This window comes from Vibrio sonorensis (assembly GCF_001854765.1).
GTDB classification, from domain to species: domain Bacteria; phylum Pseudomonadota; class Gammaproteobacteria; order Enterobacterales; family Vibrionaceae; genus Vibrio; species Vibrio sonorensis.
Map to the genome: position 1 here is coordinate 57672 of NZ_LJJE01000036.1, position 57671 is coordinate 115342.

At 42.8% G+C, this 57671-nt stretch carries 53 protein-coding genes and 8 pseudogenes (1 of these 61 only partly in view); 30 read left to right on the forward strand and 31 right to left on the reverse strand.

The features are described 5' to 3' along the window. Positions 1-246: 246 nt before the first annotated feature. From BLO31_RS06980 to BLO31_RS07010, 7 genes and pseudogenes are all read right to left on the reverse strand, one after another. A complete protein-coding gene (locus BLO31_RS06980; protein WP_070963888.1) occupies positions 247-891 on the reverse strand; it encodes a 2-dehydro-3-deoxy-6-phosphogalactonate aldolase in 645 nt (214 codons plus the stop codon). Next, positions 875-1789, reverse strand: a complete 915-nt coding sequence (locus tag BLO31_RS06985) for a 2-dehydro-3-deoxygalactonokinase (RefSeq protein WP_070963890.1) — start codon at positions 1787-1789, stop codon at positions 875-877. The genes BLO31_RS06980 and BLO31_RS06985 overlap by 17 nt, the downstream gene beginning before the upstream one ends. 18 nt (positions 1790-1807) lie before the next feature. After that, positions 1808-2952 (reverse strand): annotated as a pseudogene (locus BLO31_RS06990) (mandelate racemase/muconate lactonizing enzyme family protein). A 10-nt stretch (positions 2953-2962) separates the two neighbouring features. Beyond that, a pseudogene (locus tag BLO31_RS25140) lies at positions 2963-4464 on the reverse strand (tripartite tricarboxylate transporter permease). Positions 4465-4467: 3 nt separating this feature from the next. After that, positions 4468-4914, reverse strand: a complete 447-nt coding sequence (locus tag BLO31_RS07000) for a tripartite tricarboxylate transporter TctB family protein (RefSeq protein ID WP_070963892.1) — start codon at positions 4912-4914, stop codon at positions 4468-4470. A gap of 55 nt (positions 4915-4969) precedes the next feature. Next, the gene (locus tag BLO31_RS07005) at positions 4970-5932 is read right to left on the reverse strand and encodes a tripartite tricarboxylate transporter substrate binding protein (RefSeq protein ID WP_070963894.1); all 963 of its coding nucleotides are present in this window, start codon (positions 5930-5932) and stop codon (positions 4970-4972) included. Positions 5933-6206: 274 nt separating this feature from the next. Further along, positions 6207-6929 carry an IclR family transcriptional regulator gene (locus BLO31_RS07010; protein WP_070963897.1) on the reverse strand — a complete coding sequence of 241 codons (723 nt, stop codon included), beginning with the start codon at positions 6927-6929 and terminating at the stop codon, positions 6207-6209. Positions 6930-7732: 803 nt separating this feature from the next. Between BLO31_RS07010 and BLO31_RS07015 the strand changes: the two genes are divergently transcribed. Then, positions 7733-8518 (forward strand): hypothetical protein, encoded by a 786-nt coding sequence (locus BLO31_RS07015; protein WP_084659637.1) that lies wholly within the window; start codon positions 7733-7735, stop codon positions 8516-8518. 451 nt (positions 8519-8969) lie between these two features. Here BLO31_RS07015 and BLO31_RS07020 read toward each other — a convergent pair whose 3' ends face one another. The 4 genes from BLO31_RS07020 to BLO31_RS07035 form a co-directional block, all read right to left on the reverse strand. Then, positions 8970-9833: a hypothetical protein gene (locus BLO31_RS07020; protein ID WP_070963902.1), complete on the reverse strand. Its 864-nt coding sequence runs from the start codon at positions 9831-9833 to the stop codon at positions 8970-8972. Positions 9834-9946: 113 nt separating this feature from the next. Continuing rightward, entirely contained in the window at positions 9947-10471 is a 525-nt protein-coding gene (locus BLO31_RS07025) for a hypothetical protein (protein ID WP_245688411.1), read from the reverse strand. Positions 10472-10697: 226 nt separating this feature from the next. Beyond that, complete coding sequence (locus tag BLO31_RS07030; protein ID WP_070963906.1) at positions 10698-11183, reverse strand: hypothetical protein; 486 nt, start codon at positions 11181-11183, stop codon at positions 10698-10700. A gap of 154 nt (positions 11184-11337) precedes the next feature. Then, positions 11338-11868 carry an MltR family transcriptional regulator gene (locus BLO31_RS07035; RefSeq protein WP_070963908.1) on the reverse strand — a complete coding sequence of 177 codons (531 nt, stop codon included), beginning with the start codon at positions 11866-11868 and terminating at the stop codon, positions 11338-11340. A gap of 332 nt (positions 11869-12200) precedes the next feature. Between BLO31_RS07035 and BLO31_RS07040 the strand changes: the two genes are divergently transcribed. From BLO31_RS07040 to BLO31_RS07050, 5 genes are all read left to right on the forward strand, one after another. Then, complete coding sequence (locus BLO31_RS07040; RefSeq protein WP_070963910.1) at positions 12201-13085, forward strand: helix-turn-helix transcriptional regulator; 885 nt, start codon at positions 12201-12203, stop codon at positions 13083-13085. A gap of 113 nt (positions 13086-13198) precedes the next feature. Then, entirely contained in the window at positions 13199-13453 is a 255-nt protein-coding gene (locus BLO31_RS25005) for a hypothetical protein (RefSeq protein ID WP_342668972.1), read from the forward strand. After that, complete coding sequence (locus BLO31_RS25010; RefSeq protein ID WP_342668973.1) at positions 13426-14064, forward strand: ABC transporter transmembrane domain-containing protein; 639 nt, start codon at positions 13426-13428, stop codon at positions 14062-14064. The genes BLO31_RS25005 and BLO31_RS25010 overlap by 28 nt, the downstream gene beginning before the upstream one ends. 47 nt (positions 14065-14111) lie before the next feature. Beyond that, positions 14112-14849 (forward strand): ATP-binding cassette domain-containing protein, encoded by a 738-nt coding sequence (locus BLO31_RS25015; RefSeq protein ID WP_342668974.1) that lies wholly within the window; start codon positions 14112-14114, stop codon positions 14847-14849. Then, positions 14842-16527, forward strand: coding sequence for an ABC transporter ATP-binding protein (locus BLO31_RS07050; RefSeq protein ID WP_070963912.1), 1686 nt, complete (start codon positions 14842-14844; stop codon positions 16525-16527). Before BLO31_RS25015 ends, BLO31_RS07050 begins: the two co-directional genes overlap by 8 nt. Positions 16528-16567: 40 nt before the next feature. Here BLO31_RS07050 and BLO31_RS07055 read toward each other — a convergent pair. The 3 genes and pseudogenes from BLO31_RS07055 to BLO31_RS07065 all read right to left on the reverse strand — a co-directional run bounded on the left by BLO31_RS07055 (position 16568) and on the right by BLO31_RS07065 (position 19760). Beyond that, positions 16568-17798, reverse strand: a pseudogene (locus BLO31_RS07055) (quaternary amine ABC transporter ATP-binding protein). Then, complete coding sequence (locus BLO31_RS07060) at positions 17791-18690, reverse strand: ABC transporter permease (RefSeq protein ID WP_070963914.1); 900 nt, start codon at positions 18688-18690, stop codon at positions 17791-17793. The pseudogene BLO31_RS07055 and the gene BLO31_RS07060 overlap by 8 nt, the downstream one beginning before the upstream one ends. Before the next feature lie 80 nt (positions 18691-18770). Next, positions 18771-19760, reverse strand: coding sequence for an ABC transporter substrate-binding protein (locus BLO31_RS07065; RefSeq protein WP_070963917.1), 990 nt, complete (start codon positions 19758-19760; stop codon positions 18771-18773). 473 nt (positions 19761-20233) lie between these two features. Here BLO31_RS07065 and BLO31_RS07070 point away from each other — a divergent pair, with 473 nt between their 5' ends. Together BLO31_RS07070 and BLO31_RS07075 are read left to right on the forward strand one after the other, a co-directional pair. Continuing rightward, entirely contained in the window at positions 20234-20905 is a 672-nt protein-coding gene (locus BLO31_RS07070; protein ID WP_070963919.1) for a hypothetical protein, read from the forward strand. A 168-nt stretch (positions 20906-21073) separates the two neighbouring features. Further along, positions 21074-21682, forward strand: a complete 609-nt coding sequence (locus BLO31_RS07075; protein ID WP_070963922.1) for a class I SAM-dependent methyltransferase — start codon at positions 21074-21076, stop codon at positions 21680-21682. Between the two features lie 188 nt (positions 21683-21870). Here BLO31_RS07075 and BLO31_RS07080 read toward each other — a convergent pair whose 3' ends face one another. After that, the gene (locus tag BLO31_RS07080; RefSeq protein WP_070963924.1) at positions 21871-22578 is read right to left on the reverse strand and encodes a helix-turn-helix transcriptional regulator; all 708 of its coding nucleotides are present in this window, start codon (positions 22576-22578) and stop codon (positions 21871-21873) included. 300 nt (positions 22579-22878) lie between these two features. On the opposite strand from BLO31_RS07080, the gene BLO31_RS07085 reads away from it, so the two are divergent. After that, positions 22879-23526, forward strand: coding sequence for an HAD-IA family hydrolase (locus tag BLO31_RS07085; protein ID WP_070963926.1), 648 nt, complete (start codon positions 22879-22881; stop codon positions 23524-23526). Positions 23527-24321: 795 nt separating this feature from the next. On the opposite strand, the gene BLO31_RS07090 is transcribed toward BLO31_RS07085, so the two are convergent. From BLO31_RS07090 to BLO31_RS23015, 3 genes and pseudogenes are all read right to left on the reverse strand, one after another. Next, the gene (locus tag BLO31_RS07090; RefSeq protein WP_070963929.1) at positions 24322-24741 is read right to left on the reverse strand and encodes a hypothetical protein; all 420 of its coding nucleotides are present in this window, start codon (positions 24739-24741) and stop codon (positions 24322-24324) included. Further along, complete coding sequence (locus BLO31_RS07095) at positions 24716-24952, reverse strand: hypothetical protein (RefSeq protein WP_070963931.1); 237 nt, start codon at positions 24950-24952, stop codon at positions 24716-24718. Before BLO31_RS07095 ends, BLO31_RS07090 begins: the two co-directional genes overlap by 26 nt. A 739-nt stretch (positions 24953-25691) precedes the next feature. Further along, a pseudogene (locus BLO31_RS23015) lies at positions 25692-25992 on the reverse strand (type II toxin-antitoxin system RelE/ParE family toxin). 132 nt (positions 25993-26124) lie between these two features. On the opposite strand from BLO31_RS23015, the gene BLO31_RS07100 reads away from it, so the two are divergent. Then, on the forward strand, positions 26125-26610 hold the full coding sequence (locus tag BLO31_RS07100) for a DUF3015 family protein (RefSeq protein WP_175443181.1): 486 nt from the start codon (positions 26125-26127) through the stop codon (positions 26608-26610). Continuing rightward, positions 26595-28466 carry an Lnb N-terminal periplasmic domain-containing protein gene (locus BLO31_RS07105; RefSeq protein WP_139158954.1) on the forward strand — a complete coding sequence of 624 codons (1872 nt, stop codon included), beginning with the start codon at positions 26595-26597 and terminating at the stop codon, positions 28464-28466. The genes BLO31_RS07100 and BLO31_RS07105 overlap by 16 nt, the downstream gene beginning before the upstream one ends. Before the next feature lie 167 nt (positions 28467-28633). Here the strand turns inward: BLO31_RS07105 and BLO31_RS07110 are convergent, their stop codons facing one another. Continuing rightward, complete coding sequence (locus BLO31_RS07110) at positions 28634-29359, reverse strand: riboflavin synthase (protein WP_070963935.1); 726 nt, start codon at positions 29357-29359, stop codon at positions 28634-28636. Positions 29360-29590: 231 nt separating this feature from the next. After that, positions 29591-30028, reverse strand: a complete 438-nt coding sequence (locus BLO31_RS07115) for a MarR family winged helix-turn-helix transcriptional regulator (RefSeq protein WP_070963937.1) — start codon at positions 30026-30028, stop codon at positions 29591-29593. Between the two features lie 88 nt (positions 30029-30116). On the opposite strand from BLO31_RS07115, the gene BLO31_RS07120 reads away from it, so the two are divergent. From BLO31_RS07120 to BLO31_RS07135, 4 genes are all read left to right on the forward strand, one after another. Beyond that, positions 30117-30563: a hypothetical protein gene (locus tag BLO31_RS07120; RefSeq protein WP_070963939.1), complete on the forward strand. Its 447-nt coding sequence runs from the start codon at positions 30117-30119 to the stop codon at positions 30561-30563. Continuing rightward, positions 30560-30880: a c-type cytochrome gene (locus BLO31_RS07125; RefSeq protein ID WP_070963941.1), complete on the forward strand. Its 321-nt coding sequence runs from the start codon at positions 30560-30562 to the stop codon at positions 30878-30880. The genes BLO31_RS07120 and BLO31_RS07125 overlap by 4 nt, the downstream gene beginning before the upstream one ends. Before the next feature lie 21 nt (positions 30881-30901). Further along, on the forward strand, positions 30902-31426 hold the full coding sequence (locus BLO31_RS07130) for a cytochrome b (RefSeq protein ID WP_070963943.1): 525 nt from the start codon (positions 30902-30904) through the stop codon (positions 31424-31426). A 293-nt stretch (positions 31427-31719) separates the two neighbouring features. Continuing rightward, positions 31720-32922 carry an EAL and HDOD domain-containing protein gene (locus tag BLO31_RS07135; RefSeq protein WP_070963945.1) on the forward strand — a complete coding sequence of 401 codons (1203 nt, stop codon included), beginning with the start codon at positions 31720-31722 and terminating at the stop codon, positions 32920-32922. A gap of 72 nt (positions 32923-32994) precedes the next feature. Here the strand turns inward: BLO31_RS07135 and BLO31_RS07140 are convergent, their stop codons facing one another. Next, entirely contained in the window at positions 32995-33306 is a 312-nt protein-coding gene (locus tag BLO31_RS07140; protein WP_070963947.1) for a hypothetical protein, read from the reverse strand. Positions 33307-33322: 16 nt separating this feature from the next. Then, the gene (locus tag BLO31_RS07145) at positions 33323-33538 is read right to left on the reverse strand and encodes a hypothetical protein (protein ID WP_070963949.1); all 216 of its coding nucleotides are present in this window, start codon (positions 33536-33538) and stop codon (positions 33323-33325) included. Between the two features lie 473 nt (positions 33539-34011). Between BLO31_RS07145 and BLO31_RS07150 the strand changes: the two genes are divergently transcribed. Beyond that, positions 34012-35745: an ABC-F family ATP-binding cassette domain-containing protein gene (locus BLO31_RS07150; protein WP_070963952.1), complete on the forward strand. Its 1734-nt coding sequence runs from the start codon at positions 34012-34014 to the stop codon at positions 35743-35745. A 93-nt stretch (positions 35746-35838) separates the two neighbouring features. Here BLO31_RS07150 and yidZ read toward each other — a convergent pair whose 3' ends face one another. The 4 genes from yidZ to BLO31_RS07170 all read right to left on the reverse strand — a co-directional run bounded on the left by yidZ (position 35839) and on the right by BLO31_RS07170 (position 39434). Beyond that, entirely contained in the window at positions 35839-36810 is a 972-nt protein-coding gene (gene yidZ, locus BLO31_RS07155; protein ID WP_070963954.1) for an HTH-type transcriptional regulator YidZ, read from the reverse strand. Beyond that, positions 36785-37975: an MFS transporter gene (locus BLO31_RS07160; RefSeq protein WP_070963956.1), complete on the reverse strand. Its 1191-nt coding sequence runs from the start codon at positions 37973-37975 to the stop codon at positions 36785-36787. The genes yidZ and BLO31_RS07160 overlap by 26 nt, the downstream gene beginning before the upstream one ends. A gap of 225 nt (positions 37976-38200) precedes the next feature. Next, positions 38201-38731, reverse strand: coding sequence for a cytochrome b (locus tag BLO31_RS07165; protein ID WP_070963959.1), 531 nt, complete (start codon positions 38729-38731; stop codon positions 38201-38203). Positions 38732-38894: 163 nt separating this feature from the next. Next, entirely contained in the window at positions 38895-39434 is a 540-nt protein-coding gene (locus BLO31_RS07170) for a hydrolase (RefSeq protein WP_070964469.1), read from the reverse strand. 245 nt (positions 39435-39679) lie between these two features. On the opposite strand from BLO31_RS07170, the pseudogene BLO31_RS25020 reads away from it, so the two are divergent. The 3 genes and pseudogenes from BLO31_RS25020 (at position 39680) to BLO31_RS07185 (ending at position 42684) form a co-directional block, all read left to right on the forward strand. Next, positions 39680-41037 (forward strand): annotated as a pseudogene (locus BLO31_RS25020) (DUF4397 domain-containing protein). Positions 41038-41224: 187 nt separating this feature from the next. Next, complete coding sequence (locus BLO31_RS07180) at positions 41225-42058, forward strand: AraC family transcriptional regulator (protein WP_070963961.1); 834 nt, start codon at positions 41225-41227, stop codon at positions 42056-42058. A 20-nt stretch (positions 42059-42078) separates the two neighbouring features. Further along, positions 42079-42684: a LysE family translocator gene (locus BLO31_RS07185; protein WP_070963963.1), complete on the forward strand. Its 606-nt coding sequence runs from the start codon at positions 42079-42081 to the stop codon at positions 42682-42684. Positions 42685-42745: 61 nt separating this feature from the next. Here BLO31_RS07185 and BLO31_RS07190 read toward each other — a convergent pair whose 3' ends face one another. Continuing rightward, positions 42746-43219 carry a MarR family winged helix-turn-helix transcriptional regulator gene (locus BLO31_RS07190; protein WP_070963965.1) on the reverse strand — a complete coding sequence of 158 codons (474 nt, stop codon included), beginning with the start codon at positions 43217-43219 and terminating at the stop codon, positions 42746-42748. 124 nt (positions 43220-43343) lie between these two features. Here BLO31_RS07190 and BLO31_RS07195 point away from each other — a divergent pair, with 124 nt between their 5' ends. Further along, positions 43344-44243, forward strand: coding sequence for an EamA family transporter (locus BLO31_RS07195; protein ID WP_070963968.1), 900 nt, complete (start codon positions 43344-43346; stop codon positions 44241-44243). Between the two features lie 9 nt (positions 44244-44252). Then, complete coding sequence (locus BLO31_RS07200) at positions 44253-44849, forward strand: NADPH-dependent FMN reductase (RefSeq protein WP_070963970.1); 597 nt, start codon at positions 44253-44255, stop codon at positions 44847-44849. Positions 44850-44904: 55 nt separating this feature from the next. On the opposite strand, the gene BLO31_RS07205 is transcribed toward BLO31_RS07200, so the two are convergent. Continuing rightward, complete coding sequence (locus BLO31_RS07205) at positions 44905-45768, reverse strand: LysR family transcriptional regulator (protein ID WP_245688414.1); 864 nt, start codon at positions 45766-45768, stop codon at positions 44905-44907. Positions 45769-45890: 122 nt separating this feature from the next. Here BLO31_RS07205 and BLO31_RS07210 point away from each other — a divergent pair, with 122 nt between their 5' ends. Next, positions 45891-46559 carry an NAD(P)H-dependent oxidoreductase gene (locus BLO31_RS07210; protein WP_070963972.1) on the forward strand — a complete coding sequence of 223 codons (669 nt, stop codon included), beginning with the start codon at positions 45891-45893 and terminating at the stop codon, positions 46557-46559. A gap of 9 nt (positions 46560-46568) precedes the next feature. On the opposite strand, the gene BLO31_RS07215 is transcribed toward BLO31_RS07210, so the two are convergent. After that, positions 46569-46871, reverse strand: a complete 303-nt coding sequence (locus tag BLO31_RS07215; RefSeq protein ID WP_070963974.1) for a DUF6482 family protein — start codon at positions 46869-46871, stop codon at positions 46569-46571. Between the two features lie 227 nt (positions 46872-47098). On the opposite strand from BLO31_RS07215, the gene BLO31_RS07220 reads away from it, so the two are divergent. From BLO31_RS07220 to BLO31_RS07245, 6 genes and pseudogenes are all read left to right on the forward strand, one after another. Further along, a complete protein-coding gene (locus BLO31_RS07220; RefSeq protein ID WP_070963976.1) occupies positions 47099-47599 on the forward strand; it encodes a fasciclin domain-containing protein in 501 nt (166 codons plus the stop codon). Positions 47600-47659: 60 nt separating this feature from the next. After that, positions 47660-48358 carry a flavin reductase family protein gene (locus tag BLO31_RS07225; RefSeq protein WP_070963978.1) on the forward strand — a complete coding sequence of 233 codons (699 nt, stop codon included), beginning with the start codon at positions 47660-47662 and terminating at the stop codon, positions 48356-48358. Positions 48359-48685: 327 nt separating this feature from the next. Beyond that, positions 48686-49872: pseudogene (gene proV, locus BLO31_RS07230) on the forward strand (glycine betaine/L-proline ABC transporter ATP-binding protein ProV). 3 nt (positions 49873-49875) lie between these two features. After that, complete coding sequence (gene proW, locus BLO31_RS07235) at positions 49876-50952, forward strand: glycine betaine/L-proline ABC transporter permease ProW (RefSeq protein ID WP_070963981.1); 1077 nt, start codon at positions 49876-49878, stop codon at positions 50950-50952. Beyond that, positions 50952-51959, forward strand: a complete 1008-nt coding sequence (proX, locus tag BLO31_RS07240) for a glycine betaine/L-proline ABC transporter substrate-binding protein ProX (protein ID WP_070963983.1) — start codon at positions 50952-50954, stop codon at positions 51957-51959. The genes proW and proX overlap by 1 nt, the downstream gene beginning before the upstream one ends. 335 nt (positions 51960-52294) lie before the next feature. Further along, positions 52295-52950: pseudogene (locus tag BLO31_RS07245) on the forward strand (Qnr family pentapeptide repeat protein). A 123-nt stretch (positions 52951-53073) separates the two neighbouring features. On the opposite strand, the gene BLO31_RS07250 reads toward BLO31_RS07245, so the two are convergent. Then, on the reverse strand, positions 53074-53289 hold the full coding sequence (locus BLO31_RS07250; protein ID WP_070963987.1) for a hypothetical protein: 216 nt from the start codon (positions 53287-53289) through the stop codon (positions 53074-53076). A 175-nt stretch (positions 53290-53464) separates the two neighbouring features. Between BLO31_RS07250 and BLO31_RS07255 the strand changes: the two genes are divergently transcribed. After that, on the forward strand, positions 53465-54313 hold the full coding sequence (locus tag BLO31_RS07255) for a helix-turn-helix domain-containing protein (protein WP_070963990.1): 849 nt from the start codon (positions 53465-53467) through the stop codon (positions 54311-54313). Between the two features lie 39 nt (positions 54314-54352). Here the strand turns inward: BLO31_RS07255 and ppsA are convergent, their stop codons facing one another. Continuing rightward, the gene (gene ppsA / locus BLO31_RS07260) at positions 54353-56746 is read right to left on the reverse strand and encodes a phosphoenolpyruvate synthase (protein ID WP_070963993.1); all 2394 of its coding nucleotides are present in this window, start codon (positions 56744-56746) and stop codon (positions 54353-54355) included. A gap of 159 nt (positions 56747-56905) precedes the next feature. Between ppsA and ppsR the strand changes: the two are divergent. Beyond that, positions 56906-57671, forward strand: a pseudogene (gene ppsR / locus BLO31_RS07265) (posphoenolpyruvate synthetase regulatory kinase/phosphorylase PpsR) (it continues 43 nt past the right edge of the window).

Sequence of the window (57671 nt, forward strand, 5' to 3'; positions counted from 1 at the left end):
TCGAGTTTGTTCGTCAGGCCTTTTATTTGGTCAAAGAGTTCTCTACATCCTTTGTCAGTATTTGGATTAGCTTAAATAAACTCAACGTTCTTAACCCGATAGTCTTGCAACAAAGCGTTTTTAGAGCGCAAGCCTTATCGGAAGACTGATAATAGGTAAGAATCAAATTATTATTTTCAGCAAGCAACCTAGCTGTCTCTGCTCCAATACCTTTACTTGCACCAGTGATTAAGTAATTTGCCATAATTAACCGCCTAACGAACAAGTTTCGTTATATGCGTGAATAAACTGTTGTGCATTCTCTCTAATCTCTTTATCAGAAAGGTTAGGTGAATAAAGAGAAGCACCAAGCCCAAATCCATCGATACCGATATCTAGGTATGGTTTCAGGCATTCAACATTAGGGTTAATGCCCCCTACAGCGAAACAGAGAGCTTCCTTAGGCAATACAGACTTCAAAGCTTTCACACCGCTGATACCTAGTATGGTGACTGGAAATAGTTTAATTCCAGTTGCGCCTGCTTGAAGTGCATTAAATGCTTCTGTGGGAGAAATCACGCCTGGGTAGACTTGACAGCCTGCCTCGACACCAAGTCGAACAACACGCTCGTTAAAGTTAGGTGTAACAATCAATTTAGCACCCGTTGCGATAACTTGTTCTGCTAACTCAGGCGTGGTTACAGTACCTGCCCCTACTAAATAGTTATCTCCAAATTCATCGACCATTAGCTTGATACTTTCAAGCGCATCAGGGGAGTTTAACGGTACTTCAATCGCCTTGAAGCCAGCTTCAATTAGAATGTTACCAATGCGTAGTGCGTCACTTGGCTCGATTCCACGCAGAATAGCGATCAAAGGTACATCAGTTTTTGGATTAAATTGCAGTGTCATTTTCAATTTCCTGTTTAATTAGTAGCATTCCGTCAATGAAGCACTCATCTCCGCTATATAACTTGCTCGTCTTGTTCGTGGTATCGCACGCCAATTGATAGCGGCTGCATAGTTTTTCATTTCCAATCAAATAGGCGGACGCACTATCTAGCTCTTTAAGTTCACTTCCAATGAGAATTCCAGATAAGAAGTCATCTACCTCACTATCTTTTATTTGAGTAAATATTTTTGCTGTTCTTGCTTTAAAGATTTGGCTAGTTGCGCCACCACTTTGACCAGATTGCACACCTTTAACAAATGCAGAGAGTGATTGGTTTTGTACAGGAAGATCTCGGCCTATGATGGTGTGCTCTCTGATAGCAGAAAACAATTCACCTGTCATATACGAATTGAACCGCACTAACTGCTTGCCTTTAACTAAAACGTGTTTGCTATGCGTGCCGGGTAAAATTGCAGAGAATGAGTCATTATTTACTTTGTTGATAAGGCCAAATATTTGAACTTCTTCCCCCCGCATTACATCGAACTCGCCGTTGTCCGCTTCATGACTAATTCCCGGAACAATGTAAGATTTTGCTCCCCAAGGCAACGTGAATACATGTGTTTTATCTGCCAGCTTGCTTATACTGGTCGGTGTATTTACATAAGGAACGTCAATCCAACCGTTTGCACTTCCGACCATTCCAGCCATATAGACTGGAAGCTCTTGATAACCCAGAATCCATGACTCGAGAACGCGTTCGAGCTCATTTGCAAACAAACCGTCATATACTTGCTTCAAGCCTATTGGCAGCTCGATTTGTGCATGAATGTCATTTTTATGATTGATTGCGAAGGCCCTGAAGTTAGTCGTGCCCCAATCAACAATTAGAAAGTCGATATCTTTTTTCAATAACATGCAATTAGATCTCTCTGATCAATTTATTTTGTATTGTTTGATAATGTCAGTATCAACATCCACACCAATACCCGGCTTTGTTGGGATGGTTACTTTTCCGTCTGCGTAGTAAATACCATCGAAAATAAGCTCCTTTCTAAATGGATGAGAAGACTGATCAAATTCCAGCATTGGTTCGGTAGGGTTTAGCGATAACGGATTACATGGAATCGAAGCGATAAACTGCAAAGAGGCAGCAATACCAACTCCTGTACCCCATACATGAGGGATTAATGTTGTGTGGCTAGCCTGAGCCATAGCGGCTATTTTTTTGCATTCAGTAAAACCACCACTCGAACATAAGTCCGGTTGAATAATGTCTAATGAACGTTTTTCGAGCCATGGCCGATAGCCCATTTTTCCGAAAACTTGCTCTCCAGCAGCAATTGAGTTGGAGAGTTTGCTCGAATTTCTTTGTAACCGTCGATATCTTCGGGGGCAAGTAGCTCTTCAAGAAAGAGAAGGTTGTATTTTTCAGTCTCATTAATCAGCTTACGTGCTTGAGCCACATTGTAAGCACCGTTTGCATCCGCCATAATTTTAATATCGTCACCAACAACTTCACGTATCTCTTTTATTAGCTTAATATCCTCTTCAATTCCAAAGCCGATTTTGAGCTTAAACGCACTAAAACCATTCTTAACATGGAGCCTGGCTTCAGTTAGAGAGTCTTGTGGATATTGCCCATCAGCAACACGGTAGAAGCCCGTTGCATAAGGAGTGACTTCATGCCTAAATGCACCGCCCAGCAATTTATGAACCGGTTTGTCGAGTGCTTTTCCCAGAATGTCCCAAAGGGCAATGTCAACACCACTCGCCGCATTGACCGTTGCACCGCTTTGACCAAATGGACGTGACAGGTTGTACATCTCTTCCCATAGACACTCAACATCAAATGGGTCGCGACCAATTAACAGAGGCCTATAGCTGTGTTCAATTATCGAAGTCGCAATCATTGGACTCTGTAAGCCATGACAAAGCGATTCACCATAGCCAATAATTCCTTCGTCAGTAACAATTTCAACAATTACGGCACTTCGGATTTTTGCCCACCCTTGGGAAAAATAAAATGGATTGTCCAGTGGGACTGAAATTGCATGTGGAATAACGTCTATAATTTTCATCTAATTCTCCCTAAGCTATTGTTCTCACGTTTTTTTGTTGCTTGTTCACAACTTTGTTTTTGATAATCGGGAAAAGCAGTGAAACGATGATAAGAATAAAGAACGTCCAACAGATCCCAGTAGATAGGAATGTCGAATAATCTCCACGAGACATGAGAAGAGCACGTCTAAAGTTGCTTTCCGCCATCGGGCCTAAAATCAGACCTAAAATGACAGGAGAAGATGAGATATCGAGTTTCTGGAAGAAATAGCCCACAATGCCGAAGAACAGCATGACAACAACGTCAAACATGTTGTTATTAAGAGCGTAACTACCCACAAAACACAGCAACATAATGGTTGGGACCAATACTGGTTTAGGAACAGAAAGAACCTTAGTGAAAATTCGAACTGAGTTTAAACCTAGGATAAGCATGAATACGTTAGCAACCAATAAACCAATAAAAATGGCATAAACTGTTGATGCATCGTTTTGAAAAAGAAGTGGACCCGGTTGAATGCCCTGAACAGTTAGAGAACCAATCATTATTGCCGCGACCGCATCACCCGGCACACCAAGACATAACATTGGGATTAATGCGCCACCCGTTACACCATTATTAGCGGCCTCTGGTGCGGAAACGCCTTCTGGTGATCCTTTTCCGAACTCTTCAGGCTTTCTTGAAATACTTTTAGCTTGTCCATAGGCAATAAATGAAGCGATATCAGCACCAACCCCAGGAATTGTGCCTACAAATGCACCTAAGCTGCCAAAAGGTATACTGTTTTTGATGATAAGTTTCCAGTCGGAGCCTTTTGGAAGAGCACGTTTGATTTTTCCTGTTGCCTTGCTTTTTACATTGATCTCTTCAACACCAATGAATGCTTGAGACATGGCAAAAAGACCTATCATCACAGGAATGAAGTTAATGCCAGAATACAAATTAATGTTGCCAAAAGTAAAACGTAGGTACCTGTAATGTCGTCCAATCCAATCGTGGCTACAAGCATGCCTAAAAAACCACTAATGAGACCAAGAAATAGTGATTTCCCAGAGATAGAAGAGATAATACATAAGCCAAAAATTGCTAGCATAAAGAATTCTGGAGCGCTAAATTTTAAAGCAAAATCAGCAAGAATCGGGGCAATTAAAATTAGGAAAATACAGCTAATTAAGCCACCAATAAATGAACTTATCGTCGAGATACCAAGCGCTCTTCCTGCTTCGCCTCGCGAGGCCATTTTATAGCCATCAAGCGCGGTTGCTGCTGATGCGGGTGTTCCTGGAGTATTGAGTAATATAGCTGCTAAGGAGCCGCCATATACTGCGCCCACATAAACACCGATTAACAACAGAATGCTTTGAACCGCTTCCATTCCGAACGTTAATGGCAGAACAAGTGCTACCCCCATAGTGGTCGTTAGCCCAGGCAAACAACCTATACACATGCCACCAGCGACACCTACCAGAAGGTACAAAATTACGCTTGGTTGTAGTACCAAATTCAATGCTTCAATTAACATTTTTAATATACCTTAAAATAAGACGCCAAAACGAAATGGAACATTTAATGCGTAATTAAATACGCCATAAACTATGCCTACAATAGCGAATGAAAATATCAGTCTTTTAATGATTGAGAAGTTTCCATACCAAGAAATTAATCCAAAGGCTAAAGTTAATGAACTCACTACAAAACCAATAGAATTCATACAAATAAAATAACCAACAAGAATTGCCATTGTTATATAGACTCTTATGTTGTTATTGTTAAATAACTCTAGAGTATCACTATTCTTGTTTTTAAAAGTCTTAACTAAAAAAATAACACCTGAAAGTAACATGGAACAAGAAATAACAATCGGCCATACTTCTGGTCCCGGTGTTCCTTTACGAGAGTCTGGTAATTCACTAGATAAATATAAAGCGCTTAAAGATAATAATATAAAAACTATCGCAGCAACTAAATGAGCTTTACGCATAATTATTGTCCCAAGTAGTTGAGGCTTACTCCCGTTGAGTAAGCCTCGCAGGTGTTTACTGGTTAAGCTCTAGCTTCGTGATTAACTTTTTAAAGAAGATGTTTTCACGTTCTAGCTTATTAGCAAATTGTTCCGATTTGATTATTTCAATATCGTTGTTGGTATTTGCCATAAATGTTTTAAATGTATCCGTCTCAACAGCTTCTAAGATTGCATCAGTTAAGAAGTCAACGGTTGTCTGAGGCGTACCTTTAGGGACCATGTAACCACGCCACGTACCAATGACTACATCGTATCCAAGCTCTTTAGCAGTAGGAACGTTTGGTGCGTCTTTTAGACGGTTTGGCGCAAGTACAGCAAGTGATCGTAACTTACCAGCTTCTACTTGTGAGGCGACTTCAGCGTAAGACACTGAAACAGCGTCTAGGTGGTTTCCAAGTAGAGCAGTGATTGCAGCAGAAGAACCTTTGTAAGGAACATGAGTAAATTGTGTACCAGCCTGCACTTCCAAGCCTGCACCAGCTAAATACCAAATACTGCCTGTACCTGAATTACCAAACAGTAGATTGTTGTCGTTAGAACTTTTGATAAGGTCTTCTAACGTTTTATATGGTGAGTCTGTTGGTACTGTAATTGCGGCATAACCAGAGTTTACAATGGCAAGAGGTATCAGCTTTTTGTAATCGAGATTAGCGCCGTAACCTTGGTGTGGAAGCATCACAAGCTCAGGAGCAACCATACCTATAGTTCGACCATCTGGCTTACTGTTTTGAGCATAAGACATACCAATTGCACCAGCACCGCCTGTGCGGTTTTCTGCTGCAATACCTTCTGGGAATTTATCTTTAAGCGCTTCAACAAGTGCGCGGCTTACGCTATCTGAACCACCTCCTGCAGAATACGGTACAATTACTTTCACAGGTGCATCAGGGTAAGTAGTAGTTGCAGCAGCTGTTGTTGCAATAGCTGCGCTTGCGATAACAGCAGACATTAATACATTTTTTAAAATTTTCTTCATTATCTTGACCTTATTACATTCGGAAGAAGCTTCTTCGGCCTCGTATAGGGTTTATTTAATGTTATTTAATTAATATCCTAATATTAATTAAATAACAAAGGTGTCAACTGAAAAACTCAAGCTAAATTAGCTCGTTCAGATATTAATTCAGAGGTTTATTTAGTTGCTCTGAAATTTTAATAATGTAGATGTGGGAGGTTAAAATCGATGATGTTAAAATTTATTAAACACTTGAAAATCATCATTCAATTCAAGCTTTTATATTTGTGGTTGATTAAAGTTTATCTGATATTTTTTTACTGTAGCTTTGAATGATCGGTATTAATTCATTCATTCTTTGGTCATTCATATAATCTTTTATACTGGTCACTGAAATTGCAGCAATAATATTTCCATTTTTATTGCGAATAGGGGCTGCAACACATCTAACTAAGTCATCGTTATCTTCTAAATCAAAGCTATAATCATCTTTAGCATATTGCTCCATACGACTCATCATATGTTCGATATCTAGTTCAGTTTGGGTACTGATGAGCCTTTGCCATTCCATTTTGGGCATATCTAACATTAAGGCTTTCCCTACTCCGGTTGAGGCAAGCGGTAATCTGTCACCTACTTGAGAGCGCATCTGAACATGGCGTTGTCCGGGGATCTTGTCTAGGTAAAAAATCTCATCTTCATCTTTAATTCCCAAATGCACGGTGTCCAGAGTAAGTAGCGCAAGCTCTCTAATATACGGCTTAGCAATCTCTTTTAGTGGCATGTCTGCTTGAGCTCGAATGCCTAAGTGAATCATCTTGGTACCGAGAACTAAGCCAATCCCTTTAACTTCTCGGATATACCGCGCTTCAATTAACCCTTGCAAAATACGATGAACTGTAGACTTAGGTAGTCCCAATTGTTCGCAGATATCCTTTAAGTTGCGGTTCCCATCGGCGATCGAATCGATGACGTCAAATGCTTTGGCTAATGCCTGGTTACCTTGTAATTTGCTCATAAAATGACCTCATTTTGATACTGAAAATATACATGCCACCAAAAAGAGATAATGTGATATCGGTCATCATTCCAATATGCGAAACAACAGTCCCACATAATGGAACTTTAAGAGTAATTAGCGTTTCACTGAGTCATAGAAAACAACTGGTTTTTTCTATTAGAAACCTACACGAATTATTGGGAGGGACTTCTAGGCACATGATTGAAAAAATTAAGAAATGACTTTTAAGGTAAAGCGTTTCATGAGTAACAAGTACTCTGAATACTTTTAGAACATTCAACATAAAGTGAATTTGATGATGAAAATCGTGGGGGTAGCTTTTGTCCATAATGTGCAAGCCCTGGGTTTGCACCAACATTAGAAAAACTTGGGCAAGTTCTGGCGATATTTATTGGTCGAAAATATCACCGATTCACAAACGGGCAATTCTAAGTTAGGGGTTAACCTAAATTAACCGTTTATGAATGACAGTAAGTTCTAGAAAGTCGATTCAAGTTCGCGCATATCGCCCGGATATCAAGGCAATGAAGCAATATCTGTTGCCTGAACTTAAAGAGGTTTCGGTGAACTAAACAATCTTTAAGTTCGGATTACATCGCGGTTAGTCTAACTACGACATAGTCGGTTGGTCATTAGTCCGTCAGTTTTCTTTAGTAATCACACTAAAACCAGTCATGGAAGGGCAGAAGGAGTTTTAAAGTAAAGTTTGAAAGGAGAGTCGTTTTATTTCCAATCTTTAATATAGGATTGTTTATTTAAAAGATCTTAATGACTTACGCTCAATAATACTAAAGTGAATTATGAAAAAGACTAAAAGAAATGCCACTCTCATTTCTATTATCATCGTGATTTTAATTATGATGAGCCAAAGAAGTACGAAACCAAAATTCGATTTCCCAGAGTGTGAGGAAGAAATAAGTGTTAATTCTAATATTACTTTCTATATTGATGATAATATTAGTAATGGGAGAGAGTTAATAGGAAGGTTGCAAGAAGCGGTCAAAATGTCAAATACGATACTGTCAAACTCATGCATCCCCATAACTCGAGTGTTCAAAGAGAGCAATTCTGTATCAATATCTCATGACATTATGTCTATCTCCGCTATGCATTCAGACCTAAAGCAAACAATCGGTTCTTCGAAGATAAACTCGTTTTTAGACGACCCAAAAGAGCAGTATGTTTTGGTTTTAAGTGATAACCATCCATTGATCATCGAAGAAGAGATTAGTGGAATGACAATGGTCAATCTGAACGACAGCTTTGTTCTCCTTGCTGAAAGCTTCCCTATTACCGTGTTAGAACACGAGCTCGGACATTTAGGGTGGGCAATGCATGAGCGGCCTAAATCTGAAAGTGGAAACTTTTGGATTATTGAACAGGTCTTTGCCGAAAATAGAAGCAAAGTAAAACCTTATTCTGGCGCTTTTCATTGTTCTAATTACGGCACCGTCATGAGTTACTCTGAAAAGGTTGTCCCCGCTTATTCAAGCCCACACGTCAGCAATAATGGTGAGCCATGCGGTAATGAAGAGTATGCGGACAATGCCAGAGTTATGCGAGAGTATGCGAAAACTTTGCAATGAGGCGCCATACTGAGTAGTTGTAATTGAGAAGCTATACGTGATGAGTTTACTAAGCACTTTTCCTTTGTACTTCCTGAGATTAAAAATCAGAAATTTAAAGCCATTACCTAAATTAATAAGGTGTATTTACTCGTAAGTTAAAGGTGTTTTTCCCGTTAAGATTGGTGGTAGGGTATGGCATTATTAATCGACTGATCATGACAGAACTAAAAAAAGAGAAAATGGACATTTTCGGAGAGCAATGGTGACGACCATTGGTCGTACCGAGTCATGTGTACCGACTCATCTGCTAGCTGATATCTATGGTGGCTGAGGGTGACTTAGCAGCACAGACGGTTCCTTGTGTCACCAATCTTCTGGACAGAAATCATTTACCTGTACCGCTCTAAACGACTTATGACTGTTTAAATAAGTATCTTGTAGCCATAAAAGCTTATATGTTCGTATCCAATTATGCCTTAGATTTTAAGATAGCCTGTGCGATTGGACTATTAGCTAGCTTTTCTGGTTGCTGTTCGTTTAAGTTCTTTTTAATGATATCCGATTGTCTTCCACTTATACTTTCACGGCTATTTATCGCCTTACGAGCGCCATTAATCATACGGTGGAGAACATAGTCATTTAACTCAATTGAACTAGGTTTTAGGATTCCACCTCGATGATTCACGCGACAGCTACGCCAGCCTTTCTGGCTTTGTATATACACAGGGCAAAGAACTAAAAACTTAAGAAATTTTATATAAATAAATATGGCTATATCGTTTGCCACTACATCATATTCAATAGCTCTAGTGGCATACAAATTAAACTCAGATTCTTTGATGCCCCCTACATACCCAGAATGTGACTCCGCTGTATCCAATAAAACTAGAAACTGACGCTGTTCTTTGGGATGAGGGTTATTGCCCAAAAGGTAATTGGCTAGATTATCTAGCGCTTTAGACACATATGGAACTTGATTTTCATCTATGTTTTCCAGCCTATCTTGTGTATATGCGAGCTTTAAACAGCGAAATGACAATGAGGCTAAAAATTTTGATAAATCAGAATTGTATGAGAATTGTGATTTTTCACCTTTCTCATATGGATAGAAAATATTGTTCGCAAAAGAGGTTTCCCATCGACTGAATAAATCTTCACATTCACCGCAAAGGAATGGAACTTTCTCTCCGTCTTGGATTATACGATTGGGATTTGACGTTGATCGGATGTTGCCTGTAGGGGAGCTTTTTTTCAGATATCGAAAAAAGAACTTAGGTAGTATATGACTAAGCTCTAGTTTTGCTTCACTACCACATAGTGCACACTTATTCATTATCTATCCTCTACGCACCGCACATAACGCTACTTAGGTCGTAAGAAACTCTACCACCGCAGTTGTAACCACTAAAAATTCCCAAGCGTTGCGAATCACTGTTGAATTGCTTGCTATATTTCAATTTCAATCACCTCACTGCGCTTGATTTTCATGTATTTACCTGACAGGAGTACATGAAGATTTTGGCACAAGAGTTCATACTCCGACTTGCGCTCGAACATAAGGTTTACGCGACGATCGAAAGACCAGTAGACATGATTGTTGTCTCTTTCTAAATATTCAATAACTTCGCACCGAATTTTTTCGCAGTAACGGAGCTCTTTATAGAACTCTGTAATAGCTTCATATAACTGCAGATCTAAAGACGCTATATCCCTGATATATGATTCATAGCGTTTTGTTGAAAATTTGGGGAATGGCATGTGAAGTACACCATATTCTCCGGTTTCCCCGATAAAGATATTAGCCATATCGTTTCCATAACGATCGGTTTTTACGTTCTTCTGTACTGGTATATTATCTTCACCGACTTTCAGCGCTTTATCTACTTTAGTCAAGATAGAGTACAAAGCATCCAGCGCATAATAGTTGTCTTTTAACTCTTCAGATACCAACATCTTAAGAGTTGCAAGCATGCGTTTTCTTTCTCGATACCTCTTTGTTAAGTCGAGAATTTCACGAGTACAAAACAGTATCAATGTAACCACTACAGTGATCGGCAAATACGTAGATATCAAGCTTTTTCCTCATAGAAACATAACAGTCTGTTAATGTGCGAGCAGCGGAATATAATATTTCCGCATACAACCAAAATCATTAAACTAGCGCATGATAAAAACGTCACGCGTTGCGAGTCCCGTATTAAAGCGTTTGTAATATTTCATTTTCAACATAGCTGGGGACATCAAATATTTTTCCACCTTGTGAAAAGTGGTGGTCAAATGCGTAAGCCAGTTTCTCAAGTGGAGCCTCATCGTAGGTGAAACTTTGAACTTCTGATATGTAGCGTTGCAAAAAGCCAGTAGTACCAAGAGTCCTCCATTGAGCAACATGCACCAATTCATGGAAATGTAAACGTAAGTTCTGAGCAACACTTGGTACTATATAATAAGTGTTTTTGTATGTAATACCTTGAACTTCCATATCGAGAAAGTCGCCTAAACCAGTTTGGCGTAGTTCCGAAAGTTCTGGCTTTGGGATGCTATCAACGATCACAAAATATGAGTTAGATAAAAACTCTTCAGAGTAGAAACCAGCGAAATCTCGTGCAAACAGCGCGCAACTTTTTCGATGACAAGAAAACTTTTCGTTTGTTAGATCAATCCATTCTTCGATTCTATTTAGCACGATGAACTCCAATAAAATATAACGCTAAACTAATCTATGATCACCACACATGCTGAAATTGAATACTGCGCCGAAAACACTACATTCAACCAAAAGTGAGAATGCCAAGCGTGTTGAATAACTCTTTAATCTCTTATACGGGAACTGATCACACCTATAGGTTAAACTCGATGCCAGATCTACCGCCAAAAGGAAATATACCTTCAGGTGACTGCCTTCTTCCTTCTTTTTTGAGACGAGCTTGTTCTGTAACTAGATGCCAAAGTACACCACGAACCCCCGAAAAAAACATTCCTCTGGGAGATTCTGGATCATTATCTCCCGGCTCACCAACCCATTGAGGTATTTCAAGTGAACTGGCTAACCCGGAAACTTTAGGTTCTGAAAAATCAATTCTTAAATGCGAATGAGCAAATTTGTTCCGTATTTTCTGGATTAATCTAATGTCTAAATATGTTGTCTTATCAATTAACCCTATGACATAAGCTATCTGGTTCCTTACACCTAAAGCCCCTAGTGCGCCAGTGGATGAGAAAAGAGACTTTGTTTCTTTAGGAGCAACAATAAAATAAGATTCCAATAGCTCCTTTAGTTGTTGGTCTATGATCGCAGCTCCTGATATTGAGAGAGAACGATCCGATTCATTTCTTTCCTGTTCCCAAAATTCAATTATTGATGGTGCCATATTTTCTCCATTTTTTATGTGTCTTAGGCGACTAGTTGTCGCTTTTCATCCATAAATAATGCAGGCTATCTCATATTTGTTCAATTAACGATCAATAAATTAGGCTGTAAAGTACCACCTAATAACGATAATACTAATTTATCAATTCGTTCAGATAATCTTGAGTAGAGTAAGCTTAGGCTAACAAGGTATGAACGAGTAAAAGCAGTAACAAGAAAAAGGTCAAAGTACGCACAAGCAATCAAGTTGCTTTTCTTTACTCTCTGTTATTATTGATAATAGTTATCAGTTATGAGATCTTATTGTCCTCTTTTTTATAGGCAGTTAGTTTCATGATCGATATTGTAGAGCGTCTAACATCTTATGATTCGATAAAAGGTCGATTTGATTCTGTTGACCTCGACGGCGTTGGTCAGGCCTACATTATGAACTGCACATCAGAAGAGACCATTCACTTTTGCGATGTTGCCCCTGAGGGGCTTTACATTACGCTAATGGGAAAAAATAGCGCCTATAGCGCTTCATACCCCGAATTGCCTGCAAGTCGTTACGCCTTTCGTTGTATTGCATCCTTAGTACCAAAGCAGATAGACAAGGAAGAGACCGTCTTGCCCAAAGGCGGTCATGTGCAAGTGATTCGGATGCATTTTCCGATTCAACACAATATCGCTATCGCAATGTCCCCTTATGATGACGACGAATTTTTCAAACCTTTTGAGATGTATGCCTCCGGTTGGCAAATGCCTTTGTCTGGCGAACTACTGAAAGTCGCTCAGTCGGTTTGGGAGTGTGATTTTGAAGGGCAAGCTCGTCAGTTGTGGATGCAGGGCAAAGTACGAGAGTTACTTGCGCTTTTGATGGTGAGAAAACCCACTCAAACCCTTGCGGATAGAGCCTGTGCATTGATAGAGCAAAAGCCCAATGAAAACTGGAGTATCAGTTCACTTTCGCGAGCGTTAGCGACCAACGATTGTTACCTTAAACAAGCTTTTCGTCAGCAGTTCAATATGGGAGTAGCAAGTTGGATACAAGCCTATCGGGTGCAACTTGCCAAAGAGAAATTGTCTCAGCCGAACAAACCTATAACGCAAATTGCATTGGATTTGGGCTATCAAAACAGTAGCTACTTTGCCAAAGTGTTTAAGCAACATGTAGGAGAAACCCCCAAGTCCTACAGAAACCGTCAATTTTCCCGATCTGAGCATTTAAATTCCTAATAGTGACGGTTATCAAAGCAGGGTCAAAATATAAATAGCCACCTAATATTCAGGTGGCTTATTTGTTTGCATTAACGCTTCAAGCTCACTTGGGTACAGCAAAGGAGTTATCTATGTACCTAAATGAATCCATGGGACGCGGTGAAGCATTAAAATCTATGCTGTCGACTGAACGCCCACGCATGTTTCTTTCCATTTTTTCCGCTCTACTATGTACTGTAGTGGAGATTGTCCCTTGGGTGAGTTTGTATCTCGGGGCAAATGCGCTTTATGCTGGTGAACCTATTTATCAATATCTGTTAGCCATGACGTTTGCATGGTACTTAGATATCTGTTGTACATGTTTGCAGTGTGGCAGGCGCACTTAGTCGCCTACCATGTCATCCAAAAAGTTCGGCAGTTTATTGTTAATGCACTAGCCCGTATGCCTAGTGAAAAACTGCATCGCTTCCATCGCGCCGATTTAGAAAAACGGGTTTCTGATGATTGTCAAAAGTTGGAACCGCTGATCGCTCACCACGGCACAGATATCATCAATGGCCTGATACTCCCATTCTTAATGATCGGCCTGCTGTTTTTCATTGATTGGCGCTTGGCTGTAGTGGCTTTGATCCCTTTGCCTTTGGCAGGAACCATTCAGTTCTTGATGATGCGTGGCTTTGGAGAACGTCATACCAAGTATGAAAAGATCGTCTCGAAAATGCATCAAGCTCAGCTTGAGTTTCTACGCAGTATCGGTGTGATGAAACTGTACGCTGTAGACGCAGACTCTTACCAGCAGTTGCGATCCACCATGCGAAGCCATCACAAAATAGTTGGTACTTACACCGATCAAATGATTGGGGCGTGGGTGAGCTTTGTTACTTTGGCTCAAACGTCGGTTATCTTGGTTATTCCCGTTGCGGTTACCTTTGCTGCTTTAGGGATATCACCATTGTTGATCTGTCCATTGCTATTTGCGTTTGTGCTGGAATTTTAAAACCTTGGCTGGATCTTACTCAGTTGATGAGTCAAGTGCAGCAATCTATGATGGCCATTGATCGTCTTATTCCCCTGTTTAGTAGTGATACTGAAGAAAGCCAACCCGTTGAAACTCAACTCGCGGTACTCAAGTGTCAAAACCTCACCTTAATTAGAGGGGATCAAACGATTTTCAGTGGACTAAACGCAGAGTTTCTACCGGGTGAAAGGGTTGTGATTCAAGGCGCGTCTGGCAGCGGAAAAAGTTCGTTACTGATGGTGCTTTCTGGTGCTTTACGTCCGGCGCAAGGAGGATGGTTTATCAATGATCATCCCGTTGACGCTATGGACGATAAAAACCGAAGTCAATACATTGCGGTGGTGGATCAGCAGAGCAAGTTTTTTGCCGGAACCCTGCGCAGTAACCTACTTTTAGCCAAGCCCTTATGTGAAGAGAGCCTTCTTTGGCAACTGCTTGACGGCGTTGGTCTTGGGGAACTGGTTAGAACCCTTCCCAACCAACTCGATACCGATATCGGTGAAACTCGTCGATTGTTCAGCGGTGGCGAAATGCAGAGGCTTTCAATTGTGCGTGCTGCCTTGGCAAAGACACCGGTTTTAATTTTGGATGAAGTGACGGCTCACTTAGATCCAGTTTCAGAGCAGAAGGTATTGAGTGCATTGCGAACTTACGCTCCGGAGCAAATTCAGCTCATTATCAGCCATCGGGTACAAGCGGTAAAACAAGCCGATCGCCACCTTGTACTAAAAGCCGGAGAGTTGCAGGAGATCAGTCATGGATAAGTTGAACTTTTTACTCAAACACAGTGGTGCAAAGCAACAACAGTTTTGGATTGGTATGGCGGGCAAAGTCATTGTCGAGTTATTGCCACTGGTGTGCTGGGCTATGCTGTTTTTCTTTATGTTGGAAGGGGTTTTCCTTGGTTTTATAACCATGCTGCTGCTTTCGTTAGTCGTTATCGGTCTGCAGTGGTGGTTTGGCCAAAGTGCTAAACAGAGCTTTTTGGGTGCCTACGACATTACATATCATTTGCGAAATCGACTATTACTCGACGTACGTGGACAGCCACTTGCAACGTTAATGGGTAAAAGCCTCGGCGAGAAAATGAAGTTAGTGACTAGCGATCTAAAGAGCTTTGAAGAGATCTTTAGTCATCTGGTGGCGGATTTTATCGCCGCTTGGATTATTCCCGTTGCTATGTTGGTATTTTTAACGGTGTTAAACCCCGTTCTCGGAGTGGTACTTGGTGCGGTATTAGTGCTTTCATGGGTATTGCTTTTGTCTGCAGAGAAAGGGTTTTCGAAAGCCGCTACTCATCATCACAGCGTGAATCTGAGTAATACCGACAAACTACTGGAATACTTAGACTGTTTGCCAATGCTAAAAACCTTTGGTCGCAGCGACCATCTTGCTAAACCGCTAAACGACAAAATAGAAGCTTTGCGAAACAGTGGATTAGGTCTGGAATGGGCGGGAGGCACTGGTGTTATGGGAGCCACCTTTTTACTAGAGCTCAGCGTTCCTTTGGTCGCCTTTGTCGGGGCGTTAGATGTGGCTTACGGAGAGACTGCTATCGGCGAGTGGTTGGTGGCGGTGATTGCTGCCGTTCTTACCGTGCGTCCATTTGCACGCTTAGCGGTTCATTCTGCCTTGTTGCGATTTATGATGAAGTCTGCAGGGCGTTTGCATCGCCTAGCCACATCGCCTCAGCAAGTGAAACAAGGTGTGGCTCCTAAAAGCTTTGATATCGAAATTGATAACGTAAGCCTAAGCCTTGGTGGCGAGAAGGTAGTCAATCAAATTGACCTAAAAATTAAGCAAGGTGAACACGTTGCTATTACTGGCAGCAGTGGGGCGGGTAAATCAACGCTGTTACATCTTATTGCCGCGTTTCACATTCCAAGCGAAGGTCGTGTAAGGCTTGGTGGCAAGGAGCTCGACCAAGTTGGTACCGAAGAGTGGTATCGCCATATTTCGTATGTGACCCAAGACGTACAGCTGTTTGCTGGTAGCTTGAAAGACAACCTTTTGATCGCCAATAAACAGGCTAGTGAAGAAGAGCTGAACCAAGTCGTGTACCAAGCGGGGCTGGAAGATCTTGTCGCTCGACTCCCCGACGGTCTGCGCAGTGAAATTGGTGAAAACGGAAGTCAGTTATCCGGTGGAGAGAGGCAACGTTTAAGCCTTGCTCGAGCATTTCTTCACGATACCCCCGTTATTCTATTAGATGAAATTACATCGGCCTTGGATGCTGAAACACAAAACCACGTGCTGGATGCGCTAAGAGAGAGATGTATAGGTAAAACTGTGGTCACAGTAGCCCACCGCCTAGAAACCATCAAAGATATGGATCGCATCTACCACATGGACAAAGGGACCATAGTGGAATATGGGCACCACGATGAACTGTTAGAATCGAACGGTGGATACCAGAGGTTATGGCAAGCCCAAGTGGCATAAAAAAGGCCTCCCATTGGGAGGCCTTTTGCTTTTTGGGCTATTAACCCGCTTTTTTATGTTCGATATCGATGTCTGTTTCAGCGGCCTCTGTCTCTTTCGCCTCAGCGAAAATTTCAGCAACGGCTTGGCGTTCTAGTTCGCCTTTTAAGTTACCGTCATCGTCAACCACGGGCAGTGAGTACTCATAAGACATGGTTTCAGTGAGTACTTCTTCGATTACCGCATCTGGCGATACTGCTGGCAACTCTTCGTAAATATCTTCATCGAAGGCACTTTCTTGAGTGTCAGCGGCATCGATAAGGCTCTCTTTAGTGACAAGACCCTGATAGCCCTCTTCGGTTACGTGGTAAGCGTAATCTTGCTTGAGCTGCTTCATTTGGCGCAGGGCTTCTTCGATGTTGTTGGCGGTGATCCGGTAGGCTGGTGGCTGCATGACCGTTTCTACCGTTAACGCTCTCGCGCGGTTTACATCTTTTACAAAGGCTTCCACGTATTCGTCGGCAGGGTGCAGCAAAATTTCATCAGGCGTACCTTGCTGAACGAGTTTACCGTCCTTTAAGATGGCGATGCGATCACCTAGCTTAGCGCTTCATCTAAGTCATGGGTAATAAAGATGATGGTCTTGTGTAGCTTTTCTTGCAATTCAATCAGTTGATCTTGCATCTCACTGCGAATCAGCGGGTCTAGGGCAGAGAAAGCCTCATCCATCAATAACACTTCTGCATCGGTGCAAAGCGCTCTTGCAAGGCCAACTCGCTGTTGTTGCCCCCCAGAAAGTTGAGCGGGGTACTGCTTTCCGTAACCAGAAAGCCCTACGGTTTCAAGCCACTCTTCGGCTTTGGCTAAGCGAAGCTCTTTTTCGACGCCTTGAACCTCTAAACCATACGCTACGTTTTGGATAACAGTGCGATGAGGCATTAGACCAAAGCGCTGGAAAACCATCGACATTTTGCGACGGCGGAAATCTTCCAATTGCTTGGTTGTCAGTTCGGTGACATCGATACCTTCGACTTGAATAACCCTTCAGTGGGTTCGATCAGACGGTTGAAGTGACGAATAAGGGTAGACTTGCCAGAACCAGACAGTCCCATAATGACAAATATTTCGCCTTTGTTGATTTGAAGATTAATGTCTTTCAAACCAACGGTATGACCCGTTTCTTCCAGTAAGGTTTCTTTGCTTACACCCGCTTTTACTCTGTCCATTACGCTATCTGGCTTAGGACCAAATACCTTGTAGAGGCCGCGAATTTCAATTAACGCATCAGTCATGTTTCATGTCTCCAAGGTGAGCTTGTGTGCGTTTGGCATAAGCTTGCGAAGCGCGGTCGAACAAAATGGCCAGTGCGACAATCGCGAAGCCATTGAGCAATCCTAGAGTAAAGTATTGGTTGGTGATCGATTTTAGTACCGGTTGACCTAGCCCTTTAACACCGATCATCGAAGCGATAACGACCATCGACAGTGCCATCATAATGGTTTGGTTGATACCTGCCATAATAGTCGGCATTGCCAATGGTAACTGCACGCCCCACAGCCGCTGACTGCGGTTTGCACCAAAGGCGGTTGCCGCTTCCAATACTTCTTTATCGACTAAACGAATTCCGAGGTTTGTCAGGCGAATGACTGGTGGAATGGCGTAGATGACGACGGCAATCAGGCCGGGGATTTTACCAATACCGAGTAGCATGACTACTGGGATCAAGTAAACAAAGGCAGGCATGGTTTGCATCACATCTAACATTGGAGTAACGATGGATTGAACTCGATCCGATCTCGCCATAGCGATCCCGATTGGAATGCCGAGCAGGATCGACAGCATGGTGCAAACCGTGATGATACTAAGGGTGCGCATGGTGTCTTCCCACATACCGAAATAACCGATCAAGATAAGTGAAGCAAAGCACCCAACAGCGAGTTTCCATGAGCGGCTGGCGGCATAAACTAAGCCAGTGCACGCTGCCAATATAATCAGCCACGGAGTAGTAATTAACAGCTTTTCAAACCAGACCAGAAAAGAGAGAAGAGGATCAAATAAAGACTCGATCAAATCGCCGTACTCGCGAGAAAAATCGCGGTATGCGCCATCAAGGGTTTTCCTTATCGCCCGAAGATCGGAGCGTTCCATTTCAGGGAAACTGCCCCACCAACTACTATCAGACATATAAACCATTCCTTGTAGATCCGGAGCCAAATCATTGACTCCGGTAGAGTTGTGTTACTTAGAGTTTAGTTAACAAGCGATTAAAGTGCTTGTTCAACTTTTGAAGCGACGTCGGCTGGTAGCCACTGCTTCCAGATTTGAGGATGTTGCTCTAGGAAGTGATACATAGCTTCTTCACCATCGGCTTGGTTGTCTTCCATCCAAGCGAGAAGCTGGTTGAGATCCGCATTTTTCAAGCCACGCTTGGTAAAGTAGTCATACGCTTGAGGTGCTCTAGAAGCGAACTCTTCAGTTGTGATGGTGTGTACTGGCGAAGGCGGGTACATGGTCACTGCTGGCGCGTCACACTCTGCTTGAGTAATACAGTTAACAAATTCATCCTTGTTAACGCCACTGCCAAAGTCAACTTTCACCATGTTGTATTTGCCCAATACCGCAGTCGGTGCCCAGTAGTAGCCAAACCATGCTTGTTCGCGTTCGTAGGCTTTGGCGATTGAACCACTTAGGCCAGCGGCTGAGCCGGGATCAACAACAGTAAAACCGGAGTCTTCAAGTTTTAGAGCGTTGAACAAGTGACCTGCACTGATCTGACAGTTCCAACCTGCTGGGCAGCTGTAGAAAGCGCTTTTATCTGGGTCTTCTGGGTGCGTAAACATGTCAGCATGCTTTTTGATGCCTTCGATGGTGGCCATTTCAGGGTGTTTATCTACTAGATAAGCAGGGACCCAAAAACCTTCTTCACCGCCGTCGACGAGAGCATTGCCCGCGTAGCGAAGGCGTTTTTCTTGTACGCCTTTGTCCAAAGCGTCTTTCAAACTGTTACTCCAAAGTTCTGGGGCAACGTCTGGTTGTCCTTTCTCAATCATTGAGGTGCCGGTAGGCATCGTGTCGCCGGGAATAAGTTCAGCTTCACAACCATATCCGTGTTCAAGGATAAATTTGTCTATGTTGGCAATAAGGCTTGCTGAGTTCCAGTTCATATCAGCGATTGTGACCTTGCCACATTCGCTAGCGTGAGCTGATGTGGCACTGGCTGCCAACAGAAGTGCAGCGGCTAATTTGTATTTCATTGAGAAATTCCTTTTCAAAATTTGCGCGATAAGTTTAACGAAATAATGGTTAGTGCTCAAATTAATAATAGTGGAAAATTAGCAAGATACAGTTAAATTTATGCTCAAAAAGTGGTTTTTTAGCAGTATATCGCTAATTTTTTGTTCATATGAATTTATTTAGTGCAAGGTACAGATTGAATTTTATTGTTAGTGGACGAACTAATTATTAAGCCTCACGATAAAGCTTGCCATCAGTTGTTTTGACTACGAAATAAATATTGAAAAAGGGTTTACCCTTCGCGCCTCTTTTAACTCTTCTTGAACCTATGAAAAGTGTATGTAGACCCGTAGATAAGAGTTGGTTTCTTCTCTACAGGGATTAAGCATAAACTTTTGATTTATATTGAAATTGTTTGCTTTTCTGTACTAGACTATTTTTGCTGTAACTGGTTTCATAATGTGCTTTTTTAGTAGTGCAAGGTTCGTTGAAAATGAAAAAGTATATTATTTCTGTGCTTCTTTTGGCTACTCTCCTACTGGCGGCTTACCTGTCATTTGGCATTTATCGAAGCAACATACTCACTGCCAATATTGAAAGTGGTGATTATGTAGCGTGCTTTGCTGACGCTTCGGTGGAAACGAATCGCATTGATTTTTTAGAGCATCATGAGTCTTTTGATATCCGCTTTGCAGCCCATGGGAATAGAGAGTGTTATGCGCCATACTTCCCAGCAATCGAAGTGACGTCTTCTAAGGTGACGCACTGGTTACACCTTGTCGAAACGTCTGGAGATGTGCAACTGTCTGGCAAACACGCCTCTTTTGGTGATTCAGAAAAGAATTGGGTGTTTGTCGATGTTGGCAGCCAGCTAAAACGCGATCAGAGTGACCCATTTTACAGCGTTGGAACTCGCTTTCGCGACAACCCTTCTTGGACGGCGGCTCCGCATCTATCCCTCAATTGGCAAGGTAAAGTCTTTGGTCTAGCGAAAGTGGAAGATACGTTTTATCTAGTGGGCGGTGTATCGTGGGGGTTTGTTTTGCCTTCTTGGTCGCTAAAACCTTATGCCTTATACCCACGTGCACTTGATAAAAGTGAATGGACCAATATTGTGAAAGCGCTAAACAAAGAGTACCCCGAACTTCAATTTAGCGATGAATAGCCAATAAGGAGAGTCAACCCAGAAGGGTTTAGTTACGCAAAATCTCTTCAAGTCGCAGGGTTGAAAAAAATATACGAAGACGAACTATATCGGCATGTCGTCCGATAGTAATGGCTGTGTTCAAGCGCCAGCACCTTGTGAATAGTTGCCAATTTTCAGAGAGTTATCATGGATAAATCAGAACAGTTTTGGGACAAAGTTTCTAAAAAGTCTGCTATAGGCAGTAATAAACTAGAACAGATTAACGACACAATTGTCGAGAAAGCGATTATGTACTTAAAACCGAGCGACGTTGTGTTGGATTATGGATGTGGCTCAGGTTCAATCGCAAATGATATTGCATCGATTGTTGATAAAGTTGAAGGTATTGATATTTCGTCTGGAATGATTGAGGTGGCAAAGGCTAATACTGCTAAGAGCAATGTGAACTTTACACACGCAGACATCTTTACCATCGAGCGAGAGAATCAAACCTATGATGCAATCTTAGCCATCAATGTTCTTCCATATGTCGATACTCAAATGGTATTTGAAAGAGTTCACCAACTATTAAAGCCGGGTGGGTTGTTTATATCGGCAACAGGCTGTCTGGGAGAAAGAGTCTCGATATTAAGTTTGTTGGTTCCACTGGTGTCAAAAGTCGGCTTGATGCCAAAATTCAAATCATTTTCAACGCAAGGGTTAAAACAAGAAATAGAAAAATGCCGATTTGAAGTAATCAAAATCGAGAATTTAACCCGCTTGCCAGACTGTTTTATCGTCGCAAAAAAGGTGTAGATGCATATTCTAGCAATCAAGGTTAGACGCTTACATTAGGCTGCTTCGGTTTGCAGTACGTTTGTTTGGATAGCTCAGGCTCTTCCATTGCCCAAAGGGAACCTGACAATTTTAGTGCGGGTCAAGACGGATTGGCTATTCATCAGTGTTAGCGGTCGAAACGTTATACGAATACATAGTTCCAGCGCCTATTTACTGGAAAATTTGTTCCGGTACTCTTTAGGAGTTAGCCCTTTGTAATTCTTAAATAGGCGATTGAAGTTTGATGTATTGTTGTATCCCACTATTTGAGCGATGTGACTGACTTTAAAGTTAGAAGTCTCCAACAACTCGGCAGCATGGCTTAGCCTTATTTTTTTAAGCCTTTGACCGAACGTTTCACCAAAATGGCGAGTAAAAATACGATTAACCGTCCGTTCACTACAGAAAATATATTGCGACAAGTCTTGTAAGGAAATATCTTGGGCATAGTGCGTATTCAGGTATTGAGACAAGGCTTCAACCCGATCTTTATCCGATTCAAATTGAAGATGAGCAGACGAGCACAACATAACGAAGTTTTTATCTTGAGTGACGGTCGAAAAAACACGAAAAAGCACTGAAAGCTGTTCTAGGCTTGAAGTCTTGTAGTCAATCAGTGAGATGACGTTTTTCGCCGATAATGCCGTTGATTCAGAAAACTGAATGCACGATTCATCGCCTAGTATGTTGGTAAGTTTCCTCATTTCCTTGCAGTGCATCAACATATTCGACACCCACTCTTTGTCCATCCAAAGGCTATGCCGCTCTGGGGTAAGTTTTTTGTCTCTGACCCTTAAGTCTTTTAAGTCATGGGATAACTCGGGTGGTATCAAAAAAAACGAACAAGGTGCGACTTCTACATCAACACCGCCCAATCTAATTATTCCCCGGTAGTTAAAAAGGAGCAGAAATTCAAACTCTCTATGGACATGAGGTTTCAATAGTTCCGACGGCGATTCGTCTAAATGATGTCTCCAAGAGTAACCTGGGCGTATTAAACTCTTCGAAGTTATTGCTCTCATACCTTCCAACACAACACAATGATTAAGTTGGCTAAATAGTATCAGCTTGTGTCCAGATAGTGCACCTTAACAAGTCAGTTGTATCGAATAATAAACACAAGAGCTTAGCTAACCTCGAAATCACTACTCACACCGACTTTAAGAGGTTACACGATGAAAAACTATGCAAAATTCATCTTCGACATGGATGGTACATTGGTTGACTCTACCTATGCCGTTGAAAACGCATGGAGCATATGGGCGACAGAGCACCGCATCAATGTAGATACGATTTTAGCGATATCACACGGGCGTCCCTCTGATGATGTCATTAAAGAGCTAATGCCTCACCTTAGCATCGAAGAAGAAGTCGCTAAGTTGGAAGCCATAGAAATGAGCAATGTCGATTCTGTAAAGCCCGTCCGCGGAGCCATAGATTTTTTAAGTCGACTGGAAGATCACGATTGGGGAGTATATACCTCAGCGCCCAGAGAACTCGCGATTCAAAGATTAAAAGCGGCATCCATACCAGTGCCCAAGACACTGATTACCGTGGAAGATGTGCAAAAAGGCAAACCAGATCCCGAAGGTTATATTTTAGCGGCAAAACAGTTGGGGGTGTCTCCCGAGCAATGCCTAGTTTTTGAAGATGCACATGCGGGTATATTGTCTGCGATGGAGGCTGGCTGTGATGTTATCAATATTACTGCCGTCGGCCCAGAGCACCCCAGCGTTGTTAACAAAACTAATGTTTCTGTTGCAGTAGACTATCTTGACGTTTCTGTCTTACTTAACAACCAGTTGATTTCTATCGATTCTTAATGGTTTGGTTAGTGCTAATTTTCTATAAGCTGCAATGAACCCATGCGTTAGCCAAGTAGAGCTAACGCATTTGTGAAAGTTACGCATGGTGCAAATGAGCTTTATCTATGAGTCTCTTAGGTGTAAGCGTTTTTGGCCAATTTGAGTTAGGATTTATGGAGAATGGTAAGTGTTCGGATAAGATCCGTTAGGGCAAAAGGTAAACTCTGCTATCACTCAAGTATTTTTGGTTTTAAGCGCTGGTTGCATAGCATTTAGAAACCATTTGTGATGGCGAGTTCTTTTTTCAGCATCAGTTCATTCCAATCAGGAAACTTACCTAAATCAATGATACTTTTTTATTGTATTGGTTAGGTGTTCATCCGCTCCTCTTACTAATGCATCCGTATCTAACTGACCTTTCCCCCGACGTATATAGACGTACCTGTTTCGTCCGAACATTGGTTGTCGCTTGCCGCATTTAGTCGCCACCGCGCATCGTCACTCAATCGCCTACAAAGAACTATTATGGTAACCCCAGAAAAGTACGAGTTTGTCACAAGTTACTTCAGCCATTAAGCCAGAGCGAAGTATAACGGTTCACTTATTAGCTTCTTTTGTGCGGTTGTTGAGATTGAATGTGCCAACTGTAGCGAGTCTGAATAAACCTGTTTTAGCTTCATGGCTAATTTAGATATAAGATAACTGGTGTATTGGTATTCCAACTTACCTAGATGATTGTCCGGTATCGCTGGAGTAGACCGTATCGTTCTATTCATGCACTAGGCCAGTTTAATCGAGAGAACTTGATATGGGTTATGCTTTTAACTTGTATTTAATACTTCTGATAATCGGTATAAGATACTGATTTACATATGTTTTTGTTTCTAGAGCAGTGGAATCTTTCAACTGTTCATACTCTGATTCCAGTTGCGCAAGTACCTGTTGACCTTCTTCAAGGTTGTCTCGCCTATTAGATTCACCTGACTCTTTTTTCGACCGTTTTCGTATTCCAGCCCATTCCGTAGGTGATTGCGCAGGTACGAGCTCATAATTGCGATTTTTCTGCAGGTATTCTGCTTTCTTTCTTACGGTATCACCATGCTGTTGGTCATCGATACAGTGACTGTAAGCGAGCAACGCTTCGACAAAAGCTTCGCCCAGCAGTTGAACCTTGAGGGTCGACATCAGAGCGACATTTTCGGTTAAGTCAAGGTATAGCCCAATCTTTTTCAAGCCCTTTACCCTGACACCCTAGCTGAACCATTACTTCTTGCTCTGTGCCTTCAAAGTAATGTTTACGCGACTCATGACCTTTCTCATAGCGCTCTCGCTCGTAACCAACGTAGTGAATGAAATATTCACCAGTGCCTATTGCGCCCAAAAAAGCATCATCATTGTCCAGTATATCGAAGTTTATTGACGAATAAATGCAAAATAGTTTCATTGGCTTCCCTAAGTGTATCTGAGTGTTTGCTTCTGGAGCATCAAGTCGCGATGATACTTCACGTAGATCATAATGACTGGTTCCATTTCTTCTCCGATATTTGATATCGCTTTTAGCGCTGTTTTTCTAACTGAATTATCCGCGCTTAAGTAACTACCAACCGGGCAATATGGTAGAGTAGAAATTTACATATAGTTTGATGCTATTCTGGCACGTTTTGGGCAATTTATAGCGATGAATAGCCAACAATCTCTCGTCAGCCTAACGCAATTTTGTCTCATAATTGCTAGCAAAAAAGAGCCAGTACTGTTAATTCTGGCTCCAAACTAGAGAGTAAATTATGTTAAATTTTTTCTCATTTTGATGATTTACTAGGCTTTAAGCTGGAGTATTTCCTGGAGTTTTTTTATTGTCTCGTCGACGCTGATCGTGCTTTCCTGTCGATTTAGCAATTGGTTTTGGACCTGGTTTCAAACTCATAATTATATCCTCATTAAAATGATGGTTATTCCTCATTCTCGATATTTGGGTAACATTAGTGTCTTTCAAGGTGTGAATGAAAAATAAACAAAAATAATGTAAGTTTTACTCGCGGAGCCCGATTTCGGTGCATTTCCGAGCCAGAAAATGCCATGAGTAAGAATTCAAACCACGTAGTTATTGGTAAAAATTGTTTAACGGAATTTATCTAATCAACTTGCGATAAATAGGAAAAGTGGTCACGTGTTACCAAAACTTGTTACTGACTCAACAGGAATTTACACAAATCTCTTTCGACCCGCCAAACAAAAAATATACCTTGTCACCGTCTTGTTTATAAAAAATACTGCACGGGTTAACTACAACTACGCGATAACGCAAGTGCCCAAATTTTGGAGGAATACGACCCGATTGAACGACGTTCTTTAGCCATTCAACTCTTGAGCAGATCGTTTAAGTCAGCTGTTTTGCAGCCTCAATGTATCAAGTGCGATGTATTGAGCGATGTCGTTGGGGTCAGACAGAGCAGGCTCAGTCCAGATTACCCGCGCCCTAGAAATTTCTAATGTAAGATCAATGACTCGCCTTAAATAAGTTTCTTTTTACTTTTTCTCATTTACTTCTAAAGTTTAAAGCACGTGATGGATTATTAATTTGCTCTAATCTAAAAAGTTTGAACAAGGGACTCTATTGTGAAAAACAGGATTTTCGCTTTACTTTTAATAACTTTTGCTTATTTACCGCATGCCAATGCTTCTCTAGATGGTATCTATAAGGGGTGTGGTTTAGGGCATTGGGTTGCTAATGGTTACGTGAATGGTTGGCTTGCTGTCACCACCAACGTGACATGGGATTTAGGTACTACCGCATCTATCTCTTATTATTCGACCCCCGGTGCGTGCTCAGGCCCATTTTATGCGGCCGCGCAGTTTATTGACAGAACCTATCCAGAACTGGAACAAGAGACGGTACAAGGCGGCGGTGAGCATATGATTGCAATGCTGAACATCCTTGAATGTGGTCAACAAGAGCAACAGGTAGTTCGTCAAGGCATTAGAAGTGACTTTGCAAAAGTGCTGGCCAATGAAAACTATGCTGATATGCCTCATCATGAAAAGGCCGATAGCTATTACCGAATTGTGGCTAAACATGCTTTACAGCAGTGCTTGGTGTCTTAACCCGCATTAGCAAACAGGTGATGCGTTGTGGCGTGTCATCTTGTTTGGGCGTATTGCTCTTTGTAGTGCTTTTGTATTCTTGGCCAGCCTCTGGTTCCGATGCACTGAGTGCGCAACAGTGGGATCAGTGGTCCAAATTGCTGCATTTTAAAAATGGCAGCAGTACTATCTCCAGTTCGGAATTTTTCCTTTCAGAAAACGGCAGCTTTGATGCAGAAGCAGAATTGATTGCCACACTCAGCGCTTTTACTTCCCCATCGACAATGGCGCATTGCCGCTATCCTGCGCGTTACCTCTGGGTTAAAGAGAACTTCGGCTCTGATTTAGCGCTGTCATTACAAGATTGTGAAGAGTATCAACAGTGGATTCAGCACAGCAAAACTGAGTCGGTCAGCCTTGTTTATGTCACTGGGTATCTTGGAAACCCTGCCTCTTTTTTTGGTCATCTGATGATGAAATTTAACCGTCAGGGCGACAACAAGTCGGATATCGAACTGCTTGATACTGGAATTAACTTCGGGGCGAATGCGCACCCTGATGACAACCCTGTTAAGTATGTTTTATACGGTATATTTGGTGGCTACACTGCCACTTACACCACGGCCACTTACTATCTCCATACTGGCAATTATGCCGAGAATGAGCAGCGTGAGTTATGGGAGTATGAACTTAGCCTCACCAACCAAGAAGTGGCGTTGATACAGGCCCATCTGTTTGAGCTACAGGATGTCGATTTCAATTATTACTTCCTAAGCGATAACTGTTCTACCGCGTTTAAAGACATTTTGAACATTGTGCTTGATCAGCCCCTCGACACTGGAATTCAGCCATGGGACATGCCCATCGATATATTCCATGTTATTCCGAACGTTCTTCATCATGGACAACCTTTAGTTAAAAAGGTCAACCAACGTCAATCCAAATATAGTCGTATTCAAAACAAGTACCTCGCCCTCAGTGATGACGAAAAGCAGCAAGCCCTCTCCATCGCTAAAGATCTTTCTGAACTTGAGTCATTTATGCAATCTGGTGATTTCTCTGAGTATGAAAAAGCCAAGGTTCTCGATGTGTTAACTGAGTACACTGAGTTGTTGGTAGTGACCACAGATGAAACTAAAAACAACTACAAGGAACAAAAGCGTAAGTTGTTGCTGGCGAGACTAAAGTTGAACAGCTTTAATGTGGATTGGCCGAAGAGTGAAGCTAAACCTCCTCACTTGTCTCAGCTGCCGATAAATCTTGGTATAGGGTCTGGCTATAGCGACGATTACGGTGGCTATGTCAGCCTAAGGGGATTTGGTGCTTATTATGATTTTTTGTCAATTGATGCGGCACGACTGAAAGATTCCTCGCTTACGGTTATGGACACTGAATTACACATTACGAAAGATAAGCTACGCCTTAAAAAGCTGGATTTTCTTAACGTTGCTTCGCTTAACACTAATGATGTGGACTTGTTTGAAAACGATCGCTTAGCATGGCAATTCGCTCTCTCACTTGAACAGTTCAAATGCGATAATGATGAGTGCTACCGCCCATATTTCAAGGGCTATTTAGGCCTAGCAGCCCGCAGATCTAATAGCCTTACTGTCTATAGCATGATCGGCGGACAGGTCGATTTTGCCTACCTTGATGATTCCGCAATAAAGTTTCCACTTGGAGTACTCTATAGCTGGCCGGAGCACTGGAAAACACATCTGAGAATAGTGCCTTCACTTGATTTAAATGGTAGTGGTTGGGATTACCACCTATATGGGGATTCACGCTTTCATATCAGCAATGAAGCGGACATTCGCATAAGTATCGAGAAAAGCCATGACAAGTTGGTAGGGGTTTATTACAACCGATATTTTTAGTTGGGTATCTATCACTAAGCGAGCTGATGGCGGCACTTTTGCCACCAAGGACGTCGTGAGAAGCACTGCTTCTCGATCTTACCCATCCAACCGCACAGAGGCGGCAATAGAATAAGTATGGGCACGTGAAAGTCGTTTAGCTTGGTGGCTAGTTGTGGTGGTGTAGATCAGTTTTTTGGGTTCTTCGGAGCCCCAAGTGCCTGAGGTTTATAACCTAATGAATCTAAATCAACACCTTGCTCTAAAAGTAGCTTTTCAAACAATGGCAATAATTGACCTAGGTTTTCGTTTAACGTATCTCGAACCGTGTCAACGACAACTTGGGTACCACGCTCGATTTCTATGTTTATAAAGTCGCCACGGGCTTTTGATTCGAAAACCGTCATTCTGCGTGTTTCAGGAATAAGCCAAACTTCGAACCACCCTTCGTGTTTATCTACCTCAGCTACGGTTAGGCTCGCACCATTAAGAGCGATATAACCTTTAGGGAAAACGTATCTTTTCCAAGTGTCAGGGAGAGCTAAGCGAACACAATAGTTATCCTCAATTTGCGTTACTTCGAGGATAGCGGTATTAAAGTCCACATGACCAGATAGTGGGTGACCACCAATTTCTGCCCCATCTTTTGCCGCTCTCTCAGCGTTAACTAATTGGGATGAGCCGTACTTACTCAGGGTTGTGATCAAGAGGCTTTGCAACATAACGTCAAACTTTACGCGAACATCTGACTCTATTTCCGTGACAGTCAGGCACACTCCGTCAATAGCAATGCTTGCCCCAATTTCTAGATCATTACAAAACCCTTTAGGAAAATCGATGACAAAAGTTCTAATCCCTCTCTGGTCTGTCACGTCAACAATTTCTGCAACTGCCTGCACTATACCTGTAAACATCCATACTCCACTGATAGCTGCGAACCAACGCCTTGCAAATCGCGATGGTCGGTGATTTATGGTTCTATAATGAGGCTTTTCAATTTTTGAGACAACATTAAATCAATAACTTAGATATGGGTGGTGCGTTAAGATCTGCGCTGCTGCGTCACTATTGCAAATAGAGGCGTTGCCATCGAAATAGGCTGAAGACGAGTTGCCTCCAGCACGTACCTCTGTGTTGTTTACGCTCTACTTGTCAAAATAGCGCGCTATCTTACTAATGGTATTTAAGGTGATATCTAACTCTTCTCGGCTTAACTCTTTGGCCGCTTTGGCTGCCCACAATGCTTGCTTGTCGTCTAACAGATCATAAATTCGCTTGCCCTCTTTGGTTAGGACAACGTGTTTCGCTCTTTTGTGGCTAGGGTTTTCGATAAATTCCACTAATCCGTCTTTTGACATCACATCAACAATTCTCTGGCTAGCCTGTCGGCTTTGTCCCATGGCTCTGCCAATTTCAGGAACGGTCAGTAGCTCATCTGACTTTTCTATTGCTCCTAAAATTTTCCATCGAGCGCTGCTGAGATTAAATTCTTCCGACATTCGGTCGCCTTCATTGTTGAACAAACCACTGACCTTAAAGGTCTCTAGCACTATTTTGGTGAATATCTCTCCATTTGTTTCCATTAGAAATCCTCTTTTTCAATTTGACAACATATTGTCAAATGATCTAAATTGACAACATATTGTCAATGTTACTTGATAGGGTGAAATTTTGAAACAATTAATACATCGTTCTGCTTCTTTTGTTGCGACCGCCTGTATCGCGATGTTTTTCTTTTCTTCTTTACTGGCTGAACTCAGTGGTTCTGTAGAGTGGATAAAAACAGTGAAGTCTCTGATCGTTTTTCCCGGCCTTTTCATTCTCATCCCTGCGGTTGCTGCTACTGGAGCAACGGGCTTTATGTTGGCGGGGAAACGCCGCGGTAGAGTGATAGAAGCAAAGAAAAAACGCATGCCATTTGTGGCGCTCAACGGGATTTTTGTTCTTATTCCTGCGGCTTACTTTTTAAATGAATGGGCTGCAGCGGAGGCTTTTAACACAAGGTTTTATATGGTCCAAGTACTAGAGCTAACAGCGGGTCTGTTTAATCTTGTACTAATGGTTTTGAACATTAAAGACGGGCGCAAATTTACGCCAACAAGAAAGGTAATAGCATGAGAGTAGTAGAAGTTAGGGCAGCAGTATTCGCCTTAGTCGTTGGCTTTTTAAGTTTATCGGCAATGGCTGGAGAAGCCGCGTTTGAAAAAGTTTGTAGTTCCTGTCATAGCGGTGGATTTAAGGGAATGGTTACCGGTGCGCCTAATGTGAATGAGAGGGAGGAGTGGCAGTCCTTTCACGCAAGCAAAAATGAAGAGGAAATGCGACAGGTCGTTATGCAGGGATTGAACGATCACAAACCGAAAGGCGGATGCAAAAAATGTTCTGATTCAGAGATAAATGCCGCGATTGACTACGTTCTGTCGGTGACAAAGTAACTTATCAACATGGGGAATCGTATGAAAAGCTACTCTTCCACTTTAATAGTACTGCATTGGGTGTTGGCGCTGTTTGTGTTTGTTGCACTATTTATGGGTAACGACATCGCTTCACTATCGAACGAGCTTGATTTGAAAGTTGATCGCCTAGTGGTACATATGTCAGCAGGGCTTATCATGGGGTTGGCTTTTGCTGCTCGACTATTGCTTAAAAGGCGTGGAGCAAACCGCGTACCAAAAGAGAAACAGCCGTCAATGTTAATTACCTTGGCAAGCGCATACCACACCCTCTTATACGTTTTAGTATTTGGCGTTGTTATCAGTGGGGTTGTGATGGCTTTGGAAGTTGATATTTTCACCATCGTAGAGCAAGAAGCAACCATGCCAAATAACCTTTCTTTAATACTTTCCCATCAAGTGCATGGAGCATTGACTCAAGCTTTAGTTGTGGCTTCCGCCCTTCATATATTGGCCGCTTTTTATCATCAGTTTATTTTGAAAGACGGCCTACTAAAACGGATGATGATAAGCAAAAAAAGCAAGTAATGTTTTGGTTTTCGCACAGTACTAATTTTACAAAAGAATTTATATTTACTTTTTGTAATCGATTACATAGCAGGATAACATACTAATAGTTGGTGATTAAACGCACAATTTAAGAATTATCCATCTACAGCAATGATAATGGTAACAATTTGTATCATTGTTATTAACGTATATGACTATTTGTTGCAGAATGGCGCGCTTTTTACATCTTGGTGTAAGCATATGTGTTTAACGACATTTGTGCATTGAGATGAAAAAGCGTGGTTTCGTTTCTAAAAAGCAAAGAGTTGTATATGGAAAAGTCGTTTGTTGCTAGGCAGCCAATAGTTGATTGTGAAGAAAAACTAATCGGTTACGAGCTGCTGTTCAGAGAGGGTAAAAACAATGCGTTTCCCGATATTGATCCTGATAAAGCTACGTCAAAGGTGCTTTTAGGCGTCTATTTCAAGAACGACAGTTACGACAGCATACTGCAAGACAAGGTGGGCTTTGTAAATTTTCCATATAAAAGCATCGTAAAGATGGTTCCTGCACTGATGCCTAAAAGTAAAATTGTGGTAGAGATCCTAGAAGACTGCCCTCCAACCGATGAGCTTCTACAATCAGTGAAAAAGCTGAAAAGGTTGGGTTATAAGATTGCACTTGACGATTTTGTGCCTTCACCAGAGTGGCGCTCGTTCTTACCTTATATCGATATTATTAAGTTCGATATCTCTACCGTGCCTTTGGCCAAAGTCGCGGTGTTAATTAAGAAATTGGACAAAAGTAAAATCCAGTTTGTTGCTGAAAGAGTAGAAACTCAAGAAGACTTTCTCAACTGTAAAGAGATTGGTTTTGACTACTTTCAGGGCTACTACTTTGCCAAACCGGAGTTGGTTGAACAAAAAACGATTAGTACATCCCAAGTATCGATTCTTAATCTTTGTAAAGAAGTATCAAAACAAGAAATTGATATTAAGAAGCTGGAAGAAGTGTTTGCTAACGATGTCGGCCTCTCTTACAAGTTGTTTAGATATGTTAACTCCACCAATATCAGCAATCCTATTCGCTCTTTTCGACAAGCACTTGCGTATCTTGGTTCGGATAAGATCCGTATGTTTGTCTCTCTTGTAGCACTCTCTTCGGATAAGAACTCAGCGCCTGAGCCCATCTATCAGATGTCTCTGCAACGAGCTTGTTTCTGTAGCCTTGTGGCAAAAGAGCTGAGTTTAAGCCGTTCGGATGCCTATATTGTTGGCTTGTTTTCTCTGCTGGATTCAATGTTTAAAGTGAGCTTTGATACTATCTTTAGCTCCATCAAAATAGACAACAGTGTTAGGGCCGCGATATTAAACAAACAAGGGGCGCTAGGCGTAGTGTTAACGCTTATGGAAGCCTATGAAACTGCGGATTGGATGAAAATAAACCTTATCAACAAACAGTTGAACTTGTGTTCAGAAAACTCCGGTGAGTATTTTACTAAGTCACTAAACTGGAATACGCCTAAGGCGAAATAGTTCTACTCCAGACAAGAGATGCCTAAGTGGGACGGTGTATAAGCAAAGCGGCATTGCAGCCGCGATGGGCAATTAATTAATCGTAATATTGTTTTCTAATGAGGGAAAACGCTTCACTTGAACACCGAGTGCCTGAGATATATCTAAGGCTTCGTTTTCCGTCAACGTAACTTGAACGACTGTGTTAGGATCATCGTGATCAAGATGGTACTGAGCAAACCAATGTGGTTCGCTTCCCTCACGTTCGCCTCTATTTAACTCAACTTGTTCTGGATGAAGGAAAACCGAAATTCCTCCGCCGAATACATGAACAAAACGGTCTGTGATATGAAAGTGAGTCCCTAACTGGGTTCTTAATTTTGCATCTTTATTCCATTCTGTCATTGTCGCGCTCCTGTTTTCAGTGACTGGCTTCGCTGGTTGCTTCAGTGAGCGTGAGTGGAAATGTAGCGTCATAAATTTTTCCACAAGCCCCGCCAATAAACGCGCTTTCAAAGTCTTTAATACTGGTGCGACAACCCGCCATAATCTGCTGAGCCACTTTAAGGTCTGTAAATTCAATGATGTCTTTTTCACCAGAAGACTTAACGATCACCAATCTATAGATTTCACTCATCTTCTTTCCTAGCAACTGATATGCATCCCCAATATGAGTATAGTTTCTTATTTGGGGGTTTTAGGCTTTTTTTGTTCTCTAGTGGAAGGTTTTGTTTTCAACTGATTCGGCAAAGAATATTGATGGCGATTGTTCAAAGTAAATGAAATAGGCTGCTTACATTTTTCTCAAGTAAACGCCTTTACATTACAGAGGGTGACGATAGAATGCGTACATTGATTAACTAAGAATGTTTTTTTCATTCATAACAAATATTTAAGGAGGAACTAATGTCTATGTGGTGTTCAATCAACCCACGTTTGTTTGGCATTAATGCTCGCTCAAGAGTTATTGATATCGCGTTGCGATAATCTCGACTTGAGCGAACCATTACCCACCGACGTATAGCGTCAATCGAGTACTAATCCTCAAGCTCGAAGAATTATTGTCAACTCTGACAACGGCCTTTTGCGCCCAAAATTCTTGAGATAATTATGAGTACTTTTTTAACTGCACAATCACTAACACTTTCACATTCATCTGCAGCACTGTTTAAATCGTTAAGCTTTACGGTTAATCGCGGTGATAAAATTGGTCTTATCGGTCATAACGGTTGTGGTAAAAGCTCCCTGCTTAAACTGTTAGACGGACAATTTGAACCCAATGAAGGCACAATCGCAAAGGCTAAACATTGCCTGATGAGCTATGTGGAACAACACATCCCTCAGCAATTGCAATCCCTGTCAATCTTAGCGGCATTAACAGAGAAACTCGCCGATGGTGAACAGTGGCGCGCTGAACTCTTGCTATCAGAGCTTGGATTTTCTCATTCTGAGTGGCAAATGCCGGTTTCCAATTGCAGTGGTGGTCAGCAAATGCGTTTGCTACTAGCAAGGGCAATTATTGGTCAACCGGACTTACTGCTGTTAGACGAGCCTAGTAACCATTTGGATTTACCTTCGCTGATTTGGCTTGAACAGTTCTTACTGCAATGGAAAGGCTCTTTTATTCTGGTCTCTCATGACCAAGCTTTGTTAGATGCCGTGACTAATACTACTTGGGTTTTGCGCAACCAATCTCTTAACCACTTTGCTTTACCTTGTTCGTCGGCGCGCGCTGCACTAAAAGAAAAAGACGAGCAGGATAGGGTACGTCATTTTAGCGAGCAAAAAGAGATAGATCGCTTAGAAAAAAGTGCTAAGCGAATGGCTGAGTGGGGCAAGGTTTATGACAATGATAGCTTGGCTCGTAAAGCGAAGACTATTTTTGCTAGAAAAGAGCGACTCGAAGATGAGCAAACGGAACTAAGCCGCCTCTCTCCTTGGCAACTGAAGCTCAAAGGTGACGCCCTGCCAGCGAACCGTTTGGTTGAAGTGATCCCTTTTGCTGTCAAACCTCCGCGTAGTTCAACGACGCTTTTTACTATGGCGGAAGTGCGAATAAAAAGTGGTGACCGCGTTGCGGTGTTGGGCAGTAACGGCTGCGGTAAATCAACACTGTTAAACCTGCTCTATCGAGCTTTCCTCAATCGAGAAGATTCAACGACGGCGAATAGCCAAGACGAGATTACTTTTCACCAGCGCTGTCGACTGGGCTATTACGATCAATCGCTTAATCAACTTAGTGACAGTGATACATTAGCTCAGGCATTGAGTAAGTTTGCCGCCATGAATGATGAAACCTGCAAACGCTCTTTAATTAGCGCGGGCTTCGAGTATTCCATTCACGATCAGAAGGTGGAAACGCTAAGTGGCGGGGAACGAGCGAGGTTACTCTTTGTTGGCTTAACCTTAGCGAAGCATCATATGCTGTTTCTGGATGAGCCAACCAACCACTTAGATATGGAAGGCAAAGAGGAACTGATCGATACGCTAAATGACTTTGAAGGGGCAACGCTTGTCGTTAGCCATGATCGAAACTTAATAGAACAAAGTTGTAACCGATTTTGGTTTATTGAGGGTGGAGTTCTGACTGAATATCTATCTGTCGAAGAGGTGTATGACAAGATTAATGAGCAACCAACCTCCATTTCTATCAGTGGGGAACAGACAGGAGTCGATACATCATTAACGGCTGAACCTTTGTCAGAAGAGGAACAGTTGCTAGAGCGTTTAATCCTTCTTGAAGGACTTTTAGAAGAAGATTTAAATCGAAAAGCAAAACATCAAAAGCCGCAGTTACAACAACAGTGGCGAGATGAAATAGACAAGATTAGTGCCTTGATATGAGTTGGTTAAACGGGCACTAACTGTCGTTGGTTTTAAGTCAAAGGCTACCTAGGTAGCCTTTGTATTTTGGGTTTGATTGTAAGAAGCAAAGACTCAGCTGTTGTCTTCAATATTTTTTTGGATTAGCGCTTTAATGGTATCTCTTAGCCATTTTACTTTTGGATTGTGAGCATTTCTTTTGTGCCACATAAGGGTGAAAGGCGTGGTGAGTTTGTGCTCTTCCTCACTGGATACCGGAATAGGTCGTGTCACCAAACGGCTGTGATAATCGGCAGCAAGTAAGCGACTGTATCTCGGAGCGGTTGTCATCAAAGTATGACCCGGTTGGGAGGCAATAAAAAGCGATTGATCGAATCCAGATGCGGTCATACCAATTTTTCGCGCGATCCCTTGTTCAGCTAGTATGTCGTCTAATGCCCAAGTTTCTCTTTTTTCCCACACAATATTGATGTGGCGATACTTAAGATAGGTTTCTAAGTTCCACTCTTCTTCTAGCGCAGGATGGTCATCCCTGAGATAAACCAAAGGAATATCGGCAAATAGGATTTCGTGGTCAATAAAATAGGGCAGTTCATTGATCGATTCCTTCGATCTAGGATGGCTTTCGCGTCCCGAAAAACCGATATCAATTTCACCTCGAACAAGCGCGTCTAGTGAGTCGTAGTCCCAGTCGCGTACTTTCATTACCGAATCAGGAAAATCTTGTTGGGCTTTGACGGTTAGATCGTTGAGAAAGGTTAAAACCAGTGGGTTCTCAACAGCAATCTGTAACACTAACCCTCTCGGGGCAGTGTTTCCACGAGTGGTGGCAATTTGTCTACCAATACGAGACCATTCAGCCAACTCCGACTCTAGACCGATGGCTAAATTGGTAGGCGATAAACCATAAGGTGTTTTGACAAACAAGGGGTCTTCAAACCAGTCTCTGAGTTTAGTTAGCGCTTTACTCACTGCCGAAGGGGTGAGGTTGAGACGTTTTGCCGCTTTAGACACACTGCGCTCTTGCAGCAGTAGCTGCAAGGTGATGAGCAAGTTAAGGTCAAGCCGAGCCAGTGATTTTTTCATATTGTTGTTCTTCTTGTTGTTGTAAGGACCATGATAGCAAAATCAATGAGCTAATACCGGAAATCAATAAGATGGAGCAGAGCATCACAACAGGATTTGCATCGATAATACCGCCCAACCAAATATACGCTGAGGAAGCACACACCTGCGAGATCCCCAGTAGGGAGCTGGCGAATCCGGCGTTGGCGGAAAAAGGAGAAAGCGCTTGGCTCATGGTGACACCAAAACCGATAGAAAAACCCATACAGATAAAACTAAAGCCAATAAAGTAAACAGTTATGGGTAACGACATCAATTCAGCAATAGTGAGAGTGAGTCCAGCGCCTATCAGTAGCAACTGAGACACTAGGATAAGGCGCTGTTGGGGCCAGTATTTCAAAAGTACAGGTGCGGAGAAAGAGGTGCACATACTGACCACCGCCATCGCTGCCATTGCCGTTGAGTATCCCGCTCTATCTAGACCTAGCTTGGTCATCATAACCATAGGTGATGTGCTAACGTAAGTGAGTATACACACAACCGCTAGAGACGATATTGCAAGGCGACTGAGAAATAACGGTTGGAAAAAAGACGCTTTGCCATCGGATTTAATGTGAGTGGCTAATTGGGTGGCTTTGGGTTTGGTTTCACGCAAAATGAGTAGGGAAAAACCGAGGACAACCATCCCCATACCACCCATGGCAGCAAAGAGGCTTGGCCATTCAAATCGGAGCATAATTAAGTGTCCAATGACGGGAGCAATGACGGGAACAACACAAGTGATCCCATTTATCATAGACATCACTTTTGCTCTCGCCTGTTCTTCTAAGCTGTCGCGCAAAATCGCGAAGGCAACGACGTAGCAACTGCCTGCTCCGATGCCTTGAGCGAATCGATTCAGGAAAAACTCCGCACTGCTATTGTCCTGTCCAGTGAAAAGCGAGAACAGGGTAAAAATTAGTGCACCAGCAATCGCAATGGGCTTTCGGCCCACTTTATCTGCTAGTTTTCCGGCAAACAACATGGTGGTTGCCATTCCAGCAAGATAGATTGAAAACGCCAAATGCAAATGGCTTTCGCTGGTGGATAAATCCGCGGCAATCTGGGGCAGACCAACGAGGTAAAGATCGATTCCTGTTGGGTACAAGAGCACGAGAAGAAAGCTACAACTTAAAAATCTGAACATGGGTTACTCCTTTTCCCAGCAAGACTAAAGAGCATTGCAAAAAGGAGCGAGTGGTAATTGGTACAACAGCAGTTTCCATTTAAGACACTTGAAGCCGCATAAGGGCTGAAAGGCAAACCTTTGCGTAAAACGTTTGCCTTTGCGGTGAGCTTTACCGGCGCAGCGCTGCGAAATCGGTATGCGCTATTTGGCTATGGTAGTCTCCACTTGATATTAAGGCACAGACTAGCGACCCAACATACGAGTTAAAGTGGCGTCTTTATCAATTAGGTGGTGTTTAATTGCTCCAATTATATGTAGAGCTAAAACTGTCATAATGATAGTCACGGCTGAGTGGTGAATAGTCGAGCCCAACTCTTGTAGCCAAGGTGTTTTTGTGGTGGTGGAAACAATGTCTACACCAAAAATATCAAGGCCGCGGCCCCCACCAACACTCATGGCAATACCTGAAATTGGCATAGCTAGGGTGGCAATAAGTAGTATGAACTGAACAAATTTGGCGATCACTTGCTGCCAAACAGGTGCGATAGCTGCGGGGGAGATTGCGCCTTCTTTAAGGCGCCATATGGCTCGAATCATTGCGAGAAAAAGGAAAATTGTACCAAGAGATTTATGTAATCCAATCAGCTGCCCCTTTTCAGGGCCTCGGGGGAGATCGACCACATACAACCCAAGCGCAAATATAGCGATGAAGGAGAGTGCGGTTAACCAATGCAGGGCGATAGTTTGCCGAGAAAGAGTGTGTTTGCTGAGCATATTTTTACCTTTGTTTTTGCGTGGTTATAGGTAAAAAAGTATCTGCTAGAGAAAATGGAACAACAATATCTCAAAGGGTAAAGTTGGGTAAATTAACGTCAAGTTCAGTGTTAATTACGACTAATCTTTGGGTGTCAACTGGGTCCTACCGACGAAGTACAAGTTATCGAATTAGGTTTAAGATAGTTTTAAATTTTGGGTGGCGACAATCTTTCACAAGTTCATACAAACACATCTCTAGGCTGGTTATAGCAATATTCTGATTTTGTAGTTTATCGATGGCCAGAGTGATATTTTCTGGATCTCTTGAGGAGGTACAGTCGCGCACTAGGTGGACATCAAAACCCTGATCCGATAGTTCAAAAGCGGTTTGATATACGCATATATGCGCTTCTATTCCACAAATTAACCATGACGTTTTCCCTGCTTCTTTTAATGCTTGTGTAAAATTTGGTTCATTACAGGCGTTAAAACTGTACTTAGTTATCGGGCTTTGCGACCGCAACAGATCTGAAAGTGTTTTTACTGTGCTGCCGAGCTTGTCTGGATTTTGCTCCAACCAAATTATTGGCAAATCCAAATGTTGTGAGCCTTGAATCAATGCCGCGCAATTTGAAATTACTGCTTGGCTATTGGAAACCAAGCTCGCCAATTTGCCTTGAACGTCCACGACAATTAGACCGGTATTTTCTGGGTTTAACATCGCCATTGTGATGCATCCTTTTGAAACGTAAATACAAGGGCTCAAATCGCCCCCTATAAGGCAGCGATGTCACAATTAGGGTAACTAAAAATAGTAGAGATAAGTTTGATCGCATCTTCAATTTGAGCGTAAACAGTGGTTGAGCGAAGTGCTGGCCAGCGTGTTGTTTAAAACTCATTTGAATCAAAAGACATCCTAGTGACTGCTCTTTGGCGGCAGTCGTGGGCAAAAAATAGGATAAGGATATGGTTATGTGGATCAAAAATAGTGTGCTGGCGGTTGCGTTTGCAGGAATACTCGTTGGCTGTAATGATGACGACAAGTTTAATAGCTCTCTTCAAGCTGTCCATGCGTCGAAAGATGCCCCTCTAGCGAATGTATTAGTTAATGGGAGCAGTCAATGGACAAACGTGGATTTTGGCACGGGCTCCGGTTACAGCCGCTTTTTTGCCGGGAATGCCACGGTGGCTGTTGAAGTGCAACTTCCGGGGAATGCGACAGCTACTGTCATCCCAGCAACTTCAATTTTTTTGGATCGCAATAACGAGTACACCGTGTTTGTTGTTGGTGAGGCGGATTCAAGCAGTAGTTTTTCAGTCGAACCTTTAGTGGTATCCAAGCCCAAGCAAGGCAGTGCAAGCAATACTAGCTTAGATGTGCAAGTTGTTCACGCGTCGGCTGGGGTAGCAGACGTAGACCTGTACGTCACAGCTCCCGGCGCTGATTTAAACAGTGCTAGCCTAATGCTACGCTGGCTTACAAGGGGTCGACAGGGGTTTTAAATATTCCCAATGGTGATTACCAAATTCGCTTAACGCTTTCTGGGACGAAAACGGTAGCCTTTGATTCTGGTACCGTTTCTCTCGCTGCTAACAGCGAGCTAACGATTGCAGCAGTGCCAAATCAAGACAGCAATGCCGATTCTCCGGTGAAACTGGTTGTTTTGGATGGTTCGAGTTCGTCGATCATTTTTAATATGTCAGAAAAGGCAGAAATCGAAGTGGGGCATTTGGTTTCAGATGTTAACATCGTCGATGTCGGCTTGGATGGTTCAGAGGCAATTTCTAACGTTGATTACAAAGGTTTAACTGGCTACACGACGTCTACAACCTTAACGCCTAAAGCGTATGCGGTAACGGTATACCCTGACAACACGCCGGCATCTCCAGTTATCAATGAAACGGTTACCTTTGCGAAAGGTGGAGACTATGGAGTGTTTGCGGTCGGTAAAGCTTCCACGACTATTGAAGCACTAGTGGTGGAAACCTATCGCAGACCCGTTGCGACAAGTGCCACACTTAATGTGATACACGGAGCGCCAGATGCGTCTACTGTTGATGTGTATTTAACTTCGAGTACGGATATTTCATCGGCGACGCCAGCCATTTCTAGTTTTAACTTTAAAGATGCGACTCAAGGAGTTTACGTTGCAGCGGGTACTTACTTCGTCACTGTGACGCCAACTGGTACAAAAACGGCGGCAATCGGCCCTGCATCCATTACTGTTGAAAATGACAAAGTTTATCAAGCCATCGCTATCGAAGAAGACGAAGATGTTAACCCATCAACCTTCGACCTTCTTGTCAGCGAAATTCAAGATTGAGAGTGTACCGGGAGTACATGGTTAAAGAGTCTCAGGGGAGGCTCTTTTCTGCTTTGTTGAGTCATGTTTAGCGAAAGGTGAGGTTAACGCGTTTGCCATTAGGCTGATAATTGCGCAATATTGTTCAAGTATTTTAGTAGGGCTTCACCTAAGCTATCACTGAGTTGATACAGAAAAGGTCAGGAATATGGATAAAGGAAATCAATTTAGCTATCAAGCGAGTCGCCACAGTCGTGGTGTGACTTTGCTCAGTGCTAATATGAGTGACTTTACCTATGACCGACATGCACATGAAGAGTATTCGTTTGGTGTTACGCTAAAAGGTAGACAGGATTTTTTCTGTCGTACCGCTTTTCACAAAAGTCCTCCTGGGGGCGTGATGGTGTTCAATCCCGACGATGCCCATGATGGCCAATCAGGCGGCAACGAAAACTTAGAATACCTTATGCTCTACGTTCATCCTTGTGAGCTGGAAGCGCATTTTCGTTCGCTTGGCGTTGATCAAATGAGTGCAGCGCGAGTGCCAGAAACCTTAATTGAAGATGCCACTCTCCGTTATCAGTTATTGGCCTCTTCAGGCCTATTAGCTAACCAAGGCAATGTTACCGCGATAGATCACGATGCGACTTTGCTGGCAATCGCTCAGTCTGTGGTTCGATTGGCCGGCAATCTCCAACAACCAGATGGATTTACACGGAGAAAAGACAGCCTTTTGCTACAGGCTAAAGCGTTTATCCAAGAGTATTGCCATCAAGATATTACAGTTGATGACATCAGCGCCGCGGCCAATATGTCTAAGTATCACTTTATCCGCAATTTCCGAGGGCAGTTTGGTATGACACCACATCAATTTGTGCTCAACTGCCGCGTGAATCGCGCTAAGCGTTCACTTGAGTTGGGTCATTCTTCTACGCTTGCTGCTCAGGAATCTGGGTTTGCCGATAGCAGTCACTTTATCCGTCGATTTAAGCGGATGATGGGTATGACGCCAAAGCAATATCAACTGCAGCTTCACGCCTAAATCTAAAGAAAACAAAACTTATGATAGAAATGTTCGCCTATGCTTTGGGGGTCATGTACACGCCTGGCCCCATGAATCTTATCGCCTTAAATAATGGGTTGCAGCGCCAAACCTGCAGCCACCTCGGATTTTATTTGGGGGTCGGCGTTGCGATGGGGGTGCTATTTTCTGCTATCAGTTTACTGGGTTCAGCGATTGTTAACCCTAAGTGGACGCCATTTATGGCTCTGGCGGGGTGCAGCTATATTCTCTATATCGCGCTTAAGCTGTTCAAAGCTGAGGTATCAGTCGAAGCAAGCGTTCAGCCGAAAGGCTTGACCTTTCGCGATGGTTTTCTGATGCAACTATTAAACCCTAAAGCACCCGTCGCAGTATTGCCCGTTGCTACTATACAGTTTCCAGCTTTGGGCATCGAAGGTGGCAGTGCGCTGTTGTGGTCACTTGTTCTGGGTGTGTTGGCGTTTGGTGCCCCCACTTCTTATTCGGTTATGGGACTCATTCTAGGAAAACGGTTGAACAATCCTATTTGGTTTAGCGTGTTTAATCGTTTAATGGCGGGTTTGCTTGTCTTAGTGGCGACAAGCATAGGTTATGATGCGATTTATCTTCCGTTATTTACAATGTAAATCTTTGATGCGCCGAGGGTCAGGAGACCATCGGCATGGAGTTCGGGTTACAAATTAGCAGTTACGCGCCCATTTTTCGCAAGAGATGGGCTAATTGCTCGCGCTCCCCTCTATCTAAGCCACTGAGCAAGTTGTCCATATTTTCGAGGTGATCCAGCAGGGAAGTATCAACGAGATCGATACCGGTTTGCGTGATCTGGACTTTGTTACTTCTTCTATCACCGTTGCTTGCTTGTCGCTCCAATAATCCCTGTTGAACTAACTGTTCTATGCGAGTGCTCATGGCACCAGAGGACAGCATTAAAGTCTGATAAAGCTCTGTTGGCGTTAACGCTTGGTCACTGCGTCTTAGTGTGGCCAAAATATCAAACTCAATAAGGCTTAGGTTGTGCTTAGCAAACAGTTCTTTTAAGGACTTATCGAATAGCACTCCCGCTCGGCGAACTCTTCCAACAATGCCCATATTGGAGCAATCCAAATCTGGCCTGACAGACTGCCATTGCTCTAACACCATATCCAGATGGTCTTTTGTCATGTTTTCTTTCCAAATAGTATCTTTTTAAAAAGATACTTGATCAAAATCCATTTTGCTATTACTTTAAACAAAGAATCTTTTTGAAAAGATACTTTGATGTGAGCTTTTATAGGGAGAGTAAATAATGACAAGAACGTGGCTAGCCAATCTTCTGTTCACCGCGTTAACGCCAATAATATGGGGAAGCACCTATATTGTGACCACCGAACTCTTGCCTGAGAACATGCCGTTGTTAGCATCTGCGATCAGAGCGTTACCATCTGGGCTTTTACTGGTGATTTTTGCTCGCTCGCTTCCCAAGGGGGATTGGTGGGGCAAACTGTTTCTGCTGGGTGCTTTGAACATAGGATTGTTCTTTTACTGTTTGTTTTATGCCGCGTATCACCTACCGGGCGGCATGGCAGCGTTGGTGATGTCGGGAACGCCTCTAGTGGTGATTGCTATCAGTGCAATCGTGCTTAAAACGTCACTTGATAAGAATCAGGTCTTTGCTGCTCTAATTGGAATTGGCGGAATGGCTCTATTGGTTCTTAACTCAGCAGTAACACTTCACCCTTTGGGTGTTGCTTTGGGACTTTTAGGCACCATATGCATGGCTTTGGGCGTTGTATTAACGAAAAAGTGGGGCCGTCCGGAAGGAATGTCTTTACTGGGTTTTACTGGGTGGCAACTCACCTTCGGTGGTGTTCTCATTTTTCCGGTTGCGCTTTGGCAAGAGGGGCTGCCCGCGCAGCTAACGTCACTCAATATCGCGGGATATAGCTATTTGTGCTTGATGGGGTCGGTGATTGCCTATGCCATATGGTTTCGAGGCATCGAAAAATTGCCTACCGTAACAGTCTCTTTTCTCGGCTTTTTAAGTCCACTCTCCGCTGTCATTTTAGGGTACTTGTTCCTTGATGAAGCTTTGACACCTATACAGTGTGGCGGCGCACTGGCTATCTTATCCGCTATCTCTTTAGCAAATTCAAAAGGCCAGAAAAAGCCCGATACCGTTCAATTAAAAACAATGAAAGTAAAGTAAGGATATCCTATGAAACTAACGATTATTTCGGCGAGCCAGCGCGCTCAATCTAAAAGCTTACTAGCAAGTCAATACAAGGCTTGCAAAGCAAAAAAGAGCGGTTTTTCAGAGGTAGAAGTATTGGATCTTCACGAGTTGCAACTGCCCTTGTGGAATGAAGGCGTTTGGCAGGGTGCTGAAGAGTGGAGCCATTGGAGTGAAATAGCTGAGAAACTCAAGGCTTCTGATGCTTTTGTTTTGGTGACACCTGAATGGCACGGCATGGCAACCCCCGCGTTAAAGAACTTTCTCTTACTGACAACGGATAATGAAATGGCGCATAAACCTGCCTTGCTCAGCAGCACATCAGCGGGTAACAATGGCGTCTATCCGATCAGTGAGCTTAGAATGACGGGTAGCAAAAACAATCACGTTAACTATATCCCCGATCAGCTTATCTTTAGGCACATTGATAGCTTGTTGACCAGCGATCTTAAATGTGGCGATCAAGAGTTTGATGCGCGTGTAGATTACACAATGCAACTGCTATTTGCCTATGCAACCGCTTTGGCTCCGGTGCATAGGGATATGTTGGAAGTAGGTAAGCCTTTTAAATGGGGTATGTAGCTTAAAAAGTTAGATAGGCTTGGTTAGGCTTTTAGCTTGATGACTAAATGGTCGATCAAAAGCCTAATTCGGCTCGGCACATAATCCTTGATGGGTAGTAGATCCATACGGGCAATTGGCTGTTCCAGTGTTGCTTTAAAATTGGGACTACGGTGCCACTTTGTAACTCTTCTCGTACCATCCAACTCCCCAGATTGGCGATGCCTGCTCCCAATAGCATCGCCTGTCTCGCGGCACTAAAGTTGTTCACCGATAGATAGGTTTTAGGTTCAAAGAGCACTTCGTTTCCTTGATCAATAAGTGGCCAGCAATGAACTCTCCCTGTAGTCACAGATCGGACGGAAATGCTTTGGTGTTGGTGTAAATCAGAAACGGATTTCGGTTGACCGTGTTCCTGAATATAAGTCGCAGCTGCGTAAAGCCCAGTCTCGAGCTGAAACAGCTTACGGGCGATGAGACGGGAATCCTGATTGATTGCAGTGCCGATTGCAATATCAAAACCACCGTTTATCAGGTCTAAGTTTCGGTCGTCAAACTGAATATCGCAGGTGACTTGCGGATAATGTTTCATGTACTCAACGATATAAGGCAGCAAAATATCTTGTCCAAGAGAGCTAGCGGGCAAATTGACCTTAATTGGGCCTGAAATTTCTTTTTGCTGATCGGTAACCTCACTAATCACTGCCCCGATAGCATCTACGTTCGGGCTTAGCCTGTGAAAAAGCTGTTCTCCGGCTTGAGTTAAGCTCAGCGAATGCGTTGAGCGGTAGAAGAGTTTAATTTGCCACTCTTCTTCTAGTTTCCCTATTGCTTTACTGACGGCTGGAGGAGTAATGCCAAGAGCCCTAGCGGCGGCAGCAAAGCTGCGTGTTTTCGCGACCTGTATAAAAATTGGCAATTGGCTTGGAAGTGATTTCATAAACTATTGGTTAATTCTATGTTGACTTGTAAGACTCTACTGGTTAATGAAATTTTGTTCAATACTAGACGCACGCCTTGAAAGGGAAGCTTACAAAAAGTGTTTAAATAGGAAATAGTTGTATGAAAGTGTTGATAGTGCATTGGCACCCAGAACCACAGAGCTTTAATACCGCGATGTTTAATACCGCCGTGGATACCCTAACTGCTTTAGGACATCAGGTTCAGGTTTCGAATCTTAGGCAGATGCAGTTTAATCCTGTATCTGGCCGTCATAATTTCACCACCACTAGCAATCCGGAGTTTTACAAACAGCAGCTCGAAGAAATGCATGCGAGTGAACACGACGGTTTCGCCTCTGATGTCGAAAATGAACTGCGAAAACTAGAGTGGTGTGATTTGCTGATTTTACAATACCCAATGTGGTGGTTTGGTATGCCGGCTATGGTAAAAGGTTGGGTTGATAGAGTGTTTGTTATGGGTCGTTTTTATGGCAATGGCCGCTACTATGAAAACGGCGTGTTTAAAGGCAAAAAAGCTATGGTGAGCATCACCACTGGTGGTGATGGGGATGCCTACTCTCCTGGGGGGTGGAATGGGGATCTTCTTGGAGTGTTAAGACCAATACATCGGGGGTTGTTCCAGTTCAATGGCTTCGATGTTTTGGCTCCTAACGCAACGTTTGCTCCAACTCACCTCTCTCAATCGGAACGCGAAGAGGAGCTACACAAGCTGAGCGTTAGACTGATGAATATTGAAACTGAACTGCCAATTAATGTGGGTAGTTATTAATAAAAACGGCTAATAATCGCTGTCTTTGATAGGTACTTCTAACGCGTTCGACCTTTTCTTTGTTGTTGTACCTATCATTTCGTCATAAGCGCTAGCATGACGTAAAAATTGCTGCTCTATGTGCAGTGGTCGACATTTTTTTTGCATCTCTATAAGTGATCGAGTGGTGAGAAAACTGCCGTCATCGTTGGCGATAAAGTATTCCACTCCATCGATGAGTACAGAAGCTTGATATAAGGCAAGGTCGATAGAGTGAATCACGAGTTTGTCGACGTTACTCGTCTTTACTATTTGCTCTAATGTTTTCTTCATTTTTTCCCTCCAAACACTTTTCTACGGTTAATAGAGCAACGCGATCAATTAATTTTTGAACTTTTCCTTGTGTTAACACCGCCAGTTAAAAAATTTTTAGCGGTTGAAATATAGCGGAGAAAATAATTCTGATCGCCTTTTAAAAGCGTTCGTAATAGTAGTGCACGGAATAAGGGAAATATTGATTCCCTTCGAATCATAACGAGAATCACTCAGAGGAAAGTATCATGACTAAATATCTACTAATGATGACAACAGCGTTATTCGCTCTTTTTGCAACTGTCTCAACAGCGACTGCTCACGACCACGGTATGAAGAAAGACGATATCGTCGACATCGCTGCCAGCAATGGTTCGTTCAATACTTTAGTAGCGGCAGTCAAAGCGGCGGGATTGGTTGATACCTTGAAAGGTGAAGGTCCGTTTACCGTTTTTGCTCCAACCGATGAAGCCTTTGCGAAACTTCCAGAGGGTACGGTAGAAATGCTGTTGCAACCAGAAAACAAAGATAAGTTAGTTGCTATTCTTACTTACCATGTCGTCGCGGGGAAAGTCATGGCAGCAGACGTCGTTAAGCTAGACTCAGCGACAACTGTTCAAGGCCAAGATGTGGATATCAAAGTTATGGGTGACACTGTCATGGTCAACCAAGCCAATGTAGTCGCCACCGATGTCGTGGGTAAAAACGGTGTTGTACACGTTATCGACCAAGTCATTCTGCCAAACTAAGTCTCCCGATCCAGCGGGTGATCCCGCTGGATTTTCTCTCAGTAAACCATGGAAAATGCAATGTCGGAAAGCAATTACAATCAGCAGGCACTTTTGGAAATGGATGCTCGGCATAGAGCTAGGTTAATCAATAGCCTGTCAGGCTTTAAAAGTGCAAACCTAATTGGGACGATCGATAAAAACGGCCGTTCCAATTTGTCTATTGTGAGTTCCGTGATCCACTTTGGTGCCAATCCACCGCTACTGGGCTTTGTTTCTCGCCCCCATTCCGTAGAGCGGCATACTTTAGAAAACATCGTCGAGACAGGGTGTTTTACCATTAACTCTGTCGATGTAGATATTGCCCTACAGTCTCACCAAACATCTGCTCGCTACACAAAGGAAGAGTCGGAGTTTGATAAAGTGGATTTGGCCCCTTATTGGATCGATTCGTTTCCTGCCCCTTTTGTTTTAGAAAGCAGCATCAAGATAGGGTTAGAGCTGGTGGAGCACCACTTGGTCAAAGCCAATGATACTGTGATGGTGATTGGCGAAGTCAAACATCTATCTTTGCCGGAGTCGGCGGTGATGCCTGATGGTTATGTAGATATAGAATCATTAGATTTGATTGCTCTTTCAGGTCTTGATAGTTACCACGTTACTCAACGGCTACAAAGATTGAGTTATGCCAAACCAAACCAAATGGTTTTCCCGTTGACATTGGAAGGTGATGTCTCCTCTTGGCCTGAGTTCTCTAAAAAACGGATGAAAGACAGATAACAGCGAGAGGTGTTTTTAGCCAAAAATGTCCTCACTATAATAATATATTTCGGCCTCTAATCTTTTTTGCAGTTTTAATGATGATCGCTCTGATTTTTTATTCATGTTAGCTATTTTCTCGTCGATTATTTCGTCTTTCAATCATTGGGTTTTTATCTTGGCTTTCTCTGATAAATTCAATTAAAACAGTGGCTTTTGTCTCATTTTTTACTTTTATAATTTCCTTTCCATTTTACAGTGTGTCGTTCGGATGCTTGAAATAATTCATTGAATTGTTTAGAGTACGAACCATTTGTGCATTAACGCACTCGTAAAAGGAACTTCAACATGGATCCCATTCTAGAAGTTAAGGGACTATATAAGGTGTTCGGAGAGGATACCGATCGCGCATTCACTATGATTAATTCTGGTGCGGATAAGGATCAGGTTTTTGAAGAAACAGGGTTAACCATTGGCGTAAATAACGTTTCGCTAGATATTCATGAAGGTGAGATATTTGTCATCATGGGGCTGTCTGGTTCTGGAAAGTCGACACTTGTCCGTCTTCTTAATCGTTTGATTGAACCTTCACGAGGCAGTGTTTACCTCAGAGGTAAAGACATCGCCACATCTCTGAAGAAGAGTTGAGAGAAGTTCGTCGTAACAATATATCGATGGTCTTTCAGAACTTCGCGCTCATGCCACACATGACGGTCATTGAAAATGCCGCGTTTGGACTTGAACTAGCGGGTATTAGTCCTGAGTCACGTAGACAGTCCGCCTTTGAAGCACTGCAAAGAGTTGGCTTGGAAGCGTATGTTGACAGTTTCCCAGATGAACTTTCTGGAGGAATGAAACAACGAGTTGGCTTAGCTAGAGCCTTAGCTTGTGATCCCGATATCCTTCTTATGGATGAAGCCTTTTCTGCATTGGACCCTCTTATTCGTACAGAAATGCAAGACGAGCTTATTCGCCTTCAAAATGACGATAAGCGAACCATTGTGTTTATATCGCACGACTTGGACGAAGCGATGCGGATCGGTGACAGAATCGCGATTATGCAAAATGGCGAAGTGGTTCAAGTTGGCACCCCAGACGAAATTCTTCATCAACCTGCAAATGACTATGTAGCCGCATTCTTTAGGGGAGTTAATGTAGCGTCGGTGCTGACCGCTAAAGATATAGCGCGAAAAAATCCCGCTGCAGTGTTCAAAAAGTCTGAACACGATGGACCGGCTTCCGCTTTGCAGATATTGATTGATGACGATCGGGAGTTTGGCATTGTGGTTGATAAGAGCAGCCGCTATTCGGGGATTGTCTCTTTAGAGTCATTGCGCGACGCGCATCAGCAAAAATGTTCTTTGAGTAGTGCGCAGTTAGATGGCGTGATAAGCATTCAACCAGACCAACCCATTAACGATATTTTAGGGACAGTTGCTAGTGTCCCATATGCAGTACCAGTTGTTGATACTGACGGAAACTATTATGGCGTTATTAGCAAATCGCGCTTACTTCAAACTCTAGACAAGGATTAAGTCATGTCATCACAACAAACTAACGATCCGTGGTCAGATATAACAACACAGCAAAGCGACCCTTGGGGTCAAGCTAGCAGCAGCGATAGTGGCGCAAGCTGGCTAAGTTCGGAAGTGGTTGAAGAGAAACCGTTTGATATCTTAAACCCCTTTCAAGAATCAGTCGTGCCGTTAGACTCGTGGGTCGAGACTGGACTCAACTGGTTAGTAGAACACGGACGCCCTCTGTTTCAGGCGATAAGGGTTCCAATTGATTTTATCCTAACCTCGTTCGAAACGGGTTTAGTCTCTACACCTGCACCATTGATGCTGATGGTTCTCTTTCTGTTAGCTTGGCAGTTCTCAAGCTTAAAGCTTGGTATCTCTACCGTGTTGTCGCTGATTTTCATAGGTTTGATCGGTGCGTGGTCGCATGCGATGACGACATTATCACTGGTTATGACCTCGGTGTTTTTCTGTTTACTGTTAGGTTTGCCCCTTGGAATATGGTTAGCGAGGAGTGATAGAGCAGCAAAATTTGTTCGCCCAGTTCTGGATGCGATGCAAACTACGCCGGCATTCGTCTACCTTGTTCCGATCGTTATGCTTTTTGGTATAGGAAATGTACCGGGTGTGGTTGTGACTATCATTTTTGCTCTGCCCCCAGTCGTTCGTTTGACTATTTTAGGTATACAACAGGTGCCTGAAGAGCTGATCGAAGCAGGACACTCTTTCGGTGCGAGCAAAAAGCAAATGTTGTATCGAATCCAATTACCCCTAGCTCTGCCAACTATTATGGCTGGTGTAAACCAAACGCTGATGCTTTCACTATCTATGGTTGTTATTGCTTCGATGATCGCGGTTGGGGGATTGGGGCAAATGGTTCTGCGTGGAATAGGAAGGTTGGATATGGGATTGGCCGCGGTAGGCGGTGTTGGCATTGTCATACTCGCTATTCTGCTCGATCGCATTACGCAAGAATTAGGTAAAAATGCAGGAAACACTAAGAGGCGATGGTACCAATCAGGCCCGATATCTATCGTACTCAACTTATTTAGCAAACGTTGCAAAGCTGAAGCAACACTTAAGGAGAAATATTAATGAACAACTTATGGAAGAAGGCGCTAACACTAGGTGCATTTTCTACATTTGCTTTGTCTAGCAGTGTATTGGCAGAGAAACTACCTGGTGAGGGCGTTTTAGTTCAGCCAGTACAATCGACTGTGGCAGAAGAGACGTTCCAAACGCTTATCGTTAACCGTGCTCTAGAAGAGCTTGGCTACGACGTTAAGGAAACCAAAGAAGTCGATTACAACGTTGGTTACACGTCAATTGCAAAGGGAGATGCTACATTTTTGGCAGTAGGCTGGTTCCCACTGCATGCCGACAAGTACACCATGTCAGGTGGTGATGAGAAATTCTTCCGTCAAGGTCAGTATGTTAGTGGTGCTGCTCAGGGTTACCTAATAGACAAGAAAACGGCAGAAAAATACGGTATTACTAATATCGGCCAACTAAAAGATCCTGAACTGGCTAAGCTTTTTGACGCGAATGGTGATGGGAAAGCAGATCTTACCGGTTGTAACCCAGGTTGGGGTTGTGAATTAGTTATTGAAGAGCAACTAAGTGCTTTCGAACTGCGTGATACCGTCGCTCATAATCAAGGTAACTACGCTGCAATTATTGCAGACACCATTGCTCGTTATAAAAAAGGTGAGCCAGTTCTATACTACACATGGACGCCATACTGGGTAAGTGGTGTACTAGTACCTAACAAAGATGTTGTGTGGTTAGAAGTTCCTTTCTCTGCGTTACCAGGCGAGCGTAAGGACGTTGATACAACATTACCAAACGGCAAAAACTACGGTTTTGAGATGAACTCTATGCGTATTGTCGCCAATAAAGAGTTTGCTGAGAAAAACCCAGCAGCAGCCAAACTTTTTGAAATCATCAAACTCAATATCAATGATGTGAGTGCTCAAAACATGATGATGAGCCAAGGTAAAAACAGCTCAGCAGATATCGAATCTCACGTTAACGGTTGGATCAAAGCGAACCAAGCGAAATTTGATGCTTGGGTAGAAGAAGCGAAAAAAGCCGCGCTTTAATAGACGTCTACCTAGTTTAGACACGATCATATATGCCACAAAGCCCTTCACTCCCATGAAGGGCTTTTTACTTGGGCGAATAACGGATATCTAGATACTCATTTTTCGGCGAGTTTTGGGTGAAAATGGAAAGCCGTCCGTAATACCCAGTGCTTAACAAAACTTTTTTCGCGCTAACCTCATGGGAAAATCAAAAAACAACACGCTTAAAACGCTGATTTGACCCCTTAAAATCGCGATTTTGGGGTGTTTTAAGTTGTTGTTTTTGAAGGTTTTATATTTGGTGTTTTTTTTCTGAGCCAATGATAGTCTGCGTCCTTAAGTCAGGAGGGACTATGCATAAAGAAAACCAAATTTTTGAACGGGAAGATTTTACCAATCAAGACTTAAGCGATGCCCATTTTAAACAGTGTCAGTTTATTCGTTGTGATTTTAGCCGAGCAAATTTGCGGGACAGCAGATTTGAGAATTGTACCTTTGTCGAAAGTGGAGAACTCGAAGGTTGTCATTTTGAATACGCAGATCTAAGAGACGCAAGCTTCAAAGGGTGCATGTTGGCGATGGCTAACTTCAAAGGGGTAGATGGCTTTGGTGTTGAGTTTAGGGAGTGTGATTTAAAAGGCGCCAACTTTTCTCAAGCGCGATTTTCTAATGTAGTGAGTAATCGCATGTACTTTTGCTCTGCTTACATTACTCAATGCAACCTTTCCTATGCGAATTTCGAGCAATTGACTTTAGAGAAGTGCGAGTTGTTTGAAAATCGATGGATCGGTGCAAACTTATCTGGCGCATCTCTCAAAGGTTCGGACTTAAGTCGCGGTGTATTTTCCTCCGATGTTTGGGGGCAGATGCGCATTCGAGAGTGCGACTTAACGCACTGTGAGTTGGACGGTTTGGACATTCGCAGAGTTGACTTAACAGGTGTGAAAATTGCCAGTGGCAAACAGAGCAGTTGCTAGAGCCGCTTGGTTTAATCTTGATGCCTGGTTAACGGTTTGGCTGGAAATCAAAGTAGGGTTAAAAGCCCAAATAGAAGATGATTTAAAGTAAAGACGTCGTTTTACAAAGTTAAGGCGGCGTTTTTAATTACAGTGCAGTAAAAAGAAAAAGAGTATTAATCTTTTTTTGGGGTGATCTCAGTAATTCCCAAATCTTGAAAGTATATGCTTTTAACGCCAATTTTTTTGAATTTATTAAGGATGAAGTTAGCTTCGCTGGTGACTTTTTTATATTCAAATTGGCAGTGGATATGAGCGCCCTTGCAATAGCTGGTTTTGGTCAGGTCGTAGAGGGTGTCAATATGACTTGCGATTAAAACCTTAGAATCCACGTGCAGCTTCCTACCTAATAAAATCGGTATTTATACATAGGCTGAATATAAAAATATTGTAGATTTGCGTCAGATTATTGTTTCTTATTATTCTTGAACCAATGTCAAATTAATTCCGATTGTTTTTGTATTTCTTGTTGGTAAATTCTTGGCTTTTATTTTGAGCAGTGCGCAGATGGAAAAATGGATTTTATATCCTACTGATAAAATGGTCAAAGAGCATGTGTCCCAACTCTATTTTATTAGGAAAAAGGATGGTTCTGAAAACGGTGAAATTATGAGGCTATTGCCGCAGTGCAGTAGTTACGCAATTTTTACTGAGTCGGATTCATTTTTTAGTTATTCGGGGAAGAACAAGTATTTAAAAAATTTGTCGAATCATTTTTTATATCCTTTAGAAGATTCAATGGAAGTGAAATTTACACTTCCTATCAATTTATTGGCGATAAGATTTAAGCCGGGTCTGGTATATAATATCTGGGGTGCAGAGAGTGCAAATTATAAAAATTCCGTCTTGCCTATAGAAGTACTTGATAAAAATAAATTTGATAGTTTACACAAGGTTTGCTTGGATATATTTGAGTGCCAGCCCAACGAAAAAAATATAAAAAAACTAGAGAAATCTATTAAAGAGTTTCTTCAGTGGTCTATAAAAGAGGAACCCAAAAGCAAGCTGGTAAGGCGCAGTCTTGAAAAGCTAGAAAGCCGCAGTATTTCGTCGGTTTGCTCGGAAATTGGTTGTTCTCGAAGGACACTAGAACGTCACTTTAAAGGAGTCACCGGCTTTACAATGAACCAGTACAAAGATATACAAATATTGCACAAAATTGTCGATGAACTGAGAAGCGGTAAGGAAGTGAATTGGACAGAGTTAGCCCAAAACTACGGTTTTTTTGACCAGTCCCATTTGATCAAACACTTCAAAAAGATGCTGGGTGTGACGCCGACGGAGTTTTTAGAGCACACCGAAGAGTTTGAGGTAAAACTGTTTAGTGATACTTCGCTATCCGATAGCAACCGATAAAAAAAGGCGCTACTCGCGCCTTTTCTGTTGTTTAGATGATTACTGGTTGTCGATCTTGCCCAATTTCATCCAAGTATCAATGACGGTATCTGGGTTTAGCGAAACAGAGCTAATACCTTGCTCCATCAACCATTGAGCGAGGTCATCGTGGTCTGATGGTCCCTGACCACAAATGCCTACATATTTCCCTGCTTTTGTTGCCGCTTGAATTGCCATGTTAAGCATGGCCTTGACTGCGGGATCTCTTTCATCAAATAGATGAGCCACATCGCCTGAGTCTCGATCCAAACCCAATGTCAACTGAGTCATATCGTTGGAACCGATAGAAAACCCGTCAAAGTACTTTAAGAACTCATCGGCTAGCACAGCGTTAGAAGGCAGTTCACACATCATGATGACTTTAAGACCATTTTCTCCTCGCTTGAGGTCGAATTTAGCCAACAGGTCGATCACCGAAGCTGCTTCACTAGGTGTGCGCACAAATGGGATCATCACTTCGACGTTTTTAAGCCCCATTTCGTTGCGAACTCGCTTCAGAGCGAGGGTTTCCAATTCAAAACAGTCTTCAAACGCAGGCGAGATATAACGAGAAGCACCGCGGAAACCTATCATTGGGTTTTCTTCGTGAGGTTCAAACTCTTTACCACCGACGAGGTTACTGTACTCGTTCGACTTAAAGTCTGACATGCGAACAATCACGCGCTTTGGCCAGAAAGCCGCAGCAATTGTGGCGATACCTTCTGTCAGCTTGCTAACGTAGAAATCGATAGGGTCTTTGTAGCCTTTAATGCGTTGTTGAATCTCTGCTTGGAGTTCGGCATCTTGTTTATCGAAATTAAGCAGTGCTTTCGGGTGAATACCTATCATCTTGTTGATGATAAATTCGAGACGCGCTAGGCCAACTCCTTCGTTTGGAAGTTGTGCGAAAGCGAAGGCTCTATCGGGGTTACCGACATTCATCATTACTTTGGTTGGTAGTAGTGGCAGTTCATCGACACTTGAGCGGCGAACCTCAAAATTTAGCTTTCCGCGATAGACGTAGCCTGTTTCCCCTTCGGCACATGAAATGGTCACTTCGCTGCCGTCGGATAACCGTTCTGTAGCGTCGCCACAGCCGACGATGGCGGGTATGCCAAGTTCACGGGCGATGATTGCTGCGTGGCAGGTACGACCGCCGCGATTGGTGACGATAGCCGACGCTTTTTTCATCACCGGCTCCCAATCTGGGTCTGTCATATCTGTTACTAAGACGTCACCATCTTGAACCAGAGACATTTGATCCAAAGAATGAACTAAACGAACCGCTCCACTGCCAATGCGCTGACCAATGGCGCGACCTTCAACTAGAACGTCAGCTTTATTGCTTAATTCGTAGCGCTCAATGACATTCTCTTGAGCTTGAGAGCACACGGTTTCTGGGCGGGCCTGAACGATGTAGAGCTTGCCATCAATACCGTCTTTCGCCCATTCAATATCCATTGGACGTTGGTAATGCTTTTCGATGATTAAAGCTTGCTTGGCCAGCTCGGCGATTTCAGTATCGTTTAACGAGAACTGGTTGCGCTCTTGCTCTGAGGTGTCAATGATATCAACTTGCTTTCCAATCGCTTGATTGTCTGAGTAGATCATTTTGCAAAGCTTGGAACCAAAGGTTTTTTTAACAATTGGTGTTTGTCCTGCTTCTAACAGAGGTTTGTGCACATAGAACTCATCGGGATTCACAGCGCCTTGCACTACCATTTCGCCTAAACCCCAAGAGGAAGTAATAAAGACCACTTGGTCAAAACCAGACTCGGTATCTAGGGTGAACATTACACCAGACGACGCTTTGTCTGAGCGAACCATGCGCTGGATACCAGCAGAAAGAGAGATACCGCGGTGGTCGAAACCTTGGTGTACGCGGTAAGAGATGGCTCTATCGTTAAACAGCGAGGCGTAAACATGCTTGGTGGCTTCCAGCACCGCATCAATACCTTTCACGTTTAGGAAAGTTTCTTGCTGACCAGCGAAAGAGGCATCTGGGAGATCTTCAGCAGTAGCAGACGATCGAACGGCGACAGACAGCGCATCATTACCCGAAATTAACTCATCGTAATTTGTTCTAATGTCTTGTTCTAAATCCGCTGGAAAAGGAGCATCTAGCACCCATTGACGGATTGTTGCTCCTGTTTTTCTTAGGGCGTCGACGTCCTCTACATCAAGTTCGTCAAGTAATTGATGGATGCGGTCGTCTAAACCTTCGTAATCCAAAAATTGATTAAATGCGTATGAGGTGGTCGCAAATCCATTGGGGACAGAAACGCCCGCGTTGGATAAATTTGATACCATTTCGCCTAGGGAAGCATTTTTTCCGCCGACTTTGTCGACATCTTCCATCGATAGGCCATCGAACCAGAGGGTGTTCTTTTGTTGCATGTCTTTCTCCAGAAACATTGCAGCTGTAGGGATAAAGGCAAACGTTTACGTATGAAGATAAAAAAATTCGACGAATTTTTTATCTTGCGGGGCACATAACAGTTTACCGGGTTTTATTATCGATATTATGTGCTACATCCTACTCAAAAAAATTTGATAATTAAAAAAGAGAATGTAATGGAAGTTCAAAGTCGTGATGTGTTCTATGTTTCTGACGGAACAGCGATCACTTGTGAAACACTCGGACATGTTGTTTTAGGTCAGTTCGCTTTTAGGGCCAACGAACAAACTTTTCCCTTTGTGGAAACAGAAGACAAGCTGGAGGATTTGCTCAAAACCATAGGTGCGTCTTACCAAGCGAGTGGTGTTAAGCCCCTTGTGTTTTTCTCCATCGTCATTCCCGAACTCAGAGACCGCTTACTGCAAGCGCCAGCGTTTTTTTATGACGTGTTGGAAAGCTTAGTTCAGCGAGTTCAAGACGATATTCAGTTGAGCCTAAGCCCAAGTTGCAGCGTTCGAGAAGCGTTAGCAAAGACAGCGACACCTATTTTGATCGCATCGCTGCGATAGAGTACACCTTGGCTCACGATGATGGCGTTTCTCTTAGAGGTCTGGAAGAGGCAGACATCATATTACTTGGTGTGTCACGTTCAGGAAAAACCCCAACGAGTCTGTATATGGCCATGCAATTTGGGTTGCGAGTGGTGAACTATCCGTTTATCGAAGAAGACTTGAAAAGGATGCGTTTGCTACCTGAGTTTGAAGTACACAGGCACAAGCTGTTTGGCTTAACAATAGATGCTGAGCGCCTAACCGAAATTAGGGAGAATAGGCTGGCGGGAAGCACATATGCCAGTACTGAGCAATGCCTTAATGAGTTGGCGACGGTAGAAGCCCTATTTAGGCGAGAGGCAATACCATACATCAATACGTCCAGTCTTTC

Excerpts from the sequence above, each read along its gene's own strand:
- BLO31_RS06980 (WP_070963888.1), bottom strand. The coding sequence starts at position 891 with ATGACACTGCAATTTAATCCAAAAACTGATGTACCTTTGATCGCTATT.
- BLO31_RS06985 (WP_070963890.1), bottom strand. The coding sequence starts at position 1,789 with ATGTTATTGAAAAAAGATATCGACTTTCTAATTGTTGATTGGGGCACG.
- BLO31_RS07000 (WP_070963892.1), bottom strand. The coding sequence starts at position 4,914 with ATGCGTAAAGCTCATTTAGTTGCTGCGATAGTTTTTATATTATTATCT.
- BLO31_RS07005 (WP_070963894.1), bottom strand. The coding sequence starts at position 5,932 with ATGAAGAAAATTTTAAAAAATGTATTAATGTCTGCTGTTATCGCAAGC.
- BLO31_RS07010 (WP_070963897.1), bottom strand. The coding sequence starts at position 6,929 with ATGAGCAAATTACAAGGTAACCAGGCATTAGCCAAAGCATTTGACGTC.
- BLO31_RS07015 (WP_084659637.1), top strand. The coding sequence starts at position 7,733 with ATGAAAAAGACTAAAAGAAATGCCACTCTCATTTCTATTATCATCGTG.
- BLO31_RS07020 (WP_070963902.1), bottom strand. The coding sequence starts at position 9,833 with ATGAATAAGTGTGCACTATGTGGTAGTGAAGCAAAACTAGAGCTTAGT.
- BLO31_RS07025 (WP_245688411.1), bottom strand. The coding sequence starts at position 10,471 with ATGCTTGCAACTCTTAAGATGTTGGTATCTGAAGAGTTAAAAGACAAC.
- BLO31_RS07035 (WP_070963908.1), bottom strand. The coding sequence starts at position 11,868 with ATGGCACCATCAATAATTGAATTTTGGGAACAGGAAAGAAATGAATCG.
- BLO31_RS07040 (WP_070963910.1), top strand. The coding sequence starts at position 12,201 with ATGATCGATATTGTAGAGCGTCTAACATCTTATGATTCGATAAAAGGT.
- BLO31_RS25005 (WP_342668972.1), top strand. The coding sequence starts at position 13,199 with ATGTACCTAAATGAATCCATGGGACGCGGTGAAGCATTAAAATCTATG.
- BLO31_RS25010 (WP_342668973.1), top strand. The coding sequence starts at position 13,426 with ATGTTTGCAGTGTGGCAGGCGCACTTAGTCGCCTACCATGTCATCCAA.
- BLO31_RS25015 (WP_342668974.1), top strand. The coding sequence starts at position 14,112 with ATGATGGCCATTGATCGTCTTATTCCCCTGTTTAGTAGTGATACTGAA.
- BLO31_RS07050 (WP_070963912.1), top strand. The coding sequence starts at position 14,842 with ATGGATAAGTTGAACTTTTTACTCAAACACAGTGGTGCAAAGCAACAA.
- BLO31_RS07060 (WP_070963914.1), bottom strand. The coding sequence starts at position 18,690 with ATGTCTGATAGTAGTTGGTGGGGCAGTTTCCCTGAAATGGAACGCTCC.
- BLO31_RS07065 (WP_070963917.1), bottom strand. The coding sequence starts at position 19,760 with ATGAAATACAAATTAGCCGCTGCACTTCTGTTGGCAGCCAGTGCCACA.
- BLO31_RS07070 (WP_070963919.1), top strand. The coding sequence starts at position 20,234 with ATGAAAAAGTATATTATTTCTGTGCTTCTTTTGGCTACTCTCCTACTG.
- BLO31_RS07075 (WP_070963922.1), top strand. The coding sequence starts at position 21,074 with ATGGATAAATCAGAACAGTTTTGGGACAAAGTTTCTAAAAAGTCTGCT.
- BLO31_RS07085 (WP_070963926.1), top strand. The coding sequence starts at position 22,879 with ATGAAAAACTATGCAAAATTCATCTTCGACATGGATGGTACATTGGTT.
- BLO31_RS07095 (WP_070963931.1), bottom strand. The coding sequence starts at position 24,952 with ATGAAACTATTTTGCATTTATTCGTCAATAAACTTCGATATACTGGAC.
- BLO31_RS07110 (WP_070963935.1), bottom strand. The coding sequence starts at position 29,359 with ATGTTTACAGGTATAGTGCAGGCAGTTGCAGAAATTGTTGACGTGACA.
- BLO31_RS07115 (WP_070963937.1), bottom strand. The coding sequence starts at position 30,028 with ATGGAAACAAATGGAGAGATATTCACCAAAATAGTGCTAGAGACCTTT.
- BLO31_RS07125 (WP_070963941.1), top strand. The coding sequence starts at position 30,560 with ATGAGAGTAGTAGAAGTTAGGGCAGCAGTATTCGCCTTAGTCGTTGGC.
- BLO31_RS07130 (WP_070963943.1), top strand. The coding sequence starts at position 30,902 with ATGAAAAGCTACTCTTCCACTTTAATAGTACTGCATTGGGTGTTGGCG.
- BLO31_RS07135 (WP_070963945.1), top strand. The coding sequence starts at position 31,720 with ATGGAAAAGTCGTTTGTTGCTAGGCAGCCAATAGTTGATTGTGAAGAA.
- BLO31_RS07140 (WP_070963947.1), bottom strand. The coding sequence starts at position 33,306 with ATGACAGAATGGAATAAAGATGCAAAATTAAGAACCCAGTTAGGGACT.
- BLO31_RS07145 (WP_070963949.1), bottom strand. The coding sequence starts at position 33,538 with ATGAGTGAAATCTATAGATTGGTGATCGTTAAGTCTTCTGGTGAAAAA.
- BLO31_RS07150 (WP_070963952.1), top strand. The coding sequence starts at position 34,012 with ATGAGTACTTTTTTAACTGCACAATCACTAACACTTTCACATTCATCT.
- yidZ (WP_070963954.1), bottom strand. The coding sequence starts at position 36,810 with ATGAAAAAATCACTGGCTCGGCTTGACCTTAACTTGCTCATCACCTTG.
- BLO31_RS07160 (WP_070963956.1), bottom strand. The coding sequence starts at position 37,975 with ATGTTCAGATTTTTAAGTTGTAGCTTTCTTCTCGTGCTCTTGTACCCA.
- BLO31_RS07165 (WP_070963959.1), bottom strand. The coding sequence starts at position 38,731 with ATGCTCAGCAAACACACTCTTTCTCGGCAAACTATCGCCCTGCATTGG.
- BLO31_RS07170 (WP_070964469.1), bottom strand. The coding sequence starts at position 39,434 with ATGTTAAACCCAGAAAATACCGGTCTAATTGTCGTGGACGTTCAAGGC.
- BLO31_RS07180 (WP_070963961.1), top strand. The coding sequence starts at position 41,225 with ATGGATAAAGGAAATCAATTTAGCTATCAAGCGAGTCGCCACAGTCGT.
- BLO31_RS07185 (WP_070963963.1), top strand. The coding sequence starts at position 42,079 with ATGATAGAAATGTTCGCCTATGCTTTGGGGGTCATGTACACGCCTGGC.
- BLO31_RS07190 (WP_070963965.1), bottom strand. The coding sequence starts at position 43,219 with ATGACAAAAGACCATCTGGATATGGTGTTAGAGCAATGGCAGTCTGTC.
- BLO31_RS07195 (WP_070963968.1), top strand. The coding sequence starts at position 43,344 with ATGACAAGAACGTGGCTAGCCAATCTTCTGTTCACCGCGTTAACGCCA.
- BLO31_RS07200 (WP_070963970.1), top strand. The coding sequence starts at position 44,253 with ATGAAACTAACGATTATTTCGGCGAGCCAGCGCGCTCAATCTAAAAGC.
- BLO31_RS07205 (WP_245688414.1), bottom strand. The coding sequence starts at position 45,768 with ATGAAATCACTTCCAAGCCAATTGCCAATTTTTATACAGGTCGCGAAA.
- BLO31_RS07210 (WP_070963972.1), top strand. The coding sequence starts at position 45,891 with ATGAAAGTGTTGATAGTGCATTGGCACCCAGAACCACAGAGCTTTAAT.
- BLO31_RS07215 (WP_070963974.1), bottom strand. The coding sequence starts at position 46,871 with ATGAAGAAAACATTAGAGCAAATAGTAAAGACGAGTAACGTCGACAAA.
- BLO31_RS07220 (WP_070963976.1), top strand. The coding sequence starts at position 47,099 with ATGACTAAATATCTACTAATGATGACAACAGCGTTATTCGCTCTTTTT.
- BLO31_RS07225 (WP_070963978.1), top strand. The coding sequence starts at position 47,660 with ATGTCGGAAAGCAATTACAATCAGCAGGCACTTTTGGAAATGGATGCT.
- proW (WP_070963981.1), top strand. The coding sequence starts at position 49,876 with ATGTCATCACAACAAACTAACGATCCGTGGTCAGATATAACAACACAG.
- proX (WP_070963983.1), top strand. The coding sequence starts at position 50,952 with ATGAACAACTTATGGAAGAAGGCGCTAACACTAGGTGCATTTTCTACA.
- BLO31_RS07255 (WP_070963990.1), top strand. The coding sequence starts at position 53,465 with ATGGAAAAATGGATTTTATATCCTACTGATAAAATGGTCAAAGAGCAT.
- ppsA (WP_070963993.1), bottom strand. The coding sequence starts at position 56,746 with ATGTTTCTGGAGAAAGACATGCAACAAAAGAACACCCTCTGGTTCGAT.